The 55,305-nt window shown below is 72.4% G+C and carries 54 protein-coding genes and 3 pseudogenes (1 of these 57 only partly in view); 28 read left to right on the top strand and 29 right to left on the bottom strand.

The window, feature by feature from the left end:
• Positions 1-172 carry the final stretch of an ATP-binding protein gene (locus ACWC9T_RS01705; protein WP_449819070.1) on the top strand. Its footprint begins 194 nt before the window's first position, so 172 of the gene's 366 nt are visible here — the last part of the coding sequence; its start codon lies beyond the left edge, outside the window; the stop codon is at positions 170-172.
• A gap of 87 nt (positions 173-259) precedes the next feature.
• Here the strand turns inward: ACWC9T_RS01705 and ACWC9T_RS01700 are convergent, their stop codons facing one another.
• The gene (locus tag ACWC9T_RS01700; protein WP_207813471.1) at positions 260-445 is read right to left on the bottom strand and encodes a PspC domain-containing protein; all 186 of its coding nucleotides are present in this window, start codon (positions 443-445) and stop codon (positions 260-262) included.
• 348 nt (positions 446-793) lie between these two features.
• On the opposite strand from ACWC9T_RS01700, the gene ACWC9T_RS01695 reads away from it, so the two are divergent.
• Positions 794-2,194: an LPXTG cell wall anchor domain-containing protein gene (locus tag ACWC9T_RS01695; protein ID WP_449819069.1), complete on the top strand. Its 1,401-nt coding sequence runs from the start codon at positions 794-796 to the stop codon at positions 2,192-2,194.
• 24 nt (positions 2,195-2,218) lie between these two features.
• Positions 2,219-2,893 carry a PhzF family phenazine biosynthesis protein gene (locus tag ACWC9T_RS01690; protein ID WP_449819068.1) on the top strand — a complete coding sequence of 225 codons (675 nt, stop codon included), beginning with the start codon at positions 2,219-2,221 and terminating at the stop codon, positions 2,891-2,893.
• Here ACWC9T_RS01690 and ACWC9T_RS01685 read toward each other — a convergent pair.
• The 4 genes from ACWC9T_RS01685 to ACWC9T_RS01670 form a co-directional block, all read right to left on the bottom strand.
• A complete protein-coding gene (locus ACWC9T_RS01685) occupies positions 2,863-3,354 on the bottom strand; it encodes a VanZ family protein (RefSeq protein ID WP_449819192.1) in 492 nt (163 codons plus the stop codon). The two genes, ACWC9T_RS01690 and ACWC9T_RS01685, sit on opposite strands and share 31 nt — an antisense overlap.
• 208 nt (positions 3,355-3,562) lie before the next feature.
• Entirely contained in the window at positions 3,563-3,880 is a 318-nt protein-coding gene (locus ACWC9T_RS01680) for a hypothetical protein (protein ID WP_449819067.1), read from the bottom strand.
• Positions 3,877-5,412, bottom strand: a complete 1,536-nt coding sequence (locus ACWC9T_RS01675) for an ATP-binding protein (RefSeq protein WP_449819066.1) — start codon at positions 5,410-5,412, stop codon at positions 3,877-3,879. The genes ACWC9T_RS01680 and ACWC9T_RS01675 overlap by 4 nt, the downstream gene beginning before the upstream one ends.
• Positions 5,413-5,458: 46 nt before the next feature.
• Entirely contained in the window at positions 5,459-6,139 is a 681-nt protein-coding gene (locus ACWC9T_RS01670; protein WP_355669748.1) for a response regulator transcription factor, read from the bottom strand.
• A 524-nt stretch (positions 6,140-6,663) separates the two neighbouring features.
• On the opposite strand from ACWC9T_RS01670, the gene ACWC9T_RS01665 reads away from it, so the two are divergent.
• Positions 6,664-7,404 (top strand): SigE family RNA polymerase sigma factor, encoded by a 741-nt coding sequence (locus ACWC9T_RS01665; protein ID WP_449819191.1) that lies wholly within the window; start codon positions 6,664-6,666, stop codon positions 7,402-7,404.
• 184 nt (positions 7,405-7,588) lie between these two features.
• Here ACWC9T_RS01665 and ACWC9T_RS01660 read toward each other — a convergent pair whose 3' ends face one another.
• The 4 genes from ACWC9T_RS01660 to deoC form a co-directional block, all read right to left on the bottom strand.
• Entirely contained in the window at positions 7,589-8,227 is a 639-nt protein-coding gene (locus ACWC9T_RS01660) for an ATP-binding protein (RefSeq protein ID WP_449819065.1), read from the bottom strand.
• 251 nt (positions 8,228-8,478) lie between these two features.
• Positions 8,479-9,384: an aldehyde dehydrogenase family protein gene (locus ACWC9T_RS01655; RefSeq protein ID WP_449819064.1), complete on the bottom strand. Its 906-nt coding sequence runs from the start codon at positions 9,382-9,384 to the stop codon at positions 8,479-8,481.
• Positions 9,377-10,852 carry an aldehyde dehydrogenase family protein gene (locus ACWC9T_RS01650; RefSeq protein ID WP_449819063.1) on the bottom strand — a complete coding sequence of 492 codons (1,476 nt, stop codon included), beginning with the start codon at positions 10,850-10,852 and terminating at the stop codon, positions 9,377-9,379. The genes ACWC9T_RS01655 and ACWC9T_RS01650 overlap by 8 nt, the downstream gene beginning before the upstream one ends.
• Before the next feature lie 5 nt (positions 10,853-10,857).
• Entirely contained in the window at positions 10,858-11,844 is a 987-nt protein-coding gene (gene deoC, locus ACWC9T_RS01645; RefSeq protein WP_449819062.1) for a deoxyribose-phosphate aldolase, read from the bottom strand.
• Positions 11,845-11,950: 106 nt separating this feature from the next.
• On the opposite strand from deoC, the gene ACWC9T_RS01640 reads away from it, so the two are divergent.
• A complete protein-coding gene (locus ACWC9T_RS01640; protein ID WP_449819061.1) occupies positions 11,951-12,625 on the top strand; it encodes a PH domain-containing protein in 675 nt (224 codons plus the stop codon).
• A gap of 62 nt (positions 12,626-12,687) precedes the next feature.
• On the opposite strand, the gene ACWC9T_RS01635 is transcribed toward ACWC9T_RS01640, so the two are convergent.
• The 3 genes from ACWC9T_RS01635 to ACWC9T_RS01625 form a co-directional block, all read right to left on the bottom strand.
• Positions 12,688-14,406: a phospho-sugar mutase gene (locus ACWC9T_RS01635; RefSeq protein WP_449819060.1), complete on the bottom strand. Its 1,719-nt coding sequence runs from the start codon at positions 14,404-14,406 to the stop codon at positions 12,688-12,690.
• Between the two features lie 365 nt (positions 14,407-14,771).
• Positions 14,772-15,593 carry a purine-nucleoside phosphorylase gene (locus tag ACWC9T_RS01630; RefSeq protein WP_355669754.1) on the bottom strand — a complete coding sequence of 274 codons (822 nt, stop codon included), beginning with the start codon at positions 15,591-15,593 and terminating at the stop codon, positions 14,772-14,774.
• 159 nt (positions 15,594-15,752) lie between these two features.
• Complete coding sequence (locus tag ACWC9T_RS01625; protein ID WP_449819059.1) at positions 15,753-16,190, bottom strand: gamma-glutamylcyclotransferase; 438 nt, start codon at positions 16,188-16,190, stop codon at positions 15,753-15,755.
• Between the two features lie 111 nt (positions 16,191-16,301).
• Here ACWC9T_RS01625 and ACWC9T_RS01620 point away from each other — a divergent pair, with 111 nt between their 5' ends.
• Together ACWC9T_RS01620 and ACWC9T_RS01615 are read left to right on the top strand one after the other, a co-directional pair.
• Complete coding sequence (locus ACWC9T_RS01620; protein ID WP_449819058.1) at positions 16,302-17,756, top strand: NAD(P)H-quinone dehydrogenase; 1,455 nt, start codon at positions 16,302-16,304, stop codon at positions 17,754-17,756.
• A 235-nt stretch (positions 17,757-17,991) separates the two neighbouring features.
• Positions 17,992-18,948: a DeoR/GlpR family DNA-binding transcription regulator gene (locus ACWC9T_RS01615; protein ID WP_449819190.1), complete on the top strand. Its 957-nt coding sequence runs from the start codon at positions 17,992-17,994 to the stop codon at positions 18,946-18,948.
• Positions 18,949-19,035: 87 nt separating this feature from the next.
• Here ACWC9T_RS01615 and ACWC9T_RS01610 read toward each other — a convergent pair whose 3' ends face one another.
• The 6 genes from ACWC9T_RS01610 to ACWC9T_RS01585 form a co-directional block, all read right to left on the bottom strand.
• The gene (locus ACWC9T_RS01610; RefSeq protein ID WP_449819057.1) at positions 19,036-20,811 is read right to left on the bottom strand and encodes an acetyl/propionyl/methylcrotonyl-CoA carboxylase subunit alpha; all 1,776 of its coding nucleotides are present in this window, start codon (positions 20,809-20,811) and stop codon (positions 19,036-19,038) included.
• Positions 20,812-21,047: 236 nt separating this feature from the next.
• Positions 21,048-21,782 carry a hypothetical protein gene (locus tag ACWC9T_RS01605; RefSeq protein ID WP_449819056.1) on the bottom strand — a complete coding sequence of 245 codons (735 nt, stop codon included), beginning with the start codon at positions 21,780-21,782 and terminating at the stop codon, positions 21,048-21,050.
• Positions 21,783-21,874: 92 nt separating this feature from the next.
• Positions 21,875-22,474 (bottom strand): nucleoside triphosphate pyrophosphatase, encoded by a 600-nt coding sequence (locus ACWC9T_RS01600; RefSeq protein ID WP_449819055.1) that lies wholly within the window; start codon positions 22,472-22,474, stop codon positions 21,875-21,877.
• 47 nt (positions 22,475-22,521) lie between these two features.
• Positions 22,522-22,662 carry a morphogenic membrane protein MmpB gene (gene mmpB / locus ACWC9T_RS01595; RefSeq protein WP_449819054.1) on the bottom strand — a complete coding sequence of 47 codons (141 nt, stop codon included), beginning with the start codon at positions 22,660-22,662 and terminating at the stop codon, positions 22,522-22,524.
• Positions 22,663-22,902: 240 nt separating this feature from the next.
• Positions 22,903-23,124 (bottom strand): acyl-CoA carboxylase subunit epsilon, encoded by a 222-nt coding sequence (locus ACWC9T_RS01590; protein WP_449819053.1) that lies wholly within the window; start codon positions 23,122-23,124, stop codon positions 22,903-22,905.
• Positions 23,125-23,153: 29 nt separating this feature from the next.
• Entirely contained in the window at positions 23,154-24,755 is a 1,602-nt protein-coding gene (locus ACWC9T_RS01585; RefSeq protein WP_449819052.1) for an acyl-CoA carboxylase subunit beta, read from the bottom strand.
• A gap of 223 nt (positions 24,756-24,978) precedes the next feature.
• On the opposite strand from ACWC9T_RS01585, the gene ACWC9T_RS01580 reads away from it, so the two are divergent.
• The 4 genes and pseudogenes from ACWC9T_RS01580 (at position 24,979) to ACWC9T_RS01565 (ending at position 29,821) form a co-directional block, all read left to right on the top strand.
• Positions 24,979-25,872, top strand: a complete 894-nt coding sequence (locus ACWC9T_RS01580) for a biotin--[acetyl-CoA-carboxylase] ligase (protein ID WP_449819051.1) — start codon at positions 24,979-24,981, stop codon at positions 25,870-25,872.
• Between the two features lie 173 nt (positions 25,873-26,045).
• Entirely contained in the window at positions 26,046-27,167 is a 1,122-nt protein-coding gene (locus tag ACWC9T_RS01575; RefSeq protein ID WP_355669762.1) for an adenylate/guanylate cyclase domain-containing protein, read from the top strand.
• 322 nt (positions 27,168-27,489) lie between these two features.
• Positions 27,490-28,644 (top strand): annotated as a pseudogene (locus ACWC9T_RS01570) (diguanylate cyclase domain-containing protein); the annotation flags it as partial.
• Positions 28,645-29,452: 808 nt separating this feature from the next.
• The gene (locus ACWC9T_RS01565) at positions 29,453-29,821 is read left to right on the top strand and encodes a hypothetical protein (RefSeq protein ID WP_449819050.1); all 369 of its coding nucleotides are present in this window, start codon (positions 29,453-29,455) and stop codon (positions 29,819-29,821) included.
• Here the strand turns inward: ACWC9T_RS01565 and ACWC9T_RS01560 are convergent.
• Complete coding sequence (locus tag ACWC9T_RS01560; RefSeq protein WP_449819189.1) at positions 29,799-30,143, bottom strand: TetR-like C-terminal domain-containing protein; 345 nt, start codon at positions 30,141-30,143, stop codon at positions 29,799-29,801. The two genes, ACWC9T_RS01565 and ACWC9T_RS01560, sit on opposite strands and share 23 nt — an antisense overlap.
• Between ACWC9T_RS01560 and ACWC9T_RS01555 the strand changes: the two are divergent.
• Both ACWC9T_RS01555 and hutH read left to right on the top strand, forming a co-directional pair.
• A pseudogene (locus ACWC9T_RS01555) lies at positions 30,143-30,777 on the top strand (nucleotide disphospho-sugar-binding domain-containing protein); the annotation flags it as partial. The gene ACWC9T_RS01560 and the pseudogene ACWC9T_RS01555 overlap by 1 nt on opposite strands.
• Positions 30,778-30,927: 150 nt before the next feature.
• Positions 30,928-32,511: a histidine ammonia-lyase gene (gene hutH, locus ACWC9T_RS01550; RefSeq protein WP_449819049.1), complete on the top strand. Its 1,584-nt coding sequence runs from the start codon at positions 30,928-30,930 to the stop codon at positions 32,509-32,511.
• A gap of 28 nt (positions 32,512-32,539) precedes the next feature.
• On the opposite strand, the gene ACWC9T_RS01545 is transcribed toward hutH, so the two are convergent.
• The gene (locus ACWC9T_RS01545) at positions 32,540-32,962 is read right to left on the bottom strand and encodes a hypothetical protein (RefSeq protein ID WP_449819048.1); all 423 of its coding nucleotides are present in this window, start codon (positions 32,960-32,962) and stop codon (positions 32,540-32,542) included.
• A 228-nt stretch (positions 32,963-33,190) separates the two neighbouring features.
• On the opposite strand from ACWC9T_RS01545, the gene ACWC9T_RS01540 reads away from it, so the two are divergent.
• Positions 33,191-34,060, top strand: a complete 870-nt coding sequence (locus ACWC9T_RS01540) for a MurR/RpiR family transcriptional regulator (RefSeq protein WP_449819047.1) — start codon at positions 33,191-33,193, stop codon at positions 34,058-34,060.
• Between the two features lie 90 nt (positions 34,061-34,150).
• Positions 34,151-34,471, top strand: a complete 321-nt coding sequence (locus ACWC9T_RS01535; RefSeq protein ID WP_449819046.1) for a hypothetical protein — start codon at positions 34,151-34,153, stop codon at positions 34,469-34,471.
• Position 34,472: 1 nt separating this feature from the next.
• Here ACWC9T_RS01535 and ACWC9T_RS01530 read toward each other — a convergent pair whose 3' ends face one another.
• Complete coding sequence (locus ACWC9T_RS01530; protein WP_449819045.1) at positions 34,473-35,045, bottom strand: Uma2 family endonuclease; 573 nt, start codon at positions 35,043-35,045, stop codon at positions 34,473-34,475.
• A 191-nt stretch (positions 35,046-35,236) separates the two neighbouring features.
• Between ACWC9T_RS01530 and hutU the strand changes: the two genes are divergently transcribed.
• Genes hutU through hutI form a run of 4 tightly spaced genes read left to right on the top strand, consistent with a single transcriptional unit; the run spans position 35,237 to position 40,674 of the window.
• Entirely contained in the window at positions 35,237-36,904 is a 1,668-nt protein-coding gene (gene hutU, locus ACWC9T_RS01525) for a urocanate hydratase (RefSeq protein WP_449819044.1), read from the top strand.
• A 20-nt stretch (positions 36,905-36,924) separates the two neighbouring features.
• Positions 36,925-38,106: an allantoate amidohydrolase gene (locus ACWC9T_RS01520; RefSeq protein WP_449819188.1), complete on the top strand. Its 1,182-nt coding sequence runs from the start codon at positions 36,925-36,927 to the stop codon at positions 38,104-38,106.
• Positions 38,097-39,464, top strand: coding sequence for a formimidoylglutamate deiminase (locus tag ACWC9T_RS01515; RefSeq protein WP_449819043.1), 1,368 nt, complete (start codon positions 38,097-38,099; stop codon positions 39,462-39,464). Before ACWC9T_RS01520 ends, ACWC9T_RS01515 begins: the two co-directional genes overlap by 10 nt.
• 34 nt (positions 39,465-39,498) lie before the next feature.
• On the top strand, positions 39,499-40,674 hold the full coding sequence (gene hutI / locus ACWC9T_RS01510; protein ID WP_449819042.1) for an imidazolonepropionase: 1,176 nt from the start codon (positions 39,499-39,501) through the stop codon (positions 40,672-40,674).
• Positions 40,675-40,736: 62 nt separating this feature from the next.
• On the opposite strand, the gene ACWC9T_RS01505 is transcribed toward hutI, so the two are convergent.
• Together ACWC9T_RS01505 and ACWC9T_RS01500 are read right to left on the bottom strand one after the other, a co-directional pair.
• Complete coding sequence (locus ACWC9T_RS01505; RefSeq protein ID WP_449819041.1) at positions 40,737-40,934, bottom strand: DUF397 domain-containing protein; 198 nt, start codon at positions 40,932-40,934, stop codon at positions 40,737-40,739.
• Positions 40,927-41,793, bottom strand: coding sequence for a helix-turn-helix domain-containing protein (locus ACWC9T_RS01500; protein ID WP_449819040.1), 867 nt, complete (start codon positions 41,791-41,793; stop codon positions 40,927-40,929). The genes ACWC9T_RS01505 and ACWC9T_RS01500 overlap by 8 nt, the downstream gene beginning before the upstream one ends.
• Positions 41,794-42,063: 270 nt before the next feature.
• Between ACWC9T_RS01500 and ACWC9T_RS01495 the strand changes: the two genes are divergently transcribed.
• The 3 genes from ACWC9T_RS01495 to ACWC9T_RS01485 are packed head-to-tail and all read left to right on the top strand — an operon-like array spanning position 42,064 to position 42,796.
• Entirely contained in the window at positions 42,064-42,429 is a 366-nt protein-coding gene (locus ACWC9T_RS01495) for an ATP-binding protein (RefSeq protein ID WP_449819039.1), read from the top strand.
• Entirely contained in the window at positions 42,426-42,677 is a 252-nt protein-coding gene (locus ACWC9T_RS01490) for a hypothetical protein (RefSeq protein WP_449819038.1), read from the top strand. The genes ACWC9T_RS01495 and ACWC9T_RS01490 overlap by 4 nt, the downstream gene beginning before the upstream one ends.
• Positions 42,665-42,796: a hypothetical protein gene (locus ACWC9T_RS01485; RefSeq protein WP_449819037.1), complete on the top strand. Its 132-nt coding sequence runs from the start codon at positions 42,665-42,667 to the stop codon at positions 42,794-42,796. The genes ACWC9T_RS01490 and ACWC9T_RS01485 overlap by 13 nt, the downstream gene beginning before the upstream one ends.
• A 55-nt stretch (positions 42,797-42,851) precedes the next feature.
• Here the strand turns inward: ACWC9T_RS01485 and ACWC9T_RS01480 are convergent.
• The 3 genes and pseudogenes from ACWC9T_RS01480 to ACWC9T_RS01470 all read right to left on the bottom strand — a co-directional run.
• Positions 42,852-43,053 (bottom strand): annotated as a pseudogene (locus tag ACWC9T_RS01480) (DNA mismatch repair protein MutT); the annotation flags it as partial.
• Positions 43,054-43,236: 183 nt separating this feature from the next.
• Positions 43,237-45,279 carry a prolyl oligopeptidase family serine peptidase gene (locus ACWC9T_RS01475; RefSeq protein WP_449819036.1) on the bottom strand — a complete coding sequence of 681 codons (2,043 nt, stop codon included), beginning with the start codon at positions 45,277-45,279 and terminating at the stop codon, positions 43,237-43,239.
• A gap of 81 nt (positions 45,280-45,360) precedes the next feature.
• The gene (locus ACWC9T_RS01470; protein WP_449819035.1) at positions 45,361-46,869 is read right to left on the bottom strand and encodes a peptide MFS transporter; all 1,509 of its coding nucleotides are present in this window, start codon (positions 46,867-46,869) and stop codon (positions 45,361-45,363) included.
• Between the two features lie 332 nt (positions 46,870-47,201).
• On the opposite strand from ACWC9T_RS01470, the gene ACWC9T_RS01465 reads away from it, so the two are divergent.
• Both ACWC9T_RS01465 and ACWC9T_RS01460 read left to right on the top strand, forming a co-directional pair.
• Positions 47,202-47,876, top strand: coding sequence for a response regulator transcription factor (locus ACWC9T_RS01465; RefSeq protein ID WP_030290974.1), 675 nt, complete (start codon positions 47,202-47,204; stop codon positions 47,874-47,876).
• A gap of 63 nt (positions 47,877-47,939) precedes the next feature.
• Positions 47,940-49,187 carry an ATP-binding protein gene (locus tag ACWC9T_RS01460; RefSeq protein ID WP_449819034.1) on the top strand — a complete coding sequence of 416 codons (1,248 nt, stop codon included), beginning with the start codon at positions 47,940-47,942 and terminating at the stop codon, positions 49,185-49,187.
• A gap of 113 nt (positions 49,188-49,300) precedes the next feature.
• Here ACWC9T_RS01460 and ACWC9T_RS01455 read toward each other — a convergent pair whose 3' ends face one another.
• Positions 49,301-49,816 carry a GtrA family protein gene (locus tag ACWC9T_RS01455; protein WP_449819033.1) on the bottom strand — a complete coding sequence of 172 codons (516 nt, stop codon included), beginning with the start codon at positions 49,814-49,816 and terminating at the stop codon, positions 49,301-49,303.
• Positions 49,817-50,106: 290 nt separating this feature from the next.
• Between ACWC9T_RS01455 and ACWC9T_RS01450 the strand changes: the two genes are divergently transcribed.
• The 3 genes from ACWC9T_RS01450 to ACWC9T_RS01440 all read left to right on the top strand — a co-directional run bounded on the left by ACWC9T_RS01450 (position 50,107) and on the right by ACWC9T_RS01440 (position 53,177).
• Positions 50,107-51,246 (top strand): 5-(carboxyamino)imidazole ribonucleotide synthase, encoded by a 1,140-nt coding sequence (locus ACWC9T_RS01450; protein WP_449819187.1) that lies wholly within the window; start codon positions 50,107-50,109, stop codon positions 51,244-51,246.
• Between the two features lie 156 nt (positions 51,247-51,402).
• Complete coding sequence (gene purE / locus ACWC9T_RS01445; protein ID WP_449819032.1) at positions 51,403-51,939, top strand: 5-(carboxyamino)imidazole ribonucleotide mutase; 537 nt, start codon at positions 51,403-51,405, stop codon at positions 51,937-51,939.
• Positions 51,940-51,971: 32 nt separating this feature from the next.
• Entirely contained in the window at positions 51,972-53,177 is a 1,206-nt protein-coding gene (locus tag ACWC9T_RS01440) for a dipeptidase (RefSeq protein ID WP_449819031.1), read from the top strand.
• Positions 53,178-53,187: 10 nt separating this feature from the next.
• Here ACWC9T_RS01440 and ACWC9T_RS01435 read toward each other — a convergent pair whose 3' ends face one another.
• Together ACWC9T_RS01435 and ACWC9T_RS01430 are read right to left on the bottom strand one after the other, a co-directional pair.
• The gene (locus ACWC9T_RS01435) at positions 53,188-53,601 is read right to left on the bottom strand and encodes a CoA-binding protein (RefSeq protein ID WP_449819030.1); all 414 of its coding nucleotides are present in this window, start codon (positions 53,599-53,601) and stop codon (positions 53,188-53,190) included.
• 41 nt (positions 53,602-53,642) lie between these two features.
• The gene (locus ACWC9T_RS01430; protein WP_449819029.1) at positions 53,643-54,980 is read right to left on the bottom strand and encodes a UDP-glucose dehydrogenase family protein; all 1,338 of its coding nucleotides are present in this window, start codon (positions 54,978-54,980) and stop codon (positions 53,643-53,645) included.
• A gap of 197 nt (positions 54,981-55,177) precedes the next feature.
• On the opposite strand from ACWC9T_RS01430, the gene ACWC9T_RS01425 reads away from it, so the two are divergent.
• The coding region (locus tag ACWC9T_RS01425) for an acyl-CoA dehydrogenase family protein (protein WP_449819186.1) at positions 55,178-55,305 on the top strand (128 nt) is incomplete at its 3' end.

The following is a 55,305-nucleotide window of genomic DNA, read 5'->3' as shown; positions in this document are numbered from 1 at the left end:
CGCCGGCACGCTGGGCACCCTGGCCCCGACCGTCGGTCAGGCCGCGCCCGCCGCCGCCGCCCCGATCGCCGGTGTCACCCAGCAGCGTGGCGCTCTTCCGAGCGTCCCCGGCCTGGACAAGACCCCCGTCGGTGGGCTGGCCAACACCCTGCCGGGCCTGCCGCTGGGCTGATCCGCCCAAGCCCTGCACGACGACGGGCCGCCCGCCCCCGGAGAACCCGGGAGCGGGCGGCCCGCCGTCGTGCCCGCCCGTACGGCGTCACGGCTCCTGGGGGAGCAGCACCCACAGGGCGAGGTAGATCAGGAACTGCGGGCCGGGCAGCAGGCAGGAGAGCAGGAAGATCAGGCGGACGGTCCACGGGGTCAGGCCGAAGCGCTCGGCGATCCCGGCGCAGACGCCGGCGATGACGCGGTTGTGACGGGGGCGGGCGAGACGGGCACTCATGTCGGCTCCTCGGGCTGGCGGCCCGGTCCGGCTGGTCCGGCGGGCGTACTTCCATGCTCGGCGTCCGCCGGCCCGAAAACCTCCGCCCACCAGGCGATTCTCCACCCTGACGGGTCACCGGGGAGGCGTAGGCCGGAGTCGGGGTCCGTCTCAGGGACGCCCCTGAGGCAAGGGCCCGCAGGGTGCGGGAAACCCGTTCGCAAAGCTGTACGACCGGGGGGATATGATTCCGCGGTCGCGGATGGTGGGGGGAAATTCGGCGGCGCCTGCACGGCCTCAAACGGCCCCTCACGCCTGCGATTTCGCACTCTTCTCGGGTTTTCGCCCGAACTCTTCCGTGAGGTTCCATTGCGTAGTCAGTCCCGCGGACTCCTCGCCGCAGCCGCCACCGCCGCCCTGGTCTCCGCTCTCGCCCTGGCCTCGGCCCCGGCCGCCCTCGCGACCCCGACGGCCGGTGCCGCGACCCAGGGCACCCGGGCCCAGTCCTCGCCGGTCACCGTTGCCTTCAGCGGCCTGCCGAGCACGGTCACGGCGGGTGGCACGCCGGTCGAGTTCACCGCGACCCTCAAGAACGCCACTGACCACCAGATGGATGTGCTGGGGTCGGTCTTCACCATCGCGGACACCATCGGCAGCAAGCCGAGCCAGTTCAAGCTGGAGTACCAGGCCCCCGGCACCGCGCAGTGGCGGGACGCCGAGGCGCGCGGCGGGATCAGCGGCGGCCTTTGGGACATCGACCGGAACGCCGGGCCGCACCTGGCGGCCGGCTCCGAGGCCGCCTACCGGCTGCGGCTCACCGTCACCGCCGACGCCCCGGCCGGCCGAGTGGGGGCGGGCTTCAACGCCATCGTCTCGGACCCCACCCTGCCGCCCGAGCAGCGCATCTCGAACGCGATGAGCGACTGCCCGAACCTGGTGATCGTCCCGCAGGTCACGCCGACCACTCCGGCGTCCACGCCCGCCGCCACGGCGGACGTCAAGCTCGACGGGATGCCCGCCACGTTCACGGCGGGCGGTGAGGCGAAGCCGTTCAAGCTGGTCCTCACCAACAACAGCGGCAAGGACATCCGTCTCGTGCCCGCGGTGGTGTTCCAGGGGCAGGCGGTACTCCCCTCCGGGACGGTCAAGTTCGAGTTCCAGGGGCCGAACGGCGATTGGTCGGAGGGCGCCCCCGGAGGCGACTCGGACCACCCGGCCTGGCTCTACATAGCGCTGCGGGCCGGCGGCAAGGACGCCGCCGTCATCGCCCTGCCGAAGGGCGGGACCCGGACGATCAACGTCCGGCTGGCCTTCACGAAGGACGCTCCGGCCCTCTCCGAGTCCCTGGGCGCGGTCGCCGGCAGCCTGCCCGGTGCCGGTGAGAGCGCGGCCGAGGCGTTCAGCCCGAAGGCCGACTTCAAGATCGAGGCTGCGGCGGACCCCACCGGCACCCCGGCCCCCACCTCCCCGGCCACCAGTGCGGCGCCGACCACCCCGGCCGCCACCACCGACCCGTCCACCGTCCCGGCCGTCCCGGCCGCGCAGGCCACCACCGGTGCGCCGAGCCCGGCGGCCGTCACTGAGCAGTCCGGCGACACCGCGCAGGCCGCCGTCGCCCCGGCCGCAGCGACCGGCACCCAGCTGGCCTCCACCGGCGGCGACTCCTCCGCCGCCCCGATGGCGATCACCGGCGCGACGGCGATCGCCCTTGGCGTCGGCACCCTGGTGGTGGCGCGCCGCCGCAAGGGCGCGCAGGGCGCCGGGAACTGACCCCATACGACCCGAAGGCCGGAAATGACTGGCTATGAGGTGCTGCGGGTCTTTTGCGGGCCCGACGGACGGCACGGCAACGAACTCGGTGTGGTGCGCGCCGGCGCCGCCGTGCCGGAGCGGGCGGAGCGGCAGGCCGTCGCGCGTGAACTCGGCTTCAGCGAGACGGTGTTCGTCGACGACCCGGAGCACGGGGAGATCGACATCTACACCCCGAGTGTGCGGCTGCCCTTCGCCGGTCACCCCTGCGTCGGCACGGCCTGGCTGCTCGGCGTGGACCGGCTGGTCACCGCGGCAGGCCCGGTGGCCGTCCGGCGCGAGGGCGGGCTGACCCGGATCGGCGCCCGGCCCGAGTGGGCCCCGGGGCGCACCCTGCGGCAGTACGGCTCGGCGGCCGAGGTGGACGCGCTCCGGGTGCCGCCTCCGGGGGAGTGGATCTACGCCTGGGCCTGGCAGGACGAGGCGGCCGGGACGGTCCGGGCACGGGCCTTCCCGGGCCGGGGCGACGGGATCGACGAGGACGAGGCGACCGGCGCGGCCGCCCTGCTGCTGACCGCCCGGCTCGGACGGGAGCTGACCATCACCCAGGGCCGGGGCTCGCAGCTGCTGACCGGGCCGCGTCCGGACGGGCTGATCGAGGTCGGCGGCCGGGTGGTGAAGGCGGAATCTCAGCCGACCGGCGGCGTCGGCTCCGCGTAGGCGCGCGGACGGGCCGCGGGTGCGACCGCCACCGTCGGGGCGACGGCGGCGGTCACCGGTGCGCCGGTCAGGACGGCGACCCGCGGTGCCCGCGGACTCGGCCGGCGGTCCCGCAGCAGGTGGCGCAGGCCGGGGACGAGGGCGAGGTGGGCGATCACCACGCCGATCACGGCGAACAGTATGTGGTCCACGTTGAGGACGTGCCCGGGTGTCCAGGAGGAGAGGAACTCCAGGCCGGTCGCCAGCAGGGCGGACACGCCGGTGGTGCGCAGGAAGGACGGCAGCCAGGGGGCCCGGATCCGGCCGCCAGCCAGCGGGAGCAGGACCCCGAGCGGGGCGAGCAGCAGGAACTCGCCGACCACCTGCCAGGTGGTGGAGGAGCGGAGCGAGGCGAGCGGCGTCAGGTTGGCGTCGTACACCCAGGCCACCGGCAGGGGTCTCAGCACGAGCCAGAGCGCCAGCGTCAGGTGGAGGGCCAGGCCTGCCAGCCCCGCCAGTCGGAGGGAACGGTGGACGGCCGCCGCCGGCCCCGTCTCGGTCCGCGCGCCGGAACGCTCGTCGCGTGTCCTGGTGCCATCTCGCTGCACGGGGGGAAGGACGTGAACCGGTGGCGCGGCGGTTCCACGCCGGGCGTGAACATTCCCGGACGCGCCCCTTCGCACCGCCTCCTCACTTACACGGCGAGGCCGTCGGCACCGCGCTGAACACGTTGTCCGGCGGCGGCGAACCGGGTGTCACCAGGGTGGGCGACGGGCTCGGGCTGGCGCTCGCCTTGGCCGCCGCGCCGCGGGCCGGGGTCGAGGCCGGGCCGGAGGGGGTGGCCAGGGCGGTCGGTACGTGTGGCGCGGTCGGGCAGGCGGTCCGGCTGGCGGGCGCGCCGGCGTCCACCGGTACGGCGGTCGGCCGGATGCCGCAGCCGGAGGCCAGCGCGAGCAGGAGCAGTACGCCGGCGGTGCGGCGCACGGTGGTGCGGGTGGGGGCGGTCACGTGGCGTCCTTGTCCTCGGCGGCGTCGCCGGCGGGGCGGCCCTCGGCCTCGCCCGCGGACGGCGGGGCCAGCGGCAGCGTCAGGGTGAACACCGCGCCGACCTCCCCGTTGGCCGCCGTGATCGTCCCCCCGTGGATCTGTGCGTTGGCCATCGCGATGGACAGCCCCAGACCGCTGCCCTCGGAGCGGGCGCGCCCCCGGTCGGCCTTGTAGAAGCGGTCGAAGACCAGCGGCAGCACGTCCTCCGGGATGCCGGGGCCGCTGTCGGAGACCTCGATCACGACCGAGTCCTCGGTCTGCCGGACCTTGACCCGCACCGGTGAGCCGCCGTGCTTGAGCGCGTTGCCGATCAGGTTGGCGAAGACCACGTCCAGTCGGCGCGGGTCGACCACGGCCAGGATGCCGCGGGGGGCGTCCAGTTCGACCGCGTCGTACCAGGCCCGGCCGTCGATGCAGGACATGATCAGGTCGGCGATGTCCACCTCGTCGGCGACCAGCTTGGCGGTGCCGGCGTCGAAGCGGGTCACCTCCATCAGGTTCTCCACCAGGTCGGACAGCCGCCGGGTCTCGCTCACCACGAGCCGGACGGCCGGCTCGATCATCGGGTCCAGCGACTCGGCCTCGTCCTCCAGGATGTCCGTCACCGCGGTCATCGCGGTCAGCGGGGTGCGCAGCTCGTGGGACATGTCGGCGACGAACCGCCGGCTCTGCGCCTCGCGCGCGCTCAGCTCCTCGACCTGCTCGTGCAGCGACTCCGCGGCCCGGTTGAACGTCCGCGCCAGGTCCGCGAGTTCGTCGGAGCCCTCGACCTCCAGTCGGGTGTCCAGGTGCCCCTCGCCGAGCCGCCGGGCGGCCTCGCCGAGCCGCTTGACCGGCCGCAGCACGGTCGCCGAGGCGGCCTGGGCGAGCAGCGCCGAGCCGATCAGCGCGAGCAGCGTCGCGATGGCCAGCGACCAGCCCAGGGTGTTGAGGTCGGCCCGCTCGTTCTCCAGCGACTTGAAGACGTACGCCGTCGGGCCGTTCGGCACCACCTTGGTGCCGCCGATCACGAACGGGTGACCCTCCAGGCTCTGCCGCTGCCAGTACAGGTGGTACGGGTACGGGTTGCTCTCGCTGACCTCGCGCGGCTTGGCGACGGTGGACTGCAGCGCCGCCGGCACGTCGGCCAGCGTGTAGTGCTGCGGGTCGGAGGAGGCCGGACACTCCGGGTGCGCCGGGTCGACCACCACCACGTCGTAACTCAGGCCGGAGCTCGCGACGTTGGAGGCCAGCGTGGCGAGCTCCGGGCAACTGGCGTTCAGCGGCAGGTCGGAGACGTTGCGGCTGAGCGAGACCCGGAAGTCGTTCAGCGCGGTGTCCTGGGCACGCTTGAGCACCGCGTCGCGGTTCAGCCAGTACGCGATGCCGGAGGCCGAGACAGCGGCGAGCAGCGCGACCGCCGCGAACACCGCGATCAGCCGCACCCGCAGGGAGCGCAGCTTCCGCCACCGGCCCGCGGAGAACCGTCGGGCAGTCTGCTGATGATCAGTCACAAGAGCCTGTCGTCGTACGGGAGTTCAGAATGCCTGGAGTGCGTGGTCAGACCGTCGGCGGGTCCAGTCGGTAACCGACGCCGCGCACGGTGCGGATCAGCGTCGGAGCGGACGGTACGTCCTCGACCTTCGCCCGCAGCCGCTGCACACAGGCGTCCACCAGACGCGAGTCGCCGAGGTAGTCGTGCTCCCAGACCAGCCGCAGCAACTGCTGGCGGGAGAGGGCCTGACCGGGCCGGCGGCTGAGCTCCAGCAGCAGCCGCAGCTCGGTCGGGGTGAGCTGGAGGTCCTGCCCGTCCTTGGTGACGGTCATCGCCGCCCGGTCGATCACCACGCTGCCGTACGCGGAGGAGTCCGAGCTCTCCCGCTCCCCGCGCCGCAGCACCGCCCGGATCCGGGCGTCCAGGACGCGCGGCTGCACCGGCTTCACCACGTAGTCGTCCGCGCCGGACTCCAGGCCCACGACCACGTCGATGTCGTCCGAACGCGCGGTGAGCAGGATGATCGGCAGCTGGTCGGTGCGGCGGATCCGGCGGCACACCTCGAAGCCGTCGATCCCGGGCAGCATCACGTCCAGCACGATCAGGTCGGGCCGCTGCTCCTTGAAGAGCTTCAGACCGTCCTCACCGGAGGCGGCGGTGGCCACGCGGTGGCCCTGGCGGGTGAGGGCGAGTTCGAGGCCGGTCCGGATGGCGTCGTCGTCCTCGATCAGTAGGAGGAAAGGCACGGCCCCATTTTGGCTCACCGGCGGCGGCGAATCACCCCCCGGACCGGTCACCGCCCGTACGGGAACCGGAAGGACGGCTACCGGCGTCCGGTAGGGGGGAGGCGGACCGGGACGAAAGGCCCGCCCCTGTGACACCCCTGTGACAGTCGGCGGACAGCGCCATCACAACCGGCGGGCAGGATTTTCCGTGTCGCCGCAGGACAGCGGGCCGCAAGGGCCGGCTGGAGGGCGGCAACAGGAACCGCTCGTACCGACCCAGGGGGCGCACGATGAACGCCACGCTTCAGACCCGGACCAACCCGGCTCTCCGCACCGCGCGTTCCTCAGCGACCACCCATCGGACCCGGTACGAGATCAGGACCGACGAGAACTCCGGTGCCGTAACCGTACGGGGGTGCGCGCACAGCACCGGTGGAAACCCTGTCGCACGCCGGGTGAGCGGCGGCGGCAGGACGGGGGAGCTGTACGGGATCGGCCGACTGGGGAGTGCGGTCGACTCCGCCAACACCCTCACGCTGCGGGGGATCCTCCCCGTCCGCGTCGAGGGCAAGGACGCCCTGGGGGGTAATGGGGGAACCAGGGGAACCGGGGGGAACAACGGCCTGCGGACGGTCGGTTCGGGGGAGCCGACCGGCCGCGAGGCCGCCGGTGCGACGCTGCTGCGGCTGAACCCCGCACCGGCCCGCACCACCGAGGCGGGACAGGGAGACGCGCAGGGGGAGCACTCGGCCGTCGCGGAGGACCACATCACGGAGTTCACCGCGTACGTGCGCGAGCGCCGCGCCTCCCTGTACGCCACGGCGTACCACCTGACCGGTGACCGCTACGAGGCCGAGGACCTGCTGCAGAGCGCGCTCTTCAGCACCTACCGGGCCTGGGGCCGGATCACCGACAAGGCCGCGGTCGGCGGGTACCTCCGCCGCACCATGACCAACCTGCACATCTCCGCCTGGCGGCGCCGCAAGGTCAACGAGTACCCGACCGAGGAGCTGCCGGAGACGGCCGGCGACACCGACGCGATGGGCGGCACCGAGCTGCGCACCGTGCTCTGGCAGGCGCTGGCGAAGCTGCCGGAGAACCAGCGGACCATGCTGGTGCTGCGGTACTACGAGGGCAAGACCGACCCGGAGATCGCCGACGTGCTGGGGATCAGCGTCGGCACGGTCAAGAGCAGCATCTGGCGCGCCCTGCGCCGGCTGCGCGACGACGAGCACCTGAACAAGTCGGGCGACACCGTCCGGGCGTTCGGCGAGCTGGTCGCGTAGGACTCACGGAGGACTACGGAGGACTCCCGTCGGGGGACGGGTAGCGGACGGTTGCGGTTCGGGGGCACCGACTCGGGGGAGCGGGTGCCAGTGGGGAGCCGAGAGCCGTTCGGGAAGGCGACGGGCCCGGTGCGGGGGAGACGCACCGGGCCCGTCGTCGCTGTTCGGTGGATGCCCCAGGGCCTCAGACCGCCGAGAGCTCGCGCCGCCCGGCCGCCGCGCGGACCCGGCGGTAGGCCTCCGGCCCGGTGCACGGGTACGAGCCCAGCGAGACCTGCCGCCCGACGATGGAGCGCTCGGCCCGCATCAGCCGGAATCCCCGGCGCAGCAGCAACGGCAGCGACTTGCGGCCCTCGCGGACGTCCCGGCGCAGCCGGCGCCAGGCCGTGGTGAGCGCGCCGTTGCGCAGGCACAGGGCGTCGCCCAGCAGGCCCTCGGCGGCGCACTCCGCGACGATCTCGGCGGCGAAGATGCCCTCCGCGATGAACGCGGTCGCGCGGCCCAGCTCCAGGCCGCGGGTGGCGATCCGGCCGTTGTCCGGGATCGAGTACACCGGCACGTCCGCGCGCCCGTGCTCGTACAGCGCGCGGATCGCGGCGACGGCCTGGTCACGGTGCCAGGCGAGCGGGGAGTCCCAGTCCACGGCGCCGTCCGGCAGCCGGGGCAGGGTCGGGTCGTCCCCGTCCTTGTAGAAGTCGTCCAGCTGGAGCACCGGCAAGCCGCTGCGCTCGGCGAGCGAGGACTTCCCCGATCCGGAGGGTCCGGAGAGCAGGATCACCCGGGCATGGGCCGGCGGGGCGGGATTCATGGGGGAGTCACTCACGGGACACCAGTCTGACGCATCCCGGCCGGTTGCCGAAACCAGTGCGCTCAGAACTTCCGGGCCGCCGGGGCGACCAGGGCGGGGTGGATCACCGGCGGGTAGCGGCCGTCGACGAAAGCCGCCGGAACACCGACGGACCCGCGCCAGGGGGGAGAGGCGCGGGTCCGTCCAATGACCGTCCGGGCCCCGGGGGGGAGAGGGCACTGGGGACGGCCAGTCTGTGGAGTTGTCAACCGGTTGGTGGCGGAGGGTCAGATCCCCATCGGGTGCCAGACCGTCTTCGTCTCCAGGAACGAGAGTAGCCGGTCCGTTCCGGGCGCATCCGTCCAGTCCTGGGCGAACGGGTCCAGCTCCGGACGGACCACCCGCTTCAGGGTATCCGCGGCGGCGGCTTCCAGGGCGGGCGCCGCGCCGGGGCCGTCGGAGGCGATGGCCCCGGTGAGGTCCAGCGCGTTGACGTCCTGGTGCGAGGCCAGCGTGGGGGCGATGTCCGCGGTCCGGCCCGAGATGATGTTGACCACGCCGCCCGGGACGTCCGAGGTGGCCAGCACCTCGCCCAGCGACAGCGCGGGCAGCGGGGCGTCCGCGGCGGCCGCGACCACGACCGTGTTGCCGGTGGCGATCGCCGGGGCGATCACCGAGACCAGGCCGAGCAACGAGTGCCCGTACCCGGCCTGCGGCGCGACGATCCCGACCACGCCGGTCGGCTCCGGGGTGGACAGGTTGAAGTACGGCCCGGCCACCGGGTTGGCGCCGCCCGCGATCTGGGCGACCTTGTCCGTCCAGCCCGCGTACCAGACCCAGCGGTCGATCGCGGCGTCCACCAGCGCGGCGGCCTTCTTCGGGCCGATGCCCTCGGAGACGGCCACCTCGGCGGCGAACTGCTCGCGCCGGCCCTGCAGCATCTCGGCCACCCGGTACAGCACCTGGCCGCGGTTGTACGCGGTGGTGCCGGCCCAGCCCTTGACCGCCGCGCGGGCGGCCACGACGGCGTCGCGGGCGTCCTTGCGGGTGCCCAGCGGGGCGTTGGCGAGCCACTCGCCCTTTGCGTCGGTCACCTCGTACACCCGCCCGCTCTCGGAGCGCGGGAACTTCCCGCCGACGTACAGCTTGTAGGTCTTGAGGACGTCAAGACGCGCGAAGGTCGTGTCAGACATCGAGGTAGGCCTCCAGACCGTGGCGGCCACCCTCGCGGCCGTAGCCCGACTCCTTGTAGCCGCCGAACGGCGAGGTCGGGTCGAACTTGTTGAAGGTGTTGGCCCAGACCACACCGGCCTTGAGCTTGTTGGCCATCCAGAGGATGCGCGAGCCCTTCTCCGTCCAGATGCCGGCGGAGAGGCCGTACGGGGTGTTGTTGGCCTTCGCGACCGCCTCGTCGGGGGTGCGGAAGGTCAGCACCGACAGGACCGGGCCGAAGATCTCCTCCTGGGCGATCCGGTGGGCCTGGCTGACGCCGGTGAACAGGGTCGGCTTGAACCAGAAGCCGGTGCCCGGCAGCTCGCAGGCCGGCGACCAGCGCTCGGCACCCTCGGCCTCGCCGGCCTCGGTCAGCGCGGTGATCCGGGCCAGCTGCTCGGCCGAGTTGATGGCGCCGATGTCGGTGTTCTTGTCCAGCGGGTCGCCGACCCGCAGGGTGCCCATCCGGCGCTTCAGGGCCTCCAGCAGCTCGTCCTGGATCGACTCCTGGACCAGCAGGCGCGAGCCCGCGCAGCAGACGTGGCCCTGGTTGAAGAAGATGCCGTTGACGATGCCCTCGACCGCCTCGTCGATCGGCGCGTCGTCGAAGACGATGTTCGCGGCCTTGCCGCCCAGCTCCAGCGAGAGCTTCTTGCGGGTGCCGGCCAGCTGCTTGGCGATGGCCCGGCCGACCTGGGTGGAGCCGGTGAAGGCGACCTTGTTGACGTCCGGGTGCGCGGTCAGCGCGGCGCCGGTGCGGCCGTCACCGGTGACGATGTTGACGACGCCCTTCGGCAGACCGGCCTGGCGGCAGATCTCGGCGAAGCGCAGCGCGGTCAGCGGGGTGGTCTCGGCCGGCTTGAGGACGACCGTGTTGCCGGTCGCCAGCGCGGGCGCGATCTTCCACGCCAGCATCATCAGCGGGAAGTTCCACGGGATGACCTGGCCGGCCACGCCCAGCGGCTTCGGGTTCGGGCCGAAGCCCGCGTAGTCCAGCTTGTCCGCCCAGCCCGCGTAGTAGAAGAACCACGCGGCGACGGTCGGGATGTCGAAGTCGCGGGTCTCGCGGATCGGCTTGCCGTTGTCGATCGACTCCAGCACGGCCAGCTCGCGGCTGCGCTCCTGGACGATCCGGGCGATCCGGAACAGGTACTTGGCGCGCTCGCTGCCGGGCAGCGCCGACCAGTCCGCGAAGGCCTTGCGGGCGGCGGCGACGGCGCGGTCCACGTCCTCGTCGGTGCCCTGGGCGAACTCGGCGAGCACCTGCTCGGTGGCCGGGTTGACCGTCTTCAGGGCCTCGCTGCCGGAGGAGTCGACGAACTCGCCGCCGATGAAGTGGCCGTACGAGGTGGCGATGTCACCCGCGGCGGCGGGGGACTCGGGGGCCGGTGCGTACTCGAAGAGGCCGGCCTTGCGCACGGGCTCCTCGATGTTCTTCTTCTTGGCCATGGTGATCAGTCCACCGTCACGTAGTCGGGGCCGGAGTAGCGTCCGGTGGCGAGCTTCTGGCGCTGCATCAGCAGGTCGTTGAGCAGGCTGGAGGCGCCGAAGCGGAACCAGTGCGGGGTCAGCCAGTCGTCGCCGAGGGTCTCGTTGACCATCACCAGGTACTTCATCGCGTCCTTGGTGGTCTTGATGCCGCCGGCGGGCTTCACGCCGACCTGGACGCCGGTCTGCGCGCGGAAGTCGCGGACCGCCTCCAGCATCAGCAGGGTGACCGGCGGGGTCGCGTTGACGGCGACCTTGCCGGTGGAGGTCTTGATGAAGTCGGCACCGGCCAGCATCGCCAGCCAGGAGACGCGACGCACGTTGTCGTACGTCTGCAGCTCGCCGGTCTCGAAGATCACCTTGAGGTGGGCGTAGCTGCCGTCGGCGCGCTTGCACGCCTCCTTGACGGCGACGATCTCGTTGAAGACGTCGAGGTAGCGGCCGGAGAGGAAGGCGCCGCGGTCGATCACCATGTCGATCTCGTCGGCACCCGCGGCCACCGCGTCGGCGGTGTCGGCGAGCTTGACCGGGAGGGCGGCGCGGCCAGCCGGGAAGGCGGTGGCCACGGAGGCGACCTGGATGTCGGTGCCGCGCAGGGCGTCCTTCGCGGTGGCGACCATGTCGGGGTAGACACAGATGGCGGCGACGCGCGGGGTGGTCGGGTCGGTCGGGTCGGGGGTCCTGCCCTTCGCGCACAGGGCGCGCACCTTGCCGACCGTGTCCGCGCCCTCCAGCGTGGTCAGGTCGATCATGGAGATCGCCAGGTCGATGGCATTGGCCTTCGCCGTGGTCTTGATCGAGCGGGTACCGAGGGCGGCGGCACGCGCCTCAAGGCCGACCTGGTCGACGCCGGGCAGGCCGTGCAGGAAGCGGCGGAGTGAGGCCTCGGACGCCGCAACGTCCGCGAGGCCGCTGCCCGCAACGCCGGGGGCATTGGCTGCAACAGTGGACATAGTCACCAGAGCAGCATATCTACGCGCGTAGTCGACCGCTAGGGCGCCCGCCATTCGTGGCCGGACCGAGACCTGCTGGTGAGGGGCATGGGGCAGAATCGATGCCATGACCGAATCCGACGGCAAGCCCCACCAGGGCTCGGCCGCCCCCGACGGGGAGCCCGAGTACGCGGACCGAGTTTACCGCTCCGTCCCCGGCGTCATCTCCGGCGTGTTCCTGCTGGTCGTCGCCGCCTGGCTGATCGGCGACGCGGTGGTGACCGGCACCGGGAAGACCCCGTACGTCGCCCTCGCGGCCGTCCCGGTGTTCGCCCTGCCGGTGATCGCCTACACGCTGCGCCCGGCGGTGCTGGCCAACAGGAGCCGCCTGCTCGTCCGCAACCCGTGGCGGACCATCACCGCCCCCTGGGCCTCGGTGGACGCCCTGCGCTCGGGCTACTCGGTCGAGCTCCTCGCCGGCGGCAAGAAGTACCAGGTCTGGGCCGTCCCGGTGTCCCTGCGCCAGCGCAAGCGCGCCACCCGCGCCCAGACCCGCGGCGCCGCCGAGCACGCCTCCCGGATGGGCATGGTCTTCGGCCGTCAGACCAACCCGGTGGTCCAGGGCTCCCCGGACCCCACCCGCGCCTGGTCCGACCAGATCACCGACGTCCTCCAGGGGATGGCCGAGCGCAACGCCACCCGCCCCGACGCCGCCGGCCCCGTCGTCGTCCAGTGGTGCTGGTGGGTCATCGCCCCCACCCTGGCCGGCCTGGTCGCCCTGATCACGGTGATCACGGTCTGACCTGACGAACGCAACGAAAGGGCCCGCCGGTGTGTACCGGCGGGCCCTTTCCCGCGGGTGGGTCAGATGCCCGCGGCCTGGGCGAGGTCCTGCTTGACGGCGGCGAGGAGTTCGGCGGCGCGGGTGCGGGTGGCGGCGAGGTCGGCCGCGGTGGCGACCGGGAGGACGACCTCCAGGTAGCACTTGAGCTTGGGCTCGGTGCCGGAGGGGCGGACCACGATGCGGGCGGAGCGGACGGACTCGCCGGCGAGGTAGTAGCGCAGGCCGTCGGTCGGGGGCAGGTCGGCGGAGCCGGCCGAGAGGTCGTCGGCACGGGTGACGGTCAGGCCGGCCAGGACGGTCGGGGGCCGTTCGCGCAGGCGGCGCATGGCGTCGGCGATCAGCGAGAGGTCGTGGACCCGGACGGAGAGCTGGTCGGTGGCGTGCAGGCCGTGCTCCAGCGCCAGGTCGTCCAGCAGGTCGGTCAGGGTCCGGCCGGACTTCTTGAGGGTCGCGGCGAGCTCGGCGACCAGCAGGGCGGCGGTGATGCCGTCCTTGTCCCGGACGCCCTCCGGGTCGACGCAGTAGCCGAGCGCCTCCTCGTAGCCGTAGCGCAGGCCCTCGGCGCGGGAGATCCACTTGAAGCCGGTCAGCGTCTCGGCGTAGCCCAGGCCCGCCGCCTCGGCGATCCGGCCGAGCAGGGTGGCGGAGACGATGGTGGTGGCGAAGGTGCCCTCGGCCTTCTTGGCGACCAGGGCGGAGCCGAGCAGCGCGCCGACCTCGTCGCCGCGCAGCATCCGCCAGTCGGAGGTGCCGTTGCCGCTGCCGGCCGCGTTGGCGTTGGTGGGGACGGCCACCGCGCAGCGGTCCGCGTCCGGGTCGTTGGCGATCACGATGTCCGGGCCGACCTCGGCCGCGGTGCGGAAGGCGAGGTCCATCGCCCCCGGCTCCTCCGGGTTGGGGAAGGCCACGGTCGGGAAGTCCGGGTCGGGCTCGGCCTGCTCGGCGACCACGGTGGGCGCCGGGAAGCCGGCCCGGCGGAAGGCGGCGACCAGGGTGTCGCGGCCGACGCCGTGCATCGGGGTGTAGACCACGTCCAGCTCGCGCGGGCTGTGCTCGTCGACGATGGAGACGGCCCGGGTCAGGTAGGCCTCGATGACGTCCTCGCCGAGCACCTCCCAGCCCTCCTCGGCGCGCGGGACGTCGTTCAGCGAGCCGATCGCGTCGATCTCGGCGGCGATCCCGGCGTCGGCCGGCGGGACGATCTGCGAGCCGTCGCCCAGGTAGACCTTGTAGCCGTTGTCCTGCGGCGGGTTGTGGCTGGCGGTGACGGTCACTCCGGCGGCCGCACCCAGATGGCGGATGGCGAAGGCGAGCACCGGGGTCGGCAGCGGGCGCGGCAGCAGCGCGGCGCGCAGGCCGGCGGCGACCACCACGGCGGCGGTGTCGCGGGCGAAGTCGTACGACTTGTACCGGGCGTCGTAGCCGATGACGACCAGGTCGCCCAGGTTCTCCTTCTTGACGTACGCGACCAGGCCGGCGGCGGCCCGGATCACCACGGCGCGGTTCATCCGCATCGGGCCGGCGCCGAGTTCGCCGCGCAGGCCGGCGGTGCCGAACTGGAGGCGGTCGGCGAAGCGCTCGGTGAGCTCGGCCCACGCGAGCTTGCTGTCCGTCTCGGCCTCCGGGGCCTCGGCCCGGGCCATCAGGGCGGTCAGCTCTTCGCGGGTCTGCGGGTCGGGGTCCTCGGCCAGCCAGGTCCGGGCCCGGGCGAGGAGGTCGGTGGTGGGTGCCTGCGTCATCCCAACTCCTTGAGTGAATACCCGGGACACGGCCCGGAGCGTCTGAACGGGTGAAACTCTCTGTGTTTCCTCGGTTGCGACAAGTATTCGCCGAGGTCTACCACCGGATTGGCGGGAAGTCAGGTCCGTGGAGCTGGTGTAGAGCCGGTGGGCGGCACACCGTCCCTCGCCGGTGATCCGGGCCGGCAACCGGCAGTGAAGCAGAAGTGCCCGCTCGCGAGAGGGAGCGGCCGCGACTTCGGTCGCGGCGAGGTCAAGTCGCCCGCTCCATCGGGTGGCATGCGGACGGGGCCCGCGGGAAGGCGTGATCAGCGGATCACGCCGCCCGTGGGCCCCGTCACTCATGATTCTGCGCCCGGCAGGCGTCAGATCCGCTCCAGGACCTTCGCCAGCAGCTCGCCCATGCGCTCGGCGGAGGCCTTGCCGGCCTCCAGCACCTCTTCGTGGTTGAGCGGCTCGCCGGTCATGCCGGCGGCCAGGTTGGTGACCAGGGAGATGCCGAGCACCTCGGAGCCGGCCTCGCGGGCGGCGATGGCCTCCAGGGTGGTGGACATGCCGACCAGCTCGCCGCCGATCACCCGGGCCATGTTGACCTCGGCCGGGGTCTCGTAGTGCGGGCCGCGGAACTGGACGTAGACGGCCTCGTCCAGGGACGGGTCGACCTCGTGGCACAGGGCGCGCAGGCGCTTGGAGTACAGGTCGGTGAGGTCGACGAAGTTGGCGCCGACGATCGGGGAGTCCGCGGTCAGGTTGATGTGGTCGCGGATCAGCACCGGCTGGCCGGGCACCCAGCCCTCGCGCAGGCCGCCACAGCCGTTGGTGAGGACGATGATGCCGCAGCCGGCCGCGGCGGCGGTGCGCACGCCGTGGACGACGGTGGCCACGCCGTGGCCCTCGTAGTAGTGGTTGCGGCCGAGGAAGATCAGGGCGCGCTTGTCGCCGATCTTCACCGAGCGGATCTTGCCGGCGTGGCCGGCGACGGCGGGGGCGGGGAAGCCCGGGAGCTCGGTGACCGGGAACTCGGCCACGGTCTCGCCCAGGGCGTCGGCGGCCGGCACCCAGCCGGAGCCCATCACCAGGGCGACGTCGTGCCGCTCGGCACCGGTCAGCTCGCGCAGGCGCTCGGCGGCGGCCTGGGCGGCGGCGTAGGGGTCGGTGGAGACGACCGACTGAGGAGAAGCGTTCACGGATCCGAGGATAGACGGGAATCGGCTACGCGCGTAGAAATTCCGGTGCGGCATGCCGGATCGTTACCCGGTTGACCCGAAAACACAGCTCGGTGGCGTTTTCGGGTGACCGGGCTTGTCAGTACGTACAGAAAGAAGAGCGACCGGAAGAGCCCGGTGTCAGCACGGCCGGTGACGCAGGTCCATCACGTAGTCGTGCGGGGCGCCGGCGCTCTCCGCGGCGTCGGCGATGAGGCCGAGGTAGCGGGCCGCGGGCAGGCCGCCCTCGTAGTCGTTGAGCACGTACGTCCAGACCGGGATGTCGCCGTCCAGGGTGTGCGCGCGCAGCTTGATCTTGCGGTAGATGCCGAGCTGGACGCCCTCCCAGCGGTCCAGGCCCTCCTCGTCCATCGGCGCGATGTCGTAGAGCGAGACGAAGACCTGGTCCTTCTCGTCCTCGACCACGGTGGCCAGCGAGCCCTCCCAGCCGAGCTGCTCACCGCCGAAGGTGAGCCGCCAGCCGTCCAGCCACCCCGTGCCGCGCAGCGGGGAGTGCGGGGCTCGGCGGGTCATCTGCCGGGCATCGAGGTTGGTGGCATACGCGGCGTAAAGGGGCATGGGGGTCAGCGTAGCCCGGTCGGTGCACGCAGCGGGGCGACTGGGAACGAGCCCCCGGCGCTCGTGCGGAGCCAGGACCCCGTTGTGGCGGCACTCTCGGCGTGCGGGACAATGGTGAGCGTGACTCGGATCGTGATCATCGGTGGCGGACCCGGCGGCTACGAGGCGGCGCTGGTCGCCGCTCAGCTCGGCGCGGAGGTGACCGTCGTCGACCGCGACGGTCTGGGCGGATCGGCGGTGCTCACGGACTGCGTGCCGTCGAAGACCCTGATCGCGACCGCGGAGGTGATGACCACCTTCGACAGCTCGTACGAGGAGCTGGGCATCACGGTCGCCCGGGACGGCGACGGCGAGGGTCGGCCGGAGAAGGTCATCGGCGTGGACCTGGGCAAGGTCAACCGCCGTGTGAAGCGCCTGGCGATCGCGCAGTCCCACGACATCACCCAGTCCGTCACCCGCGCCGGGGTCACCGTGCTGCGCGGCCGCGGCCGGCTCGGCGCCGGCGGGCAGGCCGTGGACGGCTCCCGCGAGGTGCTGGTGGACGCGCCCGACGGCAGCGTCCAGTCGCTGCGCGCCGACGCCGTGCTGATCGCCACCGGCGCCCACCCGCGCGAACTGCCGGACGCCCAGCCGGACGGTGAGCGGATCCTCACCTGGACCCAGGTGTACGACCTGGAGGAGCTGCCCCGCGAGCTGATCGTGGTCGGCTCCGGTGTGACCGGCGCCGAGTTCGCCGGCGCCTACCAGGCGCTCGGTTCCAAGGTCACCCTGGTGTCCAGCCGCGACCGGGTGCTGCCGGGTGAGGACCCGGACGCCGCCGAGGTGCTGGAGGACGTCTTCCGGCGCCGCGGCATGAACGTGATGAGCCGCTCGCGCGCCGAGAGTGCCAAGCGGATCGGCGACCGGGTCGAGGTGACCCTCTCCGACGGCACGGTGATCGAGGGCACCCACTGCCTGATGGCGGTCGGTTCGATCCCCAACACGGCCGACATGGGCCTGGAGGGGGCTGGGGTCAAGCTCAACGACTGGGGCCAGATCCGGGTCGACCGGGTCTCCCGCACCAGCGCCCCGGGCGTGTACGCGGCAGGTGACTGCACCGGCGTCTTCATGCTCGCCTCGGTGGCGGCCATGCAGGGCCGGATCGCGATGTACCACGCGCTCGGTGACGCGGTGCAGCCGCTGGACCTCAAGACCGTGGCCTCCAACGTCTTCACCGACCCGGAGATCGCCACCGTCGGCTACACCGCCGCCGACGTGGAGTGCGGCAAGATGGACGCCGTCGTGGTCAAGCTGCCGCTGCGCGGCAACCCGCGGGCGAAGATGCAGGGCATCCGGGACGGCTTCGTGAAGCTGTTCTGCCGCCCGGGCACCGGCATCGTGGTCGGCGGCGTGGTCGTCGCCCCACGAGCCAGCGAGCTGATCCACCCGATCTCGCTCGCGGTGGACGCCAATCTGACCGTCGAACAGGTGGCCAGCGGCTTCACCGTCTACCCGTCCGTCTCCGGCTCGACCGCCGAGGCCGCCCGGCAGCTGCACATCCGCAAGCGGGCCGACGGCGAATCCTGAGCTCAAGGCGTGAAGTTGAGGGCGGCTGCCGATCGGCGGCCGCCCTTCGCGCATGGGTGATCGTCACCCGGACGGCAGGCGCGGTCCGGGTTATTGACGGCGCGTATTGTACGGTCACGCGCCGCTCGTGCGTGAGCAATTCCAGCTACTAGCTGCAAACGCCTGAAAGCAGACGGTCATGCAGGTTACCGTCGGTTCTGTGTTTGCAGCAGAACGTCGCCAGTTGATCCTCGAAATGGTGCGCGCCAACGGAGCGGTCTCGCTCCGGGAGTTGGCCCGCGTCGTCCAGACCTCCGAAGTGACCGTGCGCCGCGACGTGCGGGCGCTGGAGGCAGAAGGGCTCCTCGACCGCCGGCACGGCGGCGCGGTGCTCCCCGGCGGCTTCAGCCGCGAACCCGGCTACCCGCAGAAGACCCACCTGTCCGCGGCGGAGAAGAGCGCCATCGCGGACCTCGCCGCCGGGCTGGTGGAGGAGGGCGACGCGGTGGTGGTCGGCGCCGGCACCACCACCCAGGAGCTGGCCCGCAGGCTGGCCCGGGTGCCCGGCCTGACCGTGGTCACCAACTCGCTGCTGGTCGCCCAGGCGCTGGCGCACGCCAACCGGGTCGAGGTGGTGATGACCGGCGGCACCCTGCGCGGCTCCAACTACGCCCTGGTGGGCAGCGGCGCCGAGCAGTCGCTGCAGGGGCTGCGGGTCACCAAGGCCTTCATCTCCGGCAGCGGGCTGACCGCCGAGCGCGGGCTGTCGACCGCGAACATGCTGTCCGCGAGCGTGGACCGGGCAATGGTGCTGGCGGCCGCCGAGGTCATCGTCCTCGCCGACCACACCAAGCTCGGCGCGGCCGGCATGTTCCAGACCGTCGCCACCGAGACCATCACCCGGCTGGTCACCGACGAGCAGGCCGCCGCCGACGACGCCACCGCCCGCGAGCTGGACGCGCTGGCCGACTGCGGGGTGCAGATCGACCTGGCGCCGTTCGGCGCGGCCCCCGGCGGCGACGCCCCGGTGCACGGCACCGGCAGCGGCCCGGTCCACCAGACCCAGCCGGGCCCGATGGGCCGCCGCCCCGCCCCGGCCCCCGGCGGCGCCCCGCTGCCCGGCCAGCGCCGCCCCGGCGCGCACGGCGGGCCGGTCGGCCCGGGCGGGATGCCGGTCCGGCTGGCCGAGCTGGGCCTGCCGCGCGGGCGCTGAGCCCGTCCCCCCGTACGACCGGAGAACGCGACCGGTCCGCACACCCCGAAGGGCGTACGGACCGGTCGGTGGCTGACGGACTTGGCGTCAGTCCTTGATCTCGCACAGCGCGGCGCCGCTGCTGACGCTCGCGCCCACCTCGGCCTTGAGGCCGACGATGGTGCCCGACTTGTGGGCGTTCAGCGGCTGCTCCATCTTCATCGCCTCCAGGACCACGATCAGCTCGCCCTCGGCGACGACCTGGCCCTCCTCGACGGCGACCTTGACGATGGTGCCCTGCATCGGCGAGGCCAGGGTGTCACCGCTGACGGCCGAACCGGCCTTCTTGGCGCCCACCCGGCGCTTGGCCTTGGCCGCGCCCGTGGCACCGGCTGCCGGGGCCGCCGCGACGCCCAGGGAGGACGGCAGCGAGACCTCGATCCGCTTGCCGCCGACCTCGACGACCACGGTCTCCCGGGTCTCGGTCTCCTCGGCCTCGCCGGCCGCGCCCGCGAACGCCGGGATCGTGTTGTTGAACTCGGTCTCGATCCAGCGGGTGTAGACCGTGAACGGCTCGTCGCTGCCGTGCACCTCGGGCGCGAACGCCGGGTCGGTGACGACCGCCTGGTGGAACGGGATGGCGGTGGCCATGCCCTCGACCTTGAACTCGTTCAGCGCGCGCTTGGCGCGCTCCAGGGCCTGCTTGCGGTCGCGGCCGGAGACGATCAGCTTGGCCAGCAGCGAGTCCCAGGCGGGGCCGATGACCGAGCCGGTCTCCACGCCGGAGTCCAGGCGGACACCCGGGCCGGACGGCGGGGCGAACAGCGTCACGGTGCCGGGCGCGGGCAGGAAGCCCCGGCCCGGGTCCTCGCCGTTGATGCGGAACTCGAAGGAGTGGCCGCGCACCTCCGGGTCGCCGTAGCCGAGCTCCTCGCCGTCGGCGATCCGGAACATCTCGCGGACCAGGTCGATCCCGGTGACCTCCTCGGTGACCGGGTGCTCCACCTGCAGACGGGTGTTGACCTCCAGGAAGGAGATCGTGCCGTCCGTCGCCACCAGGAACTCGCAGGTCCCGGCGCCCTCGTAGCCGGCCTCCTTCAGGATGGCCTTGGACGCGCGGTACAGCTCGGCGTTCTGCTCGGGGGTCAGGAACGGCGCGGGCGCCTCCTCGACCAGCTTCTGGTGCCGGCGCTGCAGCGAGCAGTCACGGGTGGAGACGACCACCACGTTGCCGTGCTTGTCCGCGAGGCACTGGGTCTCCACGTGCCGCGGGTTGTCCAGGTAGCGCTCGACGAAGCACTCGCCGCGGCCGAAGGCGGCGACCGCCTCGCGGACCGCCGACTCGTACAGCTCCGGGATCTCCTCCAGGGTGCGGGCGACCTTGAGGCCGCGGCCGCCGCCGCCGAACGCCGCCTTGATGGCGACGGGCAGGCCGTGCTCCCGGGCGAAGGCGACGACCTCGTCGGCGCCCGAGACCGGGTCCGGGGTGCCGGCCACCAGGGGGGCGCCGGCGCGCTGGGCGACGTGGCGGGCGGTGACCTTGTCACCGAGGTCGCGGATGGCCTGCGGCGGCGGGCCGATCCAGGTCAGGCCCGCGTCGATGACGGCCTGGGCGAAGTCGGCGTTCTCCGACAGGAACCCGTAGCCGGGGTGGACGGCGTCGGCGCCGGCGTCCTCGGCGGCCTTGAGGACCTTGGCGATGTCCAGGTAACTGGTGCCGGGGGTGTCACCGCCCAGCGCGTAAGCCTCGTCGGCCGCGCGGACGTGCAGCGCATCCCGGTCCGGCTCGGCGTAGACGGCGACGCTGGCGATACCGGCGTCCGAGCAGGCCCGGGCGACGCGGACGGCGATTTCCCCGCGGTTGGCGATGAGCACCTTGCGCACTGTGGCTCCCTTCTTGAACCTCGTTGAGTTTATGGATTCCTGGGCAGTACCGGCGAGTAGCCCCAGGTTGTGAACTATCCCACACGCTCGGTGATGGGAATCGCGGCCCCCGACGCCGCCCCTTTGGCGACTTCGCAGGTCGCGGCCGATGCGGTGGGACCGCTGTGGTCGACGGTGGGTGACCGGGCGGCGGCGTGGCGGGACGGTGTCATGGGACACACCTTCCCTCAGTCCGCTTAAGCCGCGGTCGAGGCGGGGGCGGGGCGCCGCAGCGCCTCGGCGGTCACGTCGGCGGCGAGCTCCACCATGTCCGGCCCGTACGCGTTCGGGTTGACCACCTTCAGGACGAGCGCGAACGTCCCATTCTGCCCGTACTTGCGGGCGAGTTCGCGGTGGCGGGAGACCAGGTAGCGCACCCCGGCCTGGTTGGCGGTGCCGGTCTGGCCGGAGATCAGGAACACCGGGCGGCCGCCGTCCGGGGTGGCGATCCGGGCCAGCAGGGTGTGCGCCTGGTCCTGGTCGGCGGTGTAGTCGTGGCCGCCCACCACGATCACGTTGCTGCCCGGGCCGGGGCCGGAGGTGACCGTCACGCCCGGCAGGCCCCAGGCCACGTGGGCGGCCATCCGGTCGTTGCTGACCGGACCGCCCAGGCACAGCTCGGTCTTGGCGCCCAGGCCGCGGTGCGCGGCGTCGTGGGCGACCAGTTCGGGCCGGGCGCCGCACTCCTCGACCAGCCCGGCCAGCCACATCAGCGCGTAGGCGTCCCGGCGGGTCACGGTGCTCGCGTGCGAGCCCGTCCCGATGCTGCGGGGCACCACGATCAGGCACTCGCTGCCGGACGGCAGCCCGAGGAAGGCCCGCACCCGTTCGACCCTGCGGCGCCGCCGCAGGGCCTGGGCGAGCCAGCCCAGGCCGGCGCTGATGGCGCTGGCCACCAGGCCGAGCACCACGTTGAGCACGTTGTCGGTCATCGCCGCGTTCCCTCCCCGTTCGAACGCCGGTCAGCTTAGAGGTGCGACTGCCGGGTGCGGCAGGCTGCGCGGCCCACGGATCGACCCGGGCGTCAGGCCCAGAGATCGACCAGCCGGACGCCGAGGTCGGCGAGCAGGCGGCGGAGCAGCGGCAGGGACAGGCCGATGACGTTGCCCGGGTCGCCGTCGATGCCGTCGATGAACGGCGCCGAGCGGCCGTCCAGGGTGAACGCCCCGGCCACGTACAGCGGTTCGCCGGAGGCCACGTAGGCGGCGATCTCCTCGTCGTCCGGGGCGCCGAAGCGGACCGTGGTGGAAGCGGTCGCCGAGCACTGCCGGCCGGTCACGGTGTCGATCACGCAGTGGCCGGTGCGCAGCACGCCGGCGCGGCCGCGCATCGACTGCCAGCGGGCCAGCGCCTCGGCGGCGTCGGCGGGCTTGCCGAGGGCCTCGCCGTCCAGCTCCAGGACGGAGTCGCAGCCGATCACCAGCTCGCCGCCGGTCAGTTCGGCGGCGACCGCCTTCGCCTTGGCCTCGGCCAGGACGAGGGCGAGCTCGACGGGGGTGGCGGCGCTGATCGCGTCCTCGTCGACGCCGCTGACCACCACGCGCGGGTCGAGGCCCGCCTGGCGCAGCAGCCCGAGGCGGGCGGGGGAGGCGGAGGCGAGGACGAGGGGGCGCGGGTCGGTCATGCCCACCAGGGTAGGGGGTCCCGGTGTCCGCCGTTCGGGTGAACGGCTCAGGTGAACGACCGGGAGATCATGATCAGGACGGCGCCCACCAGCACCAGGGTGGCGAGCACCTTGCCGGCCCGCTGCATCCGTTCCTGCATGCGGCGGGCCTCGGGCGAGGGCTCATCGCGAGGGTCTGACCAGAGCACCCGTCCAGAGTGCGCCGCGCCGGGGCGCGGGCGCCTGAGTATCCGTACTCAGGTTTCGGGCATGGCGGGCGCCGCCCCGCCCCGAGCCGAAGGGGCGCGCCGGTGCCGAAAGGGAGAAGCGACAAGCGAGGCACGAGCGCCGGAGTGCCGACCGTCGGCACCGGGCCGGAGCGCCCCGGGGGCGAGCGGGCGAGCCGCGGAGTGGGAAGCCGGACCCGCAGACTTCCCACTCCTGGTGAATCAGTGCGCCCAGCCCGACGTCCGCCAGGCGTTGACGCCCGGGCGGACGGCGGGGCGGAGCAGGCGGGAGCGGTCGCTCCAGAGGGAGGCCGGGCCGACGCCGGCCAGACGCGCCGCCTCGGCGGCGGCCTGGGTAGCGGCGGCCCGGGCCTGGACCACCGCCAGGACGGTGGCGAGCTCCTCGGGGGTCGGCTGCCCGTGCAGCACGTGGATCGCGGACATGGCTGGTTCTCTCCCGACAGGGATGGGGCCTACAGGGGGATATTGCCGTGCTTCTTGGGCGGCAGCACCTCGCGCTTGCCACGCAGTGCCCGCAGGCCCCGGACGATGTGCCGACGGGTCTCGCTCGGGGCGATCACCGCGTCGACGTAGCCGCGCTCGGCCGCCAGGTACGGGTTCAGCAGGGTGTCCTCGTACGAGGCGATCAGCTCGGCCCGCTTCTCCTCGACGTTGCCGGCCGCCTCGGCCTCGGCGATCTCCCGGCGGTGCAGGATGTTGACGGCGCCCTGTGCGCCCATCACCGCGATCTGCGCGGTCGGCCAGGCCAGGTTGAGGTCGGCGCCCAGGTGCTTGGAGCCCATGACGTCGTACGCACCGCCGAAGGCCTTGCGGGTGATCACGGTGATCAGCGGGACGGTGGCCTCGGCGTAGGCGTAGATCAGCTTGGCGCCGCGGCGGATGATGCCGTCCCACTCCTGCTCGGTGCCGGGCAGGAAGCCGGGCACGTCGACGAAGGTCAGCACCGGGATGTTGAAGGAGTCACAGGTGCGGATGAAGCGCGCGGCCTTCTCGCTGGCGTTGATGTCCAGGCAGCCGGCCAGGTCCATCGGCTGGTTGCCGACGATGCCGACCGCGTGGCCCTCGACCCGGCCGAAGCCGGTGATGATGTTGCCCGCGTACAGCGGCTGGGTCTCCAGGAACTCGCCGTCGTCGACGATGTGCTCGATCACCTTGCGCATGTCGTACGGCTGGTTCGCCGAGTCCGGCACGATCGTGTCGAGTTCGAGGTCCTCGGCAGTGACTTCGGTGAGCGACGGGCCGTAGGACTGATCGGGGTAGGACGGCGGGTCGCTCAGGTTGTTGGAGGGCAGGTACGAGAGCAGGCTCTTGACGTACTCGATCGCCTCCTTCTCGTCCGTCGCCAGGTAGTGCGCGTTGCCGGACTTGGTGTTGTGGGTGCGCGCGCCGCCCAGCTCCTCCATGCCGACGTCCTCGCCGGTCACGGTCTTGATAACGTCCGGGCCGGTGATGAACATGTGCGAGGTCTGGTCGGCCATCACCACGAAGTCGGTGATCGCGGGGGAGTAGACCGCGCCGCCGGCGCAGGGGCCCATGATCAGCGAGATCTGCGGGATGACACCCGAGGCGTGCACGTTGCGGCGGAAGATCTCGCCGTAGAGGCCGAGCGAGACCACGCCCTCCTGGATCCGGGCGCCGCCGGAGTCGTTGATGCCGATGACCGGGCAGCCGGTCTTCAGCGCGAAGTCCATCACCTTGACGATCTTCTCGCCGAACACCTCGCCGAGCGAGCCGCCGAAGACGGTGAAGTCCTGGGCGAAGACCGCGACCTGACGGCCGTCGATGGTGCCGTAGCCGGTCACCACGCCGTCGCCGTAGGGGCGGTTCCGCTCCTGCCCGAAGTTGGTCGAGCGGTGCCGGGCGAACTCGTCGAACTCGACGAAGGAGTCCTCGTCCAGCAGCTCCACGACCCGCTCGCGGGCGGTCAGCTTGCCCTTGGCGTGCTGCTTCTCCACGGCCTTGGACGAGCCGGAGTGCACCGCCTCGTCCAGCCTTCGCCGCAGGTCGGCGAGCTTGCCGGCGGTGGTGTGGGGGTCGTACGGCGCCTCGGTCATATCCGGTGGCTCTCCCTGGTCATGGGCCGCGACTGTTCGATTGCGCGCGGACCGGAGACGGGGGCTCGCGCATGAGGGCAGGGCGGCGCTGCGAACTACCGTTGGGTAGCGTAGCCAGCGCGCAGGGCTGTGCGTCATGTCCTGGCGTTATGGCCATCGACACAGTGTGTTAACGAGCGTTATGCGGGACGATGGGGCGGACTGCGCCTCTAGTGTGCTGACCATGACCGCACCCGACACCCCCCGCCGCAGCGGACTGCGCGGCTTCGGCCGTACCGGACCGTCCCCCTGGACCGACCTGGACCGGCCGCCGCTGGACCAGACGACGCTGCGCCGGGACCTGGTCGTCCCGGGCGGGCTCTGGACCTCGCTGGATGTCGTCGCCGAGACCGGCTCCACCAACACCGACCTGGCCGAGCGGGCCCGGGCCGGCGCGCCGCAGGGGGCGGTGCTGGTCGCGGAGGCGCAGAGCGCCGCGCGCGGGCGGCTGGACCGGCAGTGGAGCGCCCCGGCCCGCTCCGGGCTGTTCCTGTCCTTCCTGCTGCGCCCCGAGGAGGTGCCGGTCGAGCGGTACGGCTGGCTGCCGATCCTGGTCGGGGTGGCCGCGGCGAGCACGCTCGGCCGGGTGGCCGGGGTCGAGGTCGGACTGAAGTGGCCCAATGACCTGCAGGTGGAGATCGACGGCGCGGAGCGCAAGCTCGGCGGGATCCTCACCGAGCTGAGCGGCGGCGCGGTGGTGTGCGGGATGGGCCTGAACGTCTCGCTGCGCGAGCAGGAGTTGCCCGTCCCCACCGCGGCCTCGCTCGCGCTGGCCGGCGCCGAGACCACCGACCGCTCCGTCCTGCTGCGCGCCCTGCTGCGCGAGTTCGCCGGGCTGTACGGCGAGTGGACGGCCGCGGCCGGGGACCCGCACGCGAGCGACCTGATGCGCGCCTACGTGGACCGCTGCACCACGCTCGGCCGCCAGGTGAAGGTGCACCTGCCGGGCGACCGCGAGCTGGTCGGCGAGGCGGTGGCGATCGACGGGGACGGCCGTCTGATGGTCCGTACCGCCGACGGCGCGCGCCGGGCGGTCGGCGCGGGGGACGTGGTCCACGTCCGCCCCGAAGCCCGCTGAACGGCAGTCTTCACCTCTCCTTGACTCGGGCGGATGCCCCGGATCACGGGATTCCGTGCGAACATTCCACCTGGCAGCGGTGTGAGGCGCGCCACTGCCCGCCAGGGTGGCGGGCGGGGCGCCCGGACAGGTAGGACACGAGGCAAGTGCGGCAACCGCACGGGGACGGACCGGTGGCAGAGGACGGCAGCAGCGGGACGGCGGGCACCCACGACCCCACGGTCGCGCTCGAACTGGAACGCCTGATCCTGGACGCGCCACGCCGTTACACCCCGTACCAGGCCGCGCGCGCCGCCGACGTCCCGATGGAGCTGGCCACCCGCTTCTGGCGGGCCATGGGCTTCCCCGACATCGGCCAGTCCCGGGCGCTCACCGACGGCGACGTGATCGCGCTGCGGCGCCTCGCCGGCCTGGTCGAGTCCGGGCTGCTCAGCGAGTCGATGGCGATCCAGGTGGCCCGCTCCACCGGTCAGACCACGGCCCGGCTGGCCGGCTGGCAGATGGACACCTTCCTGGAGAACCTCACCCAGTCCGCCGAACCCGGGCTGACCCGCGCCGATGTCGCGTACCCGCTGGTCGAGCTGCTGCTGCCGGAGCTGGAGCAGTTCCTCGTGTACGTCTGGCGGCGGCAGCTGGCCGCCGTCACCGGCCGGGTGGTGCAGGCGGCCGAGGACCACGAGATCACCAGCGGTCGGCTCGCGGTCGGCTTCGCGGACCTGGTCGGCTTCACCCGGCTGTCGCGGCGGCTGGAGGAGGAGGAGCTCGGCGAACTGGTCGAGACCTTCGAGAACACCTGCTCCGACCTGATCGTCGGGCAGGGCGGCCGGGTGATCAAGACCCTCGGCGACGAGATCCTCTACGTCTCCGAGGACCCGGCGACCGCCGCCGAGATCGCGCTGAGCCTGATCGAGGCGCTGGCCGAGGACGACACCATCCCGGCGCTGCGGGTCGGCATGGCCTTCGGGACGGTCACCCAGCGGATGGGTGACGTCTTCGGCACCACGGTGAACCTGGCCAGCCGGCTCACCTCGATCGCGCCCAAGGACGCGGTGCTGATCGACGGGCAGTTCGCCGCCGCGCTGGAGCAGAACGGCAGCGTCGCCCCGGCCGACTCGGAGGGGCCGGGCCTGGCGGAGGCGCTCTCGGTGGCCGCCGGGATGCCGGCCTCCGGGTTGCCGATGCCGGGGCCGGACGCGGGGGCCCGGTTCCACCTGCAGCCGATGTGGCGGCGGCCGGTGCGGGGGCTGGGGCTGGTCGAGCCGTGGCTGCTGTCGCGGCGGCTGAAGGCGGACTAGCACTAGCGGGCGGGGCCCTCTCGGGTGGGCGGCTCCGGGTGACGGTCTCCGGGTGGCCGAACGGTTGAACGTCGTACGGTCCGCTGCAGGTCCGTCCGGGCAAACGGGGCATAACCGAACGAAATCGCCATAGTCTTGGTGCAAGCGGCCGGACGGGCGCGATCGGCTTCGGGGGTCTGGCAGGACCGAGCACAGGGAGCGAGGCGAGCCGGTGAGCAGTGAGGCGATCACGACGGACCGCGGCTGCGACTGCGATGACCAGCGCCGCCCCGACCCGCTGCCCGACCTGAGGCTGCAGTCGGTGGTCGAACTCGCCCAGGACATGGCCGGCGCGCTCACCCCGCTGGAGGCCGTCCGGGCCGCCGCCGCCCGGGCCACCGAGGCGCTCGGCGCCACCATGACCGCCGTCTCGGTCTGGGACCGCGAGTCCGGCCGACTGCGGGTACTGGTCAACCACGGGGAGCTCGCCCCCGGCGAGGAGGAGCTGCCGGAGGACGAGTCGTACCCGGTCGCGGACTTCCCGGAGATCGTCACCTACCTGGAGGAGCGCTGGACCACCGGGCGCCTGCCGCGCGCCTGGGTGCAGACCGCCGAGAACACCGAACCGCACACCGGACACGCGCACCCGACCGCTGGCGCGTACTGCCGGGAACGCGCCGCGGCGCTGCGCCGGCGCGGCCGGGCCTGCTGCGCGGTCGCGCCGATCGTGCTGCACGGGCAGGCCTGGGGCGAGCTCTACCTCGCCCGCTCGATCGGGATGCCCGAGTTCACCGAGGCCGACGCCGACTACGCGACCCTGCTCGCCGCCCAGATCTCGGCCGGGCTCGCCCAGACCGAGCGCCTGGCCGACCTGCGCAAGCTCGCCTTCTCCGACCCGCTCACCGGCCTGGCCAACCGGCGCGCGGTCGACGCCCGGCTGGAGAGCGCGCTGGAGGCGCACAACCGGGACAACACCGTGGTCTCGCTGGTGGTCTGCGACGTCAACGGGCTGAAGCGGGTCAACGACCAGCTCGGCCACGAGATGGGCGACCGGCTGCTGGAGCGCTTCGCCCACCAGCTGTCGCTGGCCGCCGCCAAGCTGCCCGGCAGCCTGGCCGCCCGGCTCGGCGGGGACGAGTTCTGCCTGTTGGCGGAGGGGCAGAAGGCCGACGAGGTGGTCGCCGTCGCCGAGGAGCTGTGCGCGCGGGCGCTGGCGCTGTCCGAGGGCGAGGGGGTCGCCTGCGGCGTCGCCTCCACCGGGGACTCCATCGGGCCGGTGACCACCCCCGACCGGCTCTTCCGGCTCGCCGACGCCGCCCAGTACCGGGCCAAGGCCGCCCGCGCCGCCCACCCCGTGGTCGCCGGGCGCAGCCACGGCCCCGGCTTCTCGCCCGACCCCACCGTGCTGCTCGCCGACGCCGCGGACCCGCACCACCGCGCCGACGTCCGCCGCGGCCCCGGCGGGCGGGTCGGTGCGGCCGACCGGCGGCGCTTCCGCGGCGCCGCCCACAGCGCCGACCCCGGCCAGCTGCTCACCGCCGTCCTCGCCGCCCTCGACCAGGCCGCCGCCGCCCGGGCCGTCCACCCGGCCGACACCCTGGGCAAGCTGGTCGTGGTCGCCGAGACCTCCGCCCGGCTGCTCGACGCGGTCGGCTGGTGGGTCTCCTACGTCCCGCCCGGCTCCCAGCTGATGCGTACCGCCCAGCACGCCGTCTACCGGATGACCAGGGGCCCCAGCAGCACCCGCGCCGAGACCCAGCGGGCCCAGATCGAGGCCCCGGACGCGGTCTTCGACCTGCGCCACTACCCGATGACCCGCCGCGCCGTCCGGGGCGGCGCCTTCGCGCTGCGCGCGGGCGCGGCGGGCAACGACCCGGCGGAGGAGGCGATGCTGGTCGTCTCCGGCTACCGGGGGATGGTCGCGGCCGGCGGGCAGAACGCGGCCGGGGGCTGGCTGGTGGAGCTGTTCGCCGACGACGCGACCCTGCCGCTGGGACAAGTCGCCTGCACGATGCGGGCGTTGGTAGCGGTGGCGCTGGCGGGTGCGGCCTCGCCGCCGGTGATGTGAGGGCCCCGGGGAGGCCGGGCGTCGGGTAACTCGCCCGCTCCGGACGTTCCTTGACGACCGGTTCCCGCTCCGGGCGCGGCCTCCCGGTTGCCGTGGCAACGGCGGCAGGTCGACGCGGGGGTGTGCCGGTTTGGTGACCGGGGTGTCGCGGGTGGGTCGCGGTTCGGGGTGAGGCCTGCCGCCGGTGGCCGGGCTGGTGGGAAGGTGACGGGGGTGGACCTGGGAGCGGGGGCTGGCGGTGGGCGGACGGCTGGTGGGTGCGGCGGTGGCCGGGGTGCTGGTGCTCGGCGGCGGGGTGGCGGCGGCCGGTCCGGCGTCGGCGGTGCAGGTGCCGGTGCCGGTGGCGCGACCGGCGGGTCAGGCGCCAACGCCGGTGCGGGCGACACCCATGCGGACGGCGCCTGGGCGGGTGCCGCACGCGCGGGCGGGCCTGCGGGCTCACCGGATCACCGACATGTCCGCGACGCGGCGCATCAGGAAGGCCCGGCGCAGCGTCGTCGGGCGGGCGCTGGACGCGGTGTTCGGCTGGTTCGCCGTTGCGGCGCTGGTGGTCCTGCTGGTCGTCGTGCTGCTGGTGTACGCGATCAGGCGTCGGAACGGCCGCTAGCCACAGGAGGGTTGAGGGCCCGTAGGGCGGCGTCGACCAGGCGGTCGGCGTGCTCGTGGGTGAGCGGGCCGAGCCGGTACTGCCAGCGGTAGTAGAGCGGGCCGTAGAGCAGCTCGACGGCCAGGTCGAGGTCGGCGTCGGGGGCGAGCTGACCGGCCTCGCGGGCGGTGCGGAGGCGGTCGCGGGTGATCTCCAGCAGCGGGTCCAGCAGGCGGGCGCGGTACTCGGCGTGCAGCGCGGGGTCGTTGAGGATCTCGGCGATGATGGCGCGGTAGGTGCGGTCGGCGCCCGGGTCGGTGAGCTCGTCGCTGGTGGGGCGCAGGACGGCCCGCCGTCCCGCGCGCGCTCCAGCCCCACGCGGACCGGGTCGACGAGCGGCGCTTCAGCTTCGTCGGGCCCTGCTTCGGCGACCGCGCCCACCAGGGGCGGTGGGAGCGTCCGGCCGGCGTCGAGAAGGTGCTGCTGGTCTCCCTCGGCTCCGCCTAACCCACCGGCCCGCCTTCTACCGGGCCTGCGTGCGGGCCTTCGGCGACCTGCCCGGCTGGCACACCGTGCTGCAAGTCGGCGCGCACACCGACCTGGCGGAACTCGGCGAGGTGCCGGACACCGTCGAGGTGCGCCGCTGGGTGCCCCAGCTGTCGGTGCTCGCCCAGGCGGACGCGTTCGTCACCCATGCGGGGATGGGCGGTTCCAGCGAGGGGCTGTTCCATGCCGTGCCGATGATCGCCGTCCCGCAGGGCGCCGACCAGTTCGCCGATGCGGACGCCCTGGTCGGCCTCGGCGTCGCCCGCCGCCTGGACAGCCAGGCCGCTCCGGAGGCGCTGCGCGGCGCCCTGCTGGAGCTGGTCGGCGACCCGGTGGTGGCCGAACGGCTGGCGGTGCTGTCCGCCGCGGGCCGCGCGGAGGGCGGCACCCGGCGGGCGGCGGACCTGATCGAGGCCGAGCTGAAGGGATAGGTCCTGTCTCTTGGGTCCTTGCCGGGCCGCGAAAGCCCGAGGGACAGGCCCTGGCCGTGGCCCCGGGGTGCGGCGCGGATCCGGGCGTCGGAGAATCCGGATGACGAACAGCTGTTGTCATATCTTCATTCACCTGCTGTGATTGTGTATATGGATATGCACAGTGCTGTGGCCCCCGACGCTCCGCTGGTCCAGGTCGGCAAGGCCGACGTCAGCGCGGACGACGTGCTGGCCGTCGCCCGGGGCAATGCCCGGGTCGAGATCGGTCCCGACGCGCTGGCCGAGATGGCGGCCGCCCGCGCGCGGATCGACGCCCTCGCGGCCGAGCCGCGCCCCGTCTACGGCGTGTCGACCGGCTTCGGCGCGCTCGCCGTCCGGCACATCAGCCCCGAGCTGCGCGCTCAGCTCCAGCGCTCGCTGGTGCGCTCGCACGCGGCCGGCATGGGCCCGGCGGTCGAGCGCGAGGTGGTCCGCGCGCTGATGTTCCTGCGGATGAAGACGCTGGCCTCCGGCCGTACCGGCGTGCGGCCGCTGGTCGCGCAGACCATGGCCGCCCTGCTCAACGCCGGCATCACCCCGGTGGTCCGGGAGTTCGGCTCGCTCGGCTGCTCCGGCGACCTCGCGCCGCTGTCGCACTGCGCGCTGGTGCTGATGGGCGAGGGCACCGCCACCGGCCCGGACGGGGTGGAGAAGCCCGTCGCCGAGCTGCTCGCCGCCGCCGGCATCGAGCCGGTCGAGCTGCTGGAGAAGGAGGGCCTGGCCCTCATCAACGGCACCGACGGCATGCTCGGCATGCTGGTGATGGCCATCGCCGACCTCAGCCGCCTGTTCACCACCGCCGACATCACCGCCGCGATGACCCTGGAGGCGCTGCTCGGCACCGACAAGGTGCTCGCCCCCGAGCTGCACGCCCCGATCCGCCCGCACCCCGGCCAGGCGCTGAGCGCCGCCAACATGCTGGCCATGCTCAAGGGCTCCGGCCTCACCGGCCACCACCAGGACGACGCGCCGCGGGTCCAGGACGCCTACTCGATCCGCTGCGCTCCGCAGGTGGCCGGGGCCGGCCGGGACACCCTGGCGCACGCCCAGCTGGTCGCCTCGCGCGAGCTGGCCGCCTCGGTGGACAACCCGGTGGTGCTGCCGGACGGCCGGGTGGAGTCCAACGGCAACTTCCACGGTGCGCCGGTCGCGTACGTGCTGGACTTCCTCGCCATCGCGGCCGCCGACCTCGGTTCGATCTCCGAGCGCCGCACCGACCGGCTGCTCGACAAGGCCCGCTCGCACGGCCTGCCGGCCTTCCTGGCCGACGACCCGGGCGTGGACTCCGGCCTGATGATCGCCCAGTACACCCAGGCGGCGCTGGTCAGCGAGAACAAGCGGCTCGCCGTCCCGGCCTCGGTCGACTCGATCCCGTCCTCCGCGATGCAGGAGGACCACGTGTCGATGGGCTGGTCGGCCGCCCGCAAGCTGCGTCAGGCGGTGGAGAACCTCGGCCGGATTTTGGCCGTCGAACTGACCGCCGCGGCCCGTGCGCTGGAGATCCGCCAGCAGGCCGAATCCGCTGGTCGACCGGCCCCGGCCACCGCGGCCGCGCTGGCCGCCGCCCGCGAGGCGGGGGTCGGCGGCGCCGGCCGGGACCGCTTCCTCTCGCCGGACCTGGAGGCCGCCGCCGCGCTGGTCGCCTCCGGTGACCTGGTGCGGGCCGTGGAGCGGGTCACCGGGCCGCTGGCCTGAGGTGCCGTGGGCGCGGGGTGATGGGGACTCAGTCCCATTCGCCCCGCGGCCGCTGGTCCCGGCGGTCGCGGCGGTTGCCCAGCGCGGCTGCGAAGTTGACCCCGACGATGCCGGCCCAGCAGGCCAGCAGGCCGGCGAAGCCGCCGCTTTCGGGGCTGCTGGCGATGGCGGTCAGCGGGATGCCGAAGGCCAGCGAGACCACCGCCAGTCGGTTGCCGGGCCGGCCCGGGCCCCACCTGCGGCGGTCCCGGCCGCGGTCGCGGTCCCGGTAGGAGGGCGCGTAGTCGTCCATCCGCTCGGCGACCGAGCGCTCGACCCGGGCGTCCAGGCGGGCGTCGAGGCGCTTCATGAAGGAGTCCACGAGTTCCTCCTCGTACTCCTTGCCGAGTTCCTTGCGGGCCTGCAGGGTGGCGTCGAGGTCGCGCCGCAGGTCGTCCTGGCGAGTGTCCATGCCCTTAGCCTGGGGCCGCCGCGGGGACCGGTCCATCCGTTCGCGGGGGGAATCCGGGCGGGCTCAGGGAGAAATCAGGGTTACCCCGAGTCCTGTCGGCCCCTGGTCGGCCCGCTGTCCGATGTCCGGGACGTCTCACGGGGCGTCCCGTCGTACGAGACGTCTTTGCCAGGCGCGTCGCGCTGCTGCACAGTCGTCGTCCGAACTGCTCGCATCCGGAGGTACCAGATGACCGCCATCGACGAGGCCGGCACCGTCGGCCCCTCCGCCCGGCTGCTGCAGCTGTTCGAAGGCCGCCGGCTGACGCCCACCCAGCGGCGGATCGCGCACTCGCTGGTCCGGCACGCCAGTGAGGCGCCGTTCCTCTCCAGCGTCGAGGTGGCCGAACTCGCCGGGGTGAGCCAGCCCTCCGTCACCCGCTTCGCGGTCGCGCTCGGGTACGACGGCTACCCGGCGCTGCGCAGGCAGCTGCGCGAACTCGGCGCGGGAGAGCCGGCCGCGCCGGAGACCCCGGCCGACGCGGTGCGCAACGAGCACCAGCAGGCCGTGCTCGCCGAGATCGAGCACCTGCGCCACCTCGCCGAACTGCTCGCCGACCCCGAGCCGATCACCCGGGCCGCCCGGCTGCTCGCCGCCTCCCGCCCGCTGCCGGTGCTCGGCCTGCGGGCCGCCTCGGCGCAGGCACGCGGCTTCGCGTACTTCGCCTCCAAGGTGCACCCGGACATCCGGCTGCTGGACGAGGGCGGCAGCATGCTCGCCGACCGGCTGGAACAGGCCGCCGCGGCCGGGGCCACCGCGCTGCTCTGCTTCGCGCTGCCGCGCTACCCGCGGGAGCTGATGGACGCGCTGGCGGTGGCCCGCGAGTGCGGGCTGACCGTGCTCACCGTGGCTGACAGCGCCTTCTCCCCGGTCGCCAAGCTCTCCGACCTGATGCTGCCCGCGGCCGTCGGCACCGGGCTGGTCTTCGACACCGCCTGCGCCCCGATGATGCTCGGCCGGGTGCTGCTGCAGACCATGTGCGACGAACTCCCGGGCGCGGAGGCCCGGTTGGAGGCGATCGAGCAGTCCGCGACGGCCCGTGGCCTCTTCCTGGAGTAGGCCCGGCCTGGAATCGGCGCAGCGTGGAACAACGGCCGGGGGAGTACTCGACACGAACCCGGGCATCCCCTACAGCAGGGGGTGCCGCCTATGCGCGTGATCCACGAGATGAAGTTCGTCGCCCGCCTGGCCTCGGGTGCCGACGAATGGTCCTGCCCCGCCTGCGGACGCCGCGTCACCCTGCGGCGACTGCCCGAACCCGAACTGACCGTCCTCGACCCGGGTGACGAGTCCGCCGTCCACGTCGGCGTCATCGAACCCGACGCCCGCGCGGCCGCCGCAGCCGAGAAGTACGGCCTCGGCCCCGTCCAGAACATCCCCCGCCCGCCGTCCCCACCCGCCCCCGACGCCGCCGACCGCCGCTGGCTGGCCGAGATCGGCATCGACTGGGACGGCGACGAGGCGGCCTGACTCAGCTGCGGGGCGCGTACAGGGGGAGACCGGAGGTGTCCAACTCGGCGGGCAGCGGCGAGGGCAGTGGGACGGGCTCGCCGTACTTGCCGTGCAGGACGCCCTGGTATTCGCCGTCGCGGGGGTGGGTGTGGAGTGTCCAGGCGCCCTTGCGGGGGTCGACCGCGAGGAGGACCGGCACGCCTGCGATCGCGTACCAGTTGGTCTTGGCCGCAATGAAGCTGACTCGCTCAGGGGTGGAGATGACCTCCACGGCGAGCTCGACATCGTGCGGGTCGGCCAGCCAGTTGTCGTCGTCCTCCCAGCCGGACGGCAGGACGACCAGATCTGGCGTCGCGTAGTCCTCCGCGTTGTCCGGCATGTTGATCGACGAGACCTCGTAGGCACCGAGGCCGACCGGGAGCCCGGCGTCGAGCTGGCGGGACAGGCGCTTGACGGTCCCCGCTTGCTTGCCGCGTGGGGTCGGGGGCATCACCAGGGTTCCTCCGATGATCTGTACGCGGAGGCCGGTGCTCCGCTCGATCTCCTCCGCCACATCCCGGAGTCTGCCGGGCCGCACGCCGATGGCCGTCATCCTGTCCTCCGTTCCCTGGCGCTGGGCCGAGTGGCTGGTGTTCGCCGGGTTCAGGCTAGCGCGCGAACCCGCTTCGCGGCGTGGCTGATCGGATTGGCTCGATCGGTTTCAGGGTCTGGTCGAAAGCTGGCTGTTTAGATATATTCAGCCGGACCGAACTTGAATGAATCCATCCGCAGGGAGGCCGGGACATGGTGCAGCAGACGAGCGGACCGCGAGAGGTGCGTGCGGCGCGCGGGACGGGACTCACGACGCAGGGGTGGCAGCAGGAGGCTGCCCTGCGGATGCTGATGAACAACCTCGACCCCGAGGTGGCCGAGCACCCGTCGAAGCTGGTGGTCTACGGCGGCACCGGCAAGGCCGCCCGCGACTGGCGCTCCTTCGACGCCATGGTGAAGACGCTGCAGGGCCTGAAGCAGGACGAGACCATGCTGGTCCAGTCCGGTCGGCCGGTCGGCGTGATGCAGACCCACGAGTGGGCGCCGCGCGTGCTCATCGCCAACTCCAACCTGGTCGGCGACTGGGCCAACTGGGAGGAGTTCCGCCGCCTGGAGAGCCTCGGGCTCACCATGTACGGCCAGATGACCGCCGGTTCCTGGATCTACATCGGCACCCAGGGCATCCTCCAGGGCACCTACGAGACCTTCGCCGCCGTCGCCAACAAGCGCTTCAACGGCACGCTGGAGGGCACCATCACCCTCACCGCCGGGCTCGGCGGGATGGGCGGCGCCCAGCCGCTGGCCGTCACCATGAACGGCGGCGTGGCGATCTGCATCGACTGCGACCCGTCCCGCATCGCCCGCCGGATCGAGCACCGCTACCTGGACGTCGAGGCCAAGGACCTCTCCCACGCGCTGGAGCTCGCCACCGCCGCCCGCGACAAGAAGCAGCCGCTCTCCATCGGCGTGCTGGGCAACGCCGCCGAGCTGGTCCCGCAGCTGCTCGCGATGGACGCGCCGATCGACATCGTCACCGACCAGACCAGCGCCCACGACCCGCTCAGCTACCTGCCGATCGGCGTCGACTTCGACGACATGGCGACCTACGCAGCCGAGAAGCCCGCCGAGTTCACCCAGCGCTCGCGCGAGTCGATGGCCACGCACGTCGAGGCGATGGTCGGCTTCCTGGACCGCGGCGCCGAGGTCTTCGACTACGGCAACTCGATCCGCGGCGAGGCCCAGCTGGCCGGCTACGACCGCGCCTTCGCCTTCCCCGGCTTCGTCCCGGCGTACATCCGCCCGCTGTTCTGCGAGGGCAAGGGCCCGTTCCGCTGGGCGGCGCTGTCCGGCGACCCGCAGGACATCCACAAGACCGACAAGGCCGTCCTCGACCTCTTCCCGGAGAACGAGTCGCTGGCCCGCTGGATCAAGATGGCCCAGGAGAAGGTGCACTTCCAGGGCCTGCCCGCGCGCATCTGCTGGCTCGGCTACGGCGAGCGCGACAAGGCCGGCGAGCGCTTCAACGACATGGTCGCCTCCGGTGAGCTGTCCGCCCCGATCGTGATCGGCCGCGACCACCTGGACTGCGGCTCGGTGGCCTCCCCGTACCGGGAGACCGAGGCGATGCTGGACGGCTCGGACGCGATCGCCGACTGGCCGCTGCTCAACGCCATGGTCAACGTGGCCTCCGGCGCCTCCTGGGTGTCCATCCACCACGGCGGCGGCGTCGGCATCGGCCGCTCGATCCACGCCGGCCAGGTCACCGTCGCCGACGGCACCGCGCTGGCCGGGGAGAAGATCCGCCGCGTGCTCACCAATGACCCGGGCATGGGCGTCATCCGGCACGTGGACGCCGGCTACGACCGGGCCACCGAGGTCGCCGCCGAGCGCGGGGTCCGCGTCCCGATGGGCGAGCTGTGACGGTTTCTTCGTTCGAAGAGATGTGGGCGGAGCTGCTCCCCGTGGGCCGCTCCGCCTCCTCCGGCGGCTACCGCCGCTTCGCCTGGAACTCCGCCGACGCCGAGTGCCGCGCCTGGTTCGAGCAGCAGGCCCGCAGCCGCGGCCTGACGTACGAGCTGGACCACAACGGCAACCAGTGGGCCTGGCTGGGCGACCCGACCGCCCCGGGGGCGATCGTCACCGGCTCGCACCTGGACTCCGTCCCGGACGGCGGCGCCTTCGACGGCCCGCTCGGGGTGGTCTCCTCCTTCGCCGCGCTGGACGAACTCCGCGCCAGGGGAGCCGAGTTCACCCGGCCGCTGGCGATCGTCAACTTCGGTGACGAGGAGGGCGCCCGGTTCGGCGTGGCCTGCATCGGCTCCCGGCTGAGCGCCGGGGTGCTCTCCCGCGAGGACGCGTACGAGCTGCGCGACGCCGACGGCCTGCGGCTGCCCGACGCGATGGAGAAGGCCGGCTACGACCCGACCGCGATCGGTGCGGACGACGAGCGCCTGGCCCGGATCGGCGCCTTCGTCGAACTCCACGTCGAGCAGGGCCGCCACCTCGCCGAGGGGCAGCCGGTCGGCGTGGCCAGCGCGATCTGGCCGCACGGCCGGTGGCGGTTCGACTTCCACGGCGAGGCCAACCACGCCGGCACCACCCGGATCGAGGACCGCCGCGACCCGATGCTGACCTTCGCCAACACCGTGCTCGCCGCCCGCAAGAAGGCGAAGCTCGCGGGTGCGCTGGCCACCTTCGGCAAGGTCGCGGTCGAGCCCAACGGCACCAACGCGATCGCCTCGCTGGTGCGCGGCTGGCTGGACTCCCGGGCCGCCGACGAGGCCACCCTCACCGAGCTGGTCGCCGAGATCGAGCGGGCCGCCGCCGAGCGCGGCGGGCGCGACGGCGTCCGGGTCGAGCTGACCCGCGAGTCCTACACCCCGGTGGTGGACTTCGACGGCCCGCTGCGTGACCGGCTCGCCAAGCTGCTCGACGCCCCGGTGCTGCCCACCGGCGCGGGACACGACGCCGGCATCCTGGCGTCCGTCATCCCGACCGCCATGCTGTTCGTGCGCAACCCCACCGGCGTCTCGCACTCCCCGGCCGAACGCGCCGAGGAGGCCGACTGCCTGTCCGGGGTCGCCGCCCTCGCCGACGTACTGGAGGACCTGGCGTGCCACTGACCGCATCGACCCCAGTGACCTACTGGGCGCAGTACGCCTGGCTGCCGCAGAACGACGGGCCGGTGGTCCGGCAGGACGTGCTGATCGCCACCGGCCCCGGCGGCCGGATCACGTCCGTGACCCCGGACAGCGGTCCCTGCCCGCCCGGCGCCGTCCGCCTCGACGGCCTGCTGGTGCCCGGCCAGGCCAACGCCCACTCGCACGCCTTCCACCGGGCACTGCGCGGGCACGTCCAGGTCGGCTCCGGGACGTTCTGGACCTGGCGCGACACCATGTACCGGTTCGCCGGCGCGCTCGACCCGGACACCTACCTGGAGCTCGCCACCGCCGTCTACGCCGAGATGGCGCTCGCCGGGATCACCGCCGTCGGCGAGTTCCACTACCTGCACCACGCGCCCGGCGGCGCCCGCTACACCGACCCGAACGCGATGGGCGAGGCGCTGATCGAGGCCGCCGCCCGGGCCGGCATCCGGATCACCCTGCTGGACACCTGCTACCTGTCCTCCGGCTTCGGCGCCGAACCGACGCACCCGCAGCTGCGGTTCAGCGACGGCGACGCCGAAGCCTGGGCGGTACGGGCGGACGCGCTCAAGCCGCGCGAGCACGCCCGGATCGGCGCCGCCATCCACTCGGTCCGGGCCGTCCCGGCCGAGCAACTGGGCACCGTCGCTCACTGGGCGGCGATGCGCAAGGCGCCGCTGCACGTCCACCTGTCCGAGCAGACCGCCGAGAACGACGCCTGCCTCGCCGCGCACGGCGTCACCCCGACCCGGCTGCTCGCCGACCACGGCGCGCTCGGCCCGCGCACCTCGGCCGTGCACGCCACCCACCTCACCGACGAGGACGTCAAGCTCCTCGCCGACTCCTCCACCACCGTCTGCATGTGCCCCACCACCGAGCGGGACCTCGCCGACGGCATCGGCCCGGCCCGCCGGCTCGCCTCGGCCGGCAGCCCGATCACCCTGGGCAGCGACAGCCACGCGGTGATCGACCCGTTCGAGGAGGCCCGCGCGCTGGAGCTGAACGAGCGGCTGCGCACGCAGACCCGCGGCCACTGGACGGCCAACGCGCTGCTGCGGGCCGGCGGCGAGGACGGGCACGCCTCGCTGGGGTGGCCCGAGGCCGGGCGGATCGAGGCCGGGGCGCTCGCCGACTTCACGGCGATCGCGCTGGACACCGTCCGTACGGCGGGCCCGCCGCCCCGGCTCGGTGCCGAGATCGCCGTCTTCGCGGCCTCGGCGGCGGACGTGCGGCACGTGGTGGTCGGCGGGCGGCACATCGTCCGGGACGGCGAGCACCAGCTGGTGGCCGACGTGCCGGGGGCGCTGCGCTCGGCGATCGGCGCGCTGGACTGCTGAAATCCCTGTTCAACTCCCTTCGGAAGGCGTTGCCTTGAGCACCAGGACCACCTTGATCACGGGCGTCGGCAGCCTGGTCACCAACGACCTCGGGCACGGCACCGGGCCGCTCGGCCTGCTGACCGACGCAGCCGTGGTGGTCGACGGCGACACCGTCGCCTGGGTCGGCCCGGCGGCGCAGGCCCCGGCCGCGGACGAGCGCTTCGACGCCGAGGGCCGGGCGCTGCTGCCCGGCTTCGTCGACTCGCACGCCCACCTGGTGTTCGCGGGCGACCGCACCGCCGAGTTCAACGCCCGGATGTCCGGGCAGTCGTACACGGCGGGCGGCATCCGCACCACGGTGGCGGCGACCCGGGCGGCGAGCGACGCCGAACTGGACGCGAACCTGGCCCGGTTCGTCCGGGAGGCGCTGCGCCAGGGCACCACCACCATCGAGTGCAAGTCCGGCTACGGACTGACGGTCGAGGACGAAGCGCGCTCCCTGCGGATCGCCGCGAAGCACACCCCGGAGACCACCTACCTGGGCGCGCACGTGGTGGCCCCCGAGTACGCCGAGGACCCGGCCGGCTACGTCGACCTGGTCACCGGCGAGATGCTGGACGCCTGTGCGCCGCACGCCCGTTGGGTGGACGTGTTCTGCGAGAAGGGCGCCTTCGACGGCGACCAGGCACGGGCCGTCCTCACCGCCGGCATCGAGCGCGGCCTCACCCCCCGGGTGCACGCCAACCAGCTCACGTACGGGCCCGGCGTGCAGCTCGCGGTGGAGCTGGGGGCCGCCTCGGCGGACCACTGTACCCACCTGACGGACGAGGACGTGGCGGCGCTGGCGGGTTCGGCGACGGTCGCGACGCTGCTGCCGGGGGCGGAGTTCTCCACCCGTGCCGAGTACCCGAGCGGCCGTCGGCTGCTGGACGCGGGCGCGGTGGTGGCGCTCTCGACGGACTGCAACCCGGGCTCCAGCTTCACCAGTTCGATGGCGTTCTGCATCGCGGTGGCGGTGCGGGAGATGGGGATGACCCCGGACGAGGCGGTCTGGGCGGCCACGGCGGGCGGCGCGCACGCGCTGCGGCGCAGTGATGTGGGGACGGTCGCGGTAGGGGCGCGGGCTGACCTGCTGCTGCTGGATGCGCCCTCGCACGTGCACCTGGCGTACCGCCCGGGCGTGCCGCTGACGGCGGCGGTCTGGCGATCAGGCGTCCGGGAGGTCTAGGACCCGTAGACGGCCCCCGCGCCCCCGGGGTGGCGGGCGCGGGGGCTCTTCACTGCCCCCGCTCAGGGGGTGGTGAGGTGGTCGAACTCGCCGGACTTCGCGCCCTGGAGGAAGTTGGCGAGGCTGAGACGGGTGGTGCGGACGATGACGTCGCCCTCGTCGGACTCGCGGAGTTCGATAGCCCCGTCGACGGTCCGCACCTCAATGCAGTCGGAGTTTGCGCCTGAGTAACTAGACTTCTTCCAGGTAGAGTTAGGCATACTTGCTTTCCATGTCCTTCTTGACGGATCGAATGAACTCTCGGGAGTCATCTTCCGAGATGGCCGCCGATTCGAGCCGGGCGAGCATAGATCGGAACCTGGCGAGGTGGGCTGGTGCATCGAAGAGCACGTTGCCGACGCTGGAGTCCGTCTGCACTGTGTCCAGTTCCGGGATCGGTCCTTCGACATAGGTGAAGTTCTCGTAGTTGAGAGGAAGCGCATCGACGTCGAACAGCACGACTCGGATCGAGATGGTCGGCCGCTCGGAGTCTTCGATGAGGCTACGGAGCTGTTCGGCTTGAATCGCGGGCCCACTGAACTGCATGCGTAGAGCCGCCTCATGGATATAGGCGGAATATGGCGTTGCGCCGGAGCGAACGACGTCTTGTCGTCGCATTCGGAAGGCCGTTCTCTGGTCGACCTCATGGTGTGGGAGCGGTGTTAGGGAGCGATCAAAGACAGCACCGGTATATGCGTTGGTCTGGAGAAGGCCAGGGATGAAGGCCATCGTGTAAGTCGAGAGCCTGCGGGCATGGCCTTCAACCTCGGCGACCTCAAGGAAGTCGTCTGAGAGAGTCCCGCGATACTCCTCCCACCAAGCGCCCTTGCCCCGGTCCGTGATGATCTCCGCCAACGCCTCGATCAGAGGCTCGTTGGCGCACATGCACAACGCGGCGATCGTGCGCAGGCGTTCGACACTGATGCCGGTCTTGCCACTCTCCATCTGCGTCACGTGGGCGGGATTGATGCCCAGCGCACGGGCAAGTTGACTGCCGCCAAGCCCCGCCTGCTCCCGCATCCTACGCAGCTCGGCGCCCAGCCGCAGTTGACGGAGGGTCGGATTCGGTCGAAGCGCCATGTGGTCCTCTCTGCTGGTCGTGGGACCAGTCTGCCTCAGAGGCGCTGCCACGTTAGAGGGAACTTCTTGCGGTCCGCCACAAATCTGTGGCGGACCGCGCTATCGTCGCTCTCAGCTCGATCCGACGGATCGTCAGTAATGCCTGCATTCAAGGCAGTAGGCGCCTGCTGCCCTCGCGCGCCGCAGAGCAGCCGTGCCCCGGCCTGGCTCACGGCGACGACCGTCATCCCTTCACTCCTCTCCCCACACCACAGCCTCCCGGAGGTTCCCGTGTGCACCCGTAACACCCCCTCGCTCACCCTCTCCCGCCAGGCCCTGCGGGACGCCATGACCCGCAGCGGCGGCTGGGACGCCGACACCATCTTCAACGCCGAACTCGCCCTCTGCGAGCTGATCGTCAACGCCTGGAGGCACGGCGGCACCCCCGCGCCCGTCGTCTGGTTCTCCCTCTTCGACCGCACCCTCAGGGTCACCGTCTCCGACGAGAGCGACGCCCTCCCGCAGCCGCGCACCCCCTCCGGCATCGCCGAGACCGGTCGTGGCCTCCAACTCGTCGAGGGCCTCACCCACCGCTGGGGCGTCGACCCCCAGAAGCGCGGCAAAACCACCTGGTACGAGCTGGACTCCGACGCGTGACCCGCGACCCCATCGCCCCGGACGACCCCCGGATGCGCGACTACACCCAGCCCCAACTCACCGCCCTCCTCGGCGAGCTGCACCGCAGAGGCCTGCCGCACGGCCTCCTCTGGGGCTCCGCCTCGCCCGGCGAGACGACCCTCGACGGCCGCATCCTCGTCGACTTCGGCAACGCGCCCGTCAGTACTCTGCTCAACCTCCTCCACCTCCTCCGCGACCTGGAGAGGGACGAGCCGTGGCACCGGTGAAGTTCTTCGTCGGCGCGATCTTCGTCGCCCTCCTCGCCCTCGCGATCGCCACCGTCGCCCTCGGCGTCATCGCGACCCTCAAGATGCGGCGCCCCGAGGACTGCGACGACCAGCCCTGACGCCCACGCGCAGGCCCTCGCCCACCCAGGCCGAGGGCCTCGCGAGCGCCCGCTGTCAGCCGAGACAGGGGGTCGCCCCGCCTTCCAGGAAGTGCTGGAGCCGGAGGCGCTGGGTGTGGTGCATCGGCAACCCTTCGATGTCGCCTGGGGCGACGGATGCGGGCGGCGAAGCAGACGTCGAACTGCTGCCGGAGTTCGCCATCCGAGTAGGCGATCACGTGGCGGAGGTCGGTGTACATGCCGACGAGCCCGGTCAACCCCTGAGGGCGGTCGCCCGTCGAGCCCGGGGCTTCCGCCGCCTACAGGCACGGTTGGTTGGTCGCGAGTGATCGACTGTGGTGAGTGACACCGGTCTCCGGTACTTGGTCCCGGAGACCGGTGTCGGTCGTTGTGGGGGGCGTGTCGCGCGGATCCTGCTGCCGAGGTCTCGCGAAGCCTGCCTAGTCCACGACCAACGAGCGCTTCAGGAAAGCCAGTTCGTGCCGGAGCAGGTTCTCCACTGTGGCCTCGTCCCTCGGTCGGTGGCCGGCGCCGCGCAGTGGCAGTACCTCGTGCGGGCGGCCGGCTGCGAGCAGGGCGCTGGAGAGCCGCAGGGTGTGGGCGGGGTAGACGTTGTCGTCCGCCAGGCCCTGGACCAGCAGGAGTGGGCGGCTCAGGTTCGGGGCCTCGGCGACGAGGGAGCCGTCGTCGTAGTGCTCGGGGTGCTCGTCGGGGTGGCCGAGGAAGCGCTCCTGCCAGTGGGTGTCGTAGAGTCGCCAGTCGGTGGGGGCGGCCCCGGCGGAGGCGGCGTGGAAGACGTCCGGGCGTCGCAGGACGGCGAGGGCGGCCAGATAGCCACCGAAGGACCAGCCTCGGATGCCGACCCGGTCGAGGTCGAGCAGTCCGGGCCGCAGTCGGGCGGTTTCGTGCAGGCCGTCGATCTGGTCCTCAAGCGGGGGCCCGGCCTTGTCACCCCAGACCGTCTTGTCCCATTGCGGTCCGCGCCCCGGGGTGCCCCGGCCGTCCACCACCAGCACCGCGAAGCCCTGGTCGGCGAACCACTGCGACACCTGCTCGTGCCAGGCGCCTCCGGTGGTGACCTTCTGCATGGCCGGCCCGGCGTACGGGTCGAGCAGCACGGGCAGCGGGCCGTCGCCGGGGCGGTGGCCGGTGGGCAGGTAGAGCGCCGCGCGCAGGTCGCGCGGGCCGAGGCGGAGCAGTTCGGGTCGGGCGGTGACGACGGGCACCTCGGCGTATGAGGTGAGAGGGAGCGATGGGCGATCCTCCCGCAGCACCTCCGTACGGCCTCCGGGCAGGCCGGTGACCCGGGTGGTGAGCACCAGGGTGCCGCCGCGTCGCACGCCGGTGTGCACGCCGGGTCCGCTGCTCAGCTTCCGCACGCCGACATCCGGTTCGTACGTCCACAGGTGCGTCTCGGTGGGCTCGTCCGAGGCGGTGAACAGCACCTGCTCGCCCTCCGTCCCGACCACGGCCCGCAGTTGTAGCCCGGCCGGCGTGACGGGCTTGCCGTCGACGGTCAGTTGCCGGGTGTCGCCGTCGTCGGCGGTGTCGACCAGCGCGCCGCCCTCCGTCCGGACCGGCAGGCCGGGGAGCAGCTCGACCCAGTGCGGATCGGAACGCCCGGCGAGCACCCGGGTGCCGCCGTCCGCGCCGATCGCCAGGGTGCCGACGGCGCGCTGGTCGCGGCTCTGCACAGCGGCGTACGGGCCGTGGCCGTCCCAGCCGGCGGCGGTGAGGTACTCGAAGGCGGTGCGATCCCAGCGGATCTCGGTCCGGCTGCCGTCGAGGCCGAGCAGCCAGAGCGAGACGTCGGCGTTGGCGGTCCCGGCCAGCGGGTACCGCATGGCGCGTGGCGGCTGCAGCGGGTCGGTGGGGTCGGCGAGGAAGAGCCGGGTGACGGCGCGCTCGTCGACCCGGGCGACCAGCAGCGCCGTGCCGTCCGGAGACCACCAGTAGCCACGGTCGCGGTACATCTCCTCGGCGGCGACGTACTCGGCGAGGCCGTACGAGATGCCTTCGGCCTCGGGCTCGGCCAGCACCCGGTCGCCCGTACCGTCCGCGCCGACCACCCGCAGGGCGCCGCCGCTGACGTAGGCGATCGTGCGGCCGGTCGGGTCCGGCCGCACCTCCTGCGGCTCACCGGTGCAGGGGATCGGGCGAACCGAAGCCGTGCGGGTGTCGGCCAGCCACAGCGCCCCGTCCAGCGCGAACGCGGCGAGTGAGCCGGTGGCGTCGGTGCTGTACGAGGCGATGCCGGCGTCGGAGCCCAGAGCGGAAGGGTCGGCGACCAGCAGCTCCGCGCCGGTCGCGGTGTCCAGCGCCCACAGGCAGGTGAGCGGATCGGTGCCGCCCCGGCTGCGCAGGAACAGCACGGTCGAGCCGTCGGCCGTGGGCTCCGGCTGGACGGGGGCGCCCAGGGTGAACCGCCGGGTGCGGGCCAGCTGCTGCGGGAACGAGTGCGGTGGGAACGAGTCGGTGGCCATGCGGGCACCGTAGGCGGAAAACGGCCGGGGCCGCCGTGGATCTCAGGAATCCACGGCGGCCCCGGAGCGGGGGGACGGACGTCAGTGCACGTCGCCCATGAGCTTGACGACCTTCTTGCGGTACATCGCCAGCGCGAGACCGGCGACGATCGCCAGGACGCCCTGGACCGCGAAGTACCAGGTGCTGCCGACCACCTTGTCGCCCAGCACCAGCTGGAAGATGGCGGCGACGCAGTCGCCCGCGGTGACGGCGAGGAACCAGACACCCATCATCTGGCTGGCGTACTTGGTGGGCGCCAGCTTGGTGGTGACGGACAGGCCGACCGGGGAGAGGGTGAGCTCACCGACGGTCTGCACCAGGTAGACCATGGCCAGCCACAGCGGGGTGACCTTGGTGTCGCCCGAGGCTGCGGCCATCGCCAGCATCATGACGATGAAGGAGGCGCCGATCATCAGCAGACCGAAGGCGAACTTCATGGTGGTGCTGGGGTTCTTCGACCGGCGGGCCAGGGCGACCCAGATCCAGGCGCAAACCGGGGCCAGCGCCATGATGTAGAGCGGGTTCAGCGACTGGAACCAGCTGGACGGGAAGTTGAGCCCGAACAGCGTGGACGCGGTGTGCTCGTCGGCGAAGACGTTCAGCGTCGAGCCGGACTGGTCGTAGATCATCCAGAACACGGCGGCGGCGATGAAGAACCAGATGTAGCCGCTCATCTTGCCCTGCTCGGCGGCGTCGAGGTCCTTGTCGCGCTTCACCTTGGTGAAGACCAGGACCGGGATCGCCAGGCCCGCGATGGACAGCGGCCAGATCGCCCAGTTGATGGTGAAGTGGCCGGTGGCGGCGACGACCGCGTAGAAGACCGCGGCGGCGGCCAGCCAGATGCCGGCCTTGGTGAAGATCTTCCGCTTCTCGTCCGGGGTGATCGGCGAGGTGACGACGTTGCTCTTCGGGCTCAGGTGGCGGGTGCCCAGCAGGAACTGGGCGAGGCCGAGGGCCATGCCGACACCGGCCAGGGCGAAGCCCAGGTGCCAGTTGACCTCCTGGCCGACGGTGCCGATGACCAGCGGGGCCGCGAAGGCACCGAGGTTGATGCCCATGTAGAAGACGGTGAAGCCACCGTCGCGACGCGGGTCGTTCGGGCCGTCGTACAGGTGGCCGACCATCGTCGAGATGTTGGCCTTGAGCAGACCCGAGCCGACCGCGATGAAGGCGAGGCCGACGAAGAAGGACGCGCTGAACGGGACCGCCAGCAGGAAGTGGCCGATCATGATGATCGAGCCGCCGAGCGCGACGGTCTTGCGGGCACCGAGGAAGCGGTCCGCGATCCAGCCGCCCGGGAGGGCCAGCAGGTAGACCATGGCCGTGTACACGCTGTACACGGCGGCGGCGACCGCCGTCTTCATGCCGAGGCCGCCGTCCGCGAGGGAGGCGGTCATGTAGAGCACGAGCAGGGCGCGCATGCCGTAGTAGCTGAAGCGCTCCCACATCTCGCTCATGAAGAGAGTGGCGAGCCCCCGGGGGTGCCCGAGGAAGGTCTTGCCGCTGGGAGAGGCCGACGTGACGCCGGAGTCCAGGGTCGTAGACGCCATGAGTAAGTGGTTCCTTGCCTGACAGCGTCCGCCTAGGGGGGTGGCGGCGGACGTGGACTTGAACCACTCTACGTGGCGATATTTGGCGTTATCAGATGACAAACGCTGCGAATCAGCCGGGTTGATAACAAAGTTGGCAACAGACCTGCCCGACTGATCCATGGTAAGCGAGCGCGTCTTCCTTCGGTTTCAAGATCCAAAGGTGGATTCTTCGCCGAACGGTCGGTCGGCAACGCTCCGTTGACCCCCGAATGGCCTCTGTATAACGATCACGCTCTGTGAACTACCTCACAGGACGTACGCGCTTACCCCGGCGGACTACCATCACCCATATGACCTGTGTGCTGCTCGCCGAGGACGATCCGGCGATCTCCGAACCGCTCGCCAGGGCCCTGCGACGCGAGGGCTACGAGGTGCTCGTCCGCGAGGACGGTCCGACCGCACTCGCCGCCGGCCTCACCGAGGAGGTCGACCTCGTCGTCCTGGACCTCGGCCTGCCCGAGATGGACGGCCTTGAGGTCTGCCGCCGGCTGCGCGCCGACGGCAAGAGCTGCCCCGTCCTGGTGCTCACCGCCCGCGCGGACGAGGTGGACACCGTGGTCGGCCTGGACGCCGGCGCCGACGACTACGTGACCAAGCCCTTCCGCCTGGCCGAACTGCTCGCCCGCGTCCGGGCCCTGCTCCGGCGCGGCAACGTCGACCAGCTCACCACCGGTGCGCACGGGGTGAAGATCGACATCGAGTCCCACCGCGCCTGGCTCGGCGAGGAGGAGCTGACCCTCTCCGCCAAGGAGTTCGAGCTGCTGCGCGTCCTGGTCCGCGACGCCGGCCGGGTGGTCACCCGCGAGGAGATCATGCGGCAGGTCTGGGACACCACGTGGTGGACCTCGACCAAGACCCTGGACATGCACATCTCCTGGCTCCGCAAGAAGCTCGGCGACGACGCGGCGAACCCGCGCTACATCGCCACCGTGCGCGGAGTGGGGTTCCGGTTCGAGAAGAATTAGCCCCGTACGGAGATCGTGGCCGGGCAGCGGCCGATGAAGCGGAACACCTCGGGGAGCAGCAGCGTGAAACGCCGGATGATCAACTCGCTGCTGGTCGTCGTCCTGGTGGTCGTCGTGGTGTTCTGCGTGCCGCTCGCCCTCGTCGAGAAGCGCACCATCGTCAGCTCCGCCCAGGACCGGGTGGACGCGACCGCCGTCCGGGTGCTCGCCCTGGTGGAGAGCCGGCTCGCCGCGGGCGAGCCGGTCCGGGAGGGGCGCGTCTTCGAGAGCCAGGTCACCGAGGGCAGCTACGTCGAGGTGCAGATCCCCGGCCAGCAGGTCGTCTCGGCGGGTGACCGCCCGGCCGGGAACCACCTGCTGAAGGCCGCCGAGCACGGCATCAGCGGTGAGATCGTCACCGTCGAGCAGTCCCGCGAGGACGTCGACCACGAGATCGCCAACAACCTGCTGCTGCTCGGTGTGGTCGCCCTGCTGGCCGTCCAGGCCGCCGTGGCACTCGCGGTGTGGCAGGCCAAACGGCTCGCCCGGCCGCTCACCGACCTCGCCGAGACCGCCGAACGGCTCGGCTCCGGCGACCCGCGCCCGCGCGACCGCCGGTACGGGGTGCCGGAGCTGGACCGGATCGCCGAGGTGCTGGACACCAGCGCCGAGCGGATCGCCCGGATGCTCACCGCCGAGCGCCGCCTCGCCGCCGACGCCTCGCACCAGCTGCGCACCCCGCTCACCGCGCTGTCCATGCGGCTGGAGGAGATCACCGCGCTCGCCGAGGAGCCGGAGACCGTCAAGGAGGAGGCGACCATCGCCCTCCAGCAGGTCGAGCGGCTCACCGACGTGGTCCAGCGGCTGCTCACCACCCAGCGCGACCCGCGCAGCCCCACCGCCGTCGCCTTCGACCTGGACGAGGTGATCAAGCAGCAGGTGGAGGAGTGGGGCCCGACGCTGCGCGAGCAGGGCCGGGTGCTGTCCCTGGAGGGCCTGCACGGGGTCACCGCGGTCGGTACCCCGGGGACGGTGGCCCAGGTGCTCGCCACCCTGATCGAGAACTCGCTGATGCACGGCGCCGGGACGATCACCCTGCGGGTCCGGCCCTCCGGCACCTCCGTGGTGGTCGAGGTGCAGGACCAGGGCGCCGGGGTGCCGACCGACCTCGGCAACCGGGTGTTCGAACGTGCGGTCAGCGGCCGCAACTCCACCGGCATCGGCCTGGCCGTCGCCCGGGACCTCGCGGAGGCGGACGGCGGTCGGCTGGAGCTCCTCTCGCTGAAGCCGGCGGTGTTCGCGCTCTTCCTCGGCCGCAGCCACGAGGACTAGGGCCCGCCCGGCAGGATCCGCCGGACAGGCCCCGAGGATCCTCGGGCCGTTCGGGTGCCCGGCGGCACGCCGAGCTGGCTCATCAGGGTCCCGGGGGCTCTCCGGGAGTGCGGCTACTCGGCCTTGGCGTAGCGGATCTGCTCGGCGGCCAGCATCAGCTCGGCCTGGGCGGCCAGCTCCTGGCCGCCAGCGGCGGGGTCGACGTCCTGCTCGGGCTCGGGCAGCTCTTTGAACACCCAGGTGCGGTACGAGATGAAGCGGAACACGGTGGCCACGCCGAGGCCGATCACCTTGGCGCCCAGCTGCTCGTAGTGCGAGTCCAGGTGCAGCACGTAGACCGTGAAGCCGAGCACGCCGGTCTCGATCAGCATGCCGATGCCGCTGTACACCAGGAACAGCGTGATCTCCCGCTTGCGCGAGGCGGTGTCGCGGTCCCGGTACAGCCAGTAGCGGTAGCCGAGGTAGTTGGTCGCGATCGCGATCACCGTGGCCGCGATGTTCGACCGCAGTGAGGCCAGGCCCAGGCTGTTGATGCAGACCCAGAACGCGGCGAAGTTGACCACCACGCCGCTCAGGCCGACGATGCCGAACTTCACGACTTCGCCCGTGATCCCACGCAACTTCTGCATGAGCCGGGGTTTCGAAGCTGCGGTCGTCGCCATACCGGGCTGCCTCCATGTGCCTGCGGACGAAAGGGCGGCCGACATGGGAAGCGGCCACCCTTGTGCCCTGCGTGCACGCACATGATCTGACTGCGTGGACGAGGACCTGGCCGTCCAGGCTACCCGCTTCCATCGAACGGCTCAGCCCCTTGGGCATGGGCTTGACATCTACGCGCGTCCACTACTCACGGCCCCACCGCAGCTCAACAGCTCCCCACCGGCCCGGATATCCTGGCCGGGTGACTTCCCCGGGCAATGTGAATTTTCCAGTGGTGGGCATGATCGGTGGCGGGCAGCTGGCCCGCATGGCACACCAGGCGGGCATCCCGCTCGGGGTCAGGTTCAAGCTCCTCGCCGACACGCCGCAGGACTCCGCCGCGCAGGTGGTCTCCGAGGTTGTCCTCGGGGACTACCGCGACCTCGACACCCTGCGCCGCTTCGCGGCCGGGTGCGACGTCATCACCTTCGACCACGAGCACGTGCCGACCGAGCACCTGCGGGCCCTGGAGGCCGACGGCATCGCCGTCCGCCCCGGCCCGGACGCGCTGGTCAACGCCCAGGACAAGGGCGTGATGCGGGCCAAGCTCGACTCCATCGACGTGCCCTGCCCCCGGCACCGGATCGTCGCCGACCCGGCCGACGTGACCGCCTTCGCCAACGACGGCGCCGGCTACCCGGTCGTGCTGAAGACCGTCCGCGGCGGCTACGACGGCAAGGGCGTCTGGGTCGTCGACGACGAGAACGAGGCGCAGGCCCCGTTCCTGGCCGGCGTCCCCGTGCTGGCCGAGGAGAAGGTCGACTACGTTCGCGAGCTGGCCGCCAACGTGGTCCGCTCGCCCAGCGGCCAGGCCGTCGCCTACCCGGTGGTCGAGAGCATCCAGGAGGACGGCATCTGCGCCGAGGTCATCGCCCCGGCCCCGGACCTCGACCCCGCCCTCTCCGACGAGGCCCAGCAGCTCGCCCTGCGGATCGCCGGCGAGCTCGGCATCGTCGGCCACCTGGCCGTCGAGCTGTTCCAGACCCGGGACGGCCGCATCCTGGTCAACGAACTGGCCATGCGCCCGCACAACTCCGGGCACTGGACCCAGGACGGCGCGGTCACCTCGCAGTTCGAGAACCACCTGCGGGCCGTCCTCGACCTCCCGCTCGGCGACCCCCGGCCGCGCGCCAAGTGGACCGTCATGGTCAACGTCCTCGGCGGCGACTACCCGGACATGTACCACGCCTTCCTGCACTGCATGGCCCGCGACCCCGGGCTGCGGATCCACATGTACGGGAAGGACGTCAAGCCCGGCCGAAAGGTCGGCCACGTCAACGTCTTCGGGGACGACCTCGACGACGTCCGCGAGCGCGCCCGCCATGCGGCCGCCTACCTGCGAGGAACGATCACCGATTGACTTCCTCTTTGTGACTTGGTTACGGGTGGTCACCAGGTGATCACCTATCGAGATTCTGGTTCGCCCGGCGGCGAAGCGGCTACCCTGCCCCGCTACGCGGGAGTTTCGTTTCCTACCCCCCGGCCGAAGCCGGGGGTATCCACGAAAGAGATTCAGATGAACCCCGCTTCGAACATCCCCGTCGTCGGCATCGTGATGGGCTCGGACTCCGACTGGCCGGTCATGGAGGCCGCCGCCCAGGCCCTGGACGAGTTCGAGATCCCCTACGAGGTGGACGTCGTCTCGGCCCACCGGATGCCCCGCGAGATGGTCGCGTACGGCGAGAACGCCCACAAGCGCGGCCTGAAGGCGATCATCGCCGGCGCCGGCGGCGCGGCCCACCTGCCGGGCATGCTGGCCTCCGTCACCCCGCTGCCGGTCATCGGCGTGCCGGTGCCGCTGCGCTACCTGGACGGCATGGACAGCCTGCTGTCGATCGTCCAGATGCCGGCTGGCGTGCCGGTGGCCACCGTCTCGGTGGCCGGCGCGCGCAACGCGGGCCTGCTCGCGGTCCGGATGCTCGCGGCCTTCGACGCCGAACTCGCCGAGAAGATGACCGACTTCCAGGCCGAGCTGAACAGCCAGGCCACCGAGAAGGGCAAGAAGCTCCGCGCCAAGGTGGCCGGTTCCACCTCCTTCGGCTTCGGCAAGTAACCCGCTGGTGGGGGTGGGGTAGAACAACCCGTATGACTTCTCCGACGGACTCCCCCACCCCACTGGACCGTGCCCGGGCCCTGCTCCGCACCGCCCCTGTGGTGGACGGTCACAACGACCTCCCCTGGGCGATGCGCGAGCAGGCCGGGTACGACCTCGGCGCGCTCGACCTCGCCGCCGACCAGAGCGACCGCCTGCACACCGACCTCGCCCGCCTCGCGGAGGGCGGCGTCGGCGCGCAGTTCTGGTCCGTCTACGTCCCCGCCTCGCTGGCCGGCGACCACGCGGTGAGCGCCACCCTGGAGCAGGTCGACTTCGTCCACGCCCTGGTCGAGCGCTACCCCGACCGGCTGCGCCTGGCCCGTACCGCCGCCGACATGGAGGCCGCCCGCGCCGAGGGCCGGATCGCCTCGCTGATGGGCGCCGAGGGCGGCCACTCCATCGACTGCTCGCTGGCCACCCTGCGCGCCCTGTACGAACTCGGCGTGCGCTACCTGACGCTCACCCACAACGACAACGTGCCGTGGGCGGACTCCGCGACGGACAAGCCGGTGGCCGGCGGGCTGACCCGGTTCGGCGAGGAGGTCGTCCGGGAGATGAACCGGCTCGGCATGCTGGTCGACCTCTCGCACGTCTCCGCCGACACCATGCGGGACGCCCTGCGGGTCACCGAGGCGCCCGTCGTCTTCTCGCACTCCTCCTCGCGGACGGTCTGCGACCACCCGCGCAACATCCCGGACGACGTGCTCGCCCAGCTGCCCGCCAACGGCGGTGTGGCGATGGCGACCTTCGTCCCCAAGTTCATCCTGCCCGCCGCCATCGAGTGGACACTGGCCGCCGACGAGAACATGCGCACCCACGGCTTCCACCCGCTGGACACCACCCCGCCCGCGATGGAGCGCCAGCGCGCCTTCGAGGCCGCCAACCCGCGCCCGATCGCCACCCCGGCCACCGTCGCCGACCACCTCGACCACATGCGCGAGGTGGCCGGCATCGACCACATCGGCATCGGCGGCGACTTCGACGGCACCGCCTTCCTGCCGGACGGCCTCGACTCGGTGGCCGGCTACCCCAACCTGGTCGCCGAACTCCTCGGCCGCCACTGGTCGGAGGCGGACCTCGCCAAGCTCACCTGGCACAACGCCGTCCGCGTCCTGCGCGACGCCGAGTCCGTCGCCGCCTCCCTGCGGGCCACCCGCCGCCCGTCCATCGCCACCATCGCCCAGCTGGACGGCTGAGCGCCGGCTTTCAACCGAGCCGGGGGATCTCGATGGCCGGGCACCTGTCCATCACCATCGAGACCCCCGCGGCCCGGGTCCGCTCGTAGGCGGCCTCGTCGATCACCCCCAGCTGGAACCAGACCGCCTTCGCCCCGGCCGCCACCGCCTGGTCGGCGACCTCCCCGGCCAGCGCGCTGTTCACGAACACGTCCACCACATCGACCGGGAACGGGATCGCGGCGAGCGAGGCGTACCCGGGCTCGCCGAGCACCGTCTCGGCCTTCGGGTGCACCGGCACGATCCGCTTGCCGTACCGCTGGAGCACCCGCGCCACCCCGTACGCGGCCCGGGCGGTGTTGTTGGACAGGCCCACCACCGCCCAGGCATCGCCCGTGCCGGTGAGGATCTCGCGGACCGTCGCGTCGTCGCCGTAGCTCGTCACGCCGCTCTCAACGACGGTCCGCCGAAAGGCATTCCCGGGTGTCAGCTCGGGCGGCCGAGCGCCCGGTAGGTCCAGCCGGCGGCGCGCCAGGCTTCGGCGTCGAGGACGTTGCGGCCGTCGAGGAGGCGGCGTTCGGCGACGACGGCGCCGAGCTCGGCCGGGTCCAGCTCGCGGAACTCGGCCCACTCGGTGAGGTGGAGGACGACGTGGGCGCCCTCGGCGGCCTCCAGGGCGGAGCCGGCGTAGGCGAGCGAGGGGAACATCTTGCGGGCGTTGTCCACGGCCTTCGGGTCGTAGACGGTGACCTGGGCGCCCTGGAGCTGGATCTGGGCGGCCACGTTGAGGGCGGGGGAGTCCCGGATGTCGTCCGAGTTGGGCTTGAAGGCGGCGCCGAGGACGGCGACCCGGCGCCCCAGGAAGCCCCCGCCGCACTGCTCGCGGGCCAGCTCGACCATCCGGGAGCGGCGCCGCATGTTGATCGAGTCGACCTCGCGCAGGAAGGTCAGCGCCTGGTCGGCGCCGAGTTCGCCGGCCCGGGCCATGAACGCCCGGATGTCCTTGGGCAGGCAGCCGCCGCCGAAACCGAGACCGGAGTTGAGGAACTTGCCGCCGATCCGCTCGTCGTAGGAGAGCGCCTTGCTGAGCTGGGTGACGTCCGCGCCGGCCGCCTCGCAGACCTCGGCCATCGCGTTGATGAAGGAGATCTTGGTGGCCAGGAAGGAGTTGGCGGCGGCCTTGACCAGCTCCGCGGTCGCGAAGTCGGTGACCAGGAACGGCACGCCGGCCGCGATCGGCTCGGCGTACACCTCGCGCAGCAGCCGCTCGGCCCGCTCGCTCTGGGCGCCGACCACGATCCGGTCCGGCCGCAGGGTGTCCTGGACGGCGAAGCCCTCGCGCAGGAACTCCGGGTTCCAGGCGAGTTCGGCGCCCTCGCCGACCGGCGCCAGCGCGGCCAGCCGCTCGGCCAGCCGGGCCGCCGAGCCGACCGGGACGGTGGACTTGCCGACCACCAGGGTCGGGCGGGTCAGGTGCGGCGCCAGGTCCTCGATCGCGGCGTCCACGTACGACATGTCGGCGGCGAACTCGCCCTTGCGCTGCGGGGTGTTGACGCAGACGAAGTGCACGTCGCCGAACTCCGCGGCCTCCTTGGCGGAGGTGGTGAAGCGCAGCCGTCCGGTCGAGCCCTCGTGCCCGGCCACGTGCTTGAGCAGCAGTTCGGACAGCCCCGGCTCGTACATCGGGACACGGCCGGCGGTGAGCGTGGCGATCTTGTCGGGATCGATGTCCAGGCCGAGCACCTCGAAGCCGAACTCCGCCATCGCGGCGGCATGCGTGGCGCCGAGGTAGCCGGTGCCGATCACGGAGATGCGCAGGGTCACGGGTTCCCCTTGAGTTACGGGTTCGACCAGTAGAGGTGCCCTGATGCTATCCGCCCGGCCCGGTTCGGCAGGGATCGCCCGCCTCCGGAGGACGCTAGGCAGCCGCAGGTCGGAGCCCTAGGATCTCTACTGAACGGTAGTTAACCCCGGATTCGACGTCGATCAGACTTCGGTCACTGGACCACGAGGTAGGCATCATGGCGGGCAGCGCTGACTTCGATCTCTTCCGCATCTCCGAGGAGCACGAGATGCTCCGCGAGGCGGTGCGTTCGCTGGCCGAGGCGAAGATCGCGCCGTTCGCGGCGGAGGTGGACGAGCAGGGGCG

This window comes from Kitasatospora sp. NPDC001159 (genome assembly GCF_053598235.1).
The sequence above is the reverse complement of the archived record's forward strand: the minus strand, read 5'-3'. Positions and strand labels throughout refer to the sequence as shown.

Bases quoted from the DNA above. Each gene is read 5' to 3' on its own strand.
- ACWC9T_RS01700 (WP_207813471.1), bottom strand. From the start codon at position 445: ATGAGTGCCCGTCTCGCCCGCCCCCGTCACAACCGCGTCATCGCCGGC.
- ACWC9T_RS01690 (WP_449819068.1), top strand. From the start codon at position 2,219: ATGACTGGCTATGAGGTGCTGCGGGTCTTTTGCGGGCCCGACGGACGG.
- ACWC9T_RS01655 (WP_449819064.1), bottom strand. From the start codon at position 9,384: ATGTCTGACACGACCTTCGCGCGTCTTGACGTCCTCAAGACCTACAAG.
- ACWC9T_RS01650 (WP_449819063.1), bottom strand. From the start codon at position 10,852: ATGGCCAAGAAGAAGAACATCGAGGAGCCCGTGCGCAAGGCCGGCCTC.
- deoC (WP_449819062.1), bottom strand. From the start codon at position 11,844: ATGTCCACTGTTGCAGCCAATGCCCCCGGCGTTGCGGGCAGCGGCCTC.
- ACWC9T_RS01640 (WP_449819061.1), top strand. From the start codon at position 11,951: ATGACCGAATCCGACGGCAAGCCCCACCAGGGCTCGGCCGCCCCCGAC.
- ACWC9T_RS01635 (WP_449819060.1), bottom strand. From the start codon at position 14,406: ATGACGCAGGCACCCACCACCGACCTCCTCGCCCGGGCCCGGACCTGG.
- ACWC9T_RS01625 (WP_449819059.1), bottom strand. From the start codon at position 16,190: ATGCCCCTTTACGCCGCGTATGCCACCAACCTCGATGCCCGGCAGATG.
- ACWC9T_RS01620 (WP_449819058.1), top strand. From the start codon at position 16,302: ATGGTGAGCGTGACTCGGATCGTGATCATCGGTGGCGGACCCGGCGGC.
- ACWC9T_RS01615 (WP_449819190.1), top strand. From the start codon at position 17,992: ATGGTGCGCGCCAACGGAGCGGTCTCGCTCCGGGAGTTGGCCCGCGTC.
- ACWC9T_RS01605 (WP_449819056.1), bottom strand. From the start codon at position 21,782: ATGACCGACAACGTGCTCAACGTGGTGCTCGGCCTGGTGGCCAGCGCC.
- ACWC9T_RS01600 (WP_449819055.1), bottom strand. From the start codon at position 22,474: ATGACCGACCCGCGCCCCCTCGTCCTCGCCTCCGCCTCCCCCGCCCGC.
- ACWC9T_RS01590 (WP_449819053.1), bottom strand. From the start codon at position 23,124: ATGTCCGCGATCCACGTGCTGCACGGGCAGCCGACCCCCGAGGAGCTC.
- ACWC9T_RS01585 (WP_449819052.1), bottom strand. From the start codon at position 24,755: ATGACCGAGGCGCCGTACGACCCCCACACCACCGCCGGCAAGCTCGCC.
- ACWC9T_RS01580 (WP_449819051.1), top strand. From the start codon at position 24,979: ATGACCGCACCCGACACCCCCCGCCGCAGCGGACTGCGCGGCTTCGGC.
- hutH (WP_449819049.1), top strand. From the start codon at position 30,928: ATGGATATGCACAGTGCTGTGGCCCCCGACGCTCCGCTGGTCCAGGTC.
- ACWC9T_RS01545 (WP_449819048.1), bottom strand. From the start codon at position 32,962: ATGGACACTCGCCAGGACGACCTGCGGCGCGACCTCGACGCCACCCTG.
- ACWC9T_RS01540 (WP_449819047.1), top strand. From the start codon at position 33,191: ATGACCGCCATCGACGAGGCCGGCACCGTCGGCCCCTCCGCCCGGCTG.
- ACWC9T_RS01535 (WP_449819046.1), top strand. From the start codon at position 34,151: ATGCGCGTGATCCACGAGATGAAGTTCGTCGCCCGCCTGGCCTCGGGT.
- ACWC9T_RS01530 (WP_449819045.1), bottom strand. From the start codon at position 35,045: ATGACGGCCATCGGCGTGCGGCCCGGCAGACTCCGGGATGTGGCGGAG.
- hutU (WP_449819044.1), top strand. From the start codon at position 35,237: ATGGTGCAGCAGACGAGCGGACCGCGAGAGGTGCGTGCGGCGCGCGGG.
- ACWC9T_RS01520 (WP_449819188.1), top strand. From the start codon at position 36,925: ATGTGGGCGGAGCTGCTCCCCGTGGGCCGCTCCGCCTCCTCCGGCGGC.
- ACWC9T_RS01505 (WP_449819041.1), bottom strand. From the start codon at position 40,934: ATGCCTAACTCTACCTGGAAGAAGTCTAGTTACTCAGGCGCAAACTCC.
- ACWC9T_RS01500 (WP_449819040.1), bottom strand. From the start codon at position 41,793: ATGGCGCTTCGACCGAATCCGACCCTCCGTCAACTGCGGCTGGGCGCC.
- ACWC9T_RS01475 (WP_449819036.1), bottom strand. From the start codon at position 45,279: ATGGCCACCGACTCGTTCCCACCGCACTCGTTCCCGCAGCAGCTGGCC.
- ACWC9T_RS01470 (WP_449819035.1), bottom strand. From the start codon at position 46,869: ATGGCGTCTACGACCCTGGACTCCGGCGTCACGTCGGCCTCTCCCAGC.
- ACWC9T_RS01465 (WP_030290974.1), top strand. From the start codon at position 47,202: ATGACCTGTGTGCTGCTCGCCGAGGACGATCCGGCGATCTCCGAACCG.
- ACWC9T_RS01455 (WP_449819033.1), bottom strand. From the start codon at position 49,816: ATGCAGAAGTTGCGTGGGATCACGGGCGAAGTCGTGAAGTTCGGCATC.
- purE (WP_449819032.1), top strand. From the start codon at position 51,403: ATGAACCCCGCTTCGAACATCCCCGTCGTCGGCATCGTGATGGGCTCG.
- ACWC9T_RS01440 (WP_449819031.1), top strand. From the start codon at position 51,972: ATGACTTCTCCGACGGACTCCCCCACCCCACTGGACCGTGCCCGGGCC.